This window comes from Marinobacter bohaiensis (assembly GCF_003258515.1).
Taxonomy (GTDB): domain Bacteria; phylum Pseudomonadota; class Gammaproteobacteria; order Pseudomonadales; family Oleiphilaceae; genus Marinobacter_A; species Marinobacter_A bohaiensis.
The window spans coordinates 55750-113420 of the sequence record NZ_QGEH01000003.1 but is presented as its reverse complement, the minus strand read 5'-3'; the positions used below and the strand labels follow the sequence as shown (position 1 = coordinate 113420).

The window sequence follows — 57671 nt, the reverse complement described above, 5'->3', positions numbered from 1 at the left end:
GTACGTCGGCCTGGCCGGGCCCACCAAGCTGCGCACGCTGATGGCCTACGCCGCCCAGTGCGGTGTCGGCGTGTCCGCGCGGGCGTTGCTGCGGCATCCGGAAACCGCCCGGCTGCTGCGCGCCTGGACACCCGACGGACTGGTCCATGCCCTGGCCCGCCACCAGGTGGAACAGCCCATGACACTGTTCCGGGGCATCCACATCTTCCCGTTTGGCGGCCTCAAGCGCGCTTCCGAGTGGCTGACCGGCCTGGAACAGGAAGCGTCACAGCGGCATCAGGCGGCGAACCGCAACAGTCTCTGAGGCGGTTTGCGCAACCGGACCCCTGAGTCCAGCTCAGGCCAGGAGGACACCACCGTGAGCCTTCAATACAACGAACAACCCAGCCTCGCGCCCCTGGCCCGGGAGCTGCCGCCGCCGGGTACACCGGACATAGAGATCGCCCGGGCGGTACAGCCCCAGTCGATCCTGCTGCTGGCCCAGCAGCGCTTTGGCCTGCCGGCGGACAGCCTGGTGCCGTTCGGCCACTACAAGGCCAAGATCAACATGAAGCACGTGGGTCTGCCGGACCCGGCCCACAACGGGAAGCTGGTACTGGTCACCGCCATGACGCCGACCCCGGCCGGCGAGGGCAAGACCACCACCAGCGTGGGTCTGAACGACGGCCTGAACCGCCTCGGCGCGCGCTCGTCGGTGTGTCTGCGTGAACCGTCGCTGGGCCCCTGTTTCGGTATGAAAGGCGGTGCCGCCGGCGGTGGCCGGGCGCAGGTGATCCCCATGGAGGACATCAACCTGCACTTCAACGGTGACTTCCACGCCATCACCGCCGCCCACAACCTGCTGGCCTCGCTGATCGACAACCACATCCACTGGGGGAACGAGGCGGACCTGGACATCCGCACCATCACCTGGCGCCGGGTCATGGACCTGAACGACCGCGCCCTGCGCAACCTGGTGGTGGGTCTGGGGGGCGGCGCGCACGGCGTACCCCGGGAAACCGGCTTCGATATCACGGTGGCCTCGGAGCTGATGGCCATCCTCTGCATGGCGGACAACACCGCCGACCTGCAGGCCCGGCTGGGGCGCATCATCGTCGGACGGCGCCGGGACCAGTCGCCGGTCACCGTGGCGCAACTGGGCGCCGACGGCGCCATGGCGATCCTGCTGCGCGACGCCCTGCAGCCCAACCTGGTGCAGAGCCTGGAGCACAATCCAGTGTTCATCCACGGCGGGCCGTTTGCCAACATCGCCCACGGCTGCAACTCAGTGATGGCCACCCGCTACGCCCTCAACCTGAACGACATCGTCGTGACCGAAGCGGGCTTCGGTGCCGATCTCGGGGCGGAGAAGTTCATCGACATCAAATGCCGCCAGAGCGGCCTGCGGCCGGACGCGGTGGTGCTGGTCTGCACCGTGCGCGCCCTGAAGATGCAGGGCGGCGTGGCCCGCAAACAGCTCGACACGCCGGATGTAGCGGCCGTGTACGCCGGCGGCGCCAACCTGACACGGCATATCCGCAACCTGCTGAGTTTCGGGCTGACACCAGTGGTGGCGATCAACCACTTCCCCGGTGACACCGAAGCGGAGGTGGAGGCGGTACGCGACCTGTGCCGCGACTGGCAGGTCCCGGCGGTGGTGGCCAGTCACTGGGCGGAAGGCGGCGACGGCGCCACCGAACTGGCCCAGGCGGTGCTCGACCAGTTGGCCCAGGGCTCACCCGACGTGCAGCTGCTGTACCCGGACTGCGCCTCCCTGCAAGACAAGATCGAAACCATCGCCACCCGGGTCTATGACGCAGCCGGGATCGACGTGTCCACGGCCGCGGCGCGGCAACTGGCGGATTTCGAACAGATGGGCTTCGGCCACCTGCCGGTGTGCATCGCCAAGACCCAGTACAGTTTCTCCGCCGATCCCAACCGGCGCGGCGCACCGACGGGCCACGTGCTGCCTGTGCGCGAGGCGCGGCTGTGCGCCGGTGCGGGTTTCGTGGTGGCCATCTGCGGCGACATCATGACCATGCCGGGGTTGCCCCGGCACCCGGCCGCACTGAACATGGGGCTCAATGCCGATGGCGATATCTACGGCCTGGTTTGATGCCAAGACGCGACTAGGCGGAATGGCCGCTGTTGTTACCGACGTCGTCGGAGCCCGGGATGTAGGTGAACACGCCGTAAGTGGGCTCCACCCGCGCCCGGTACAGGGACTCGGCGGCGGGCGAGCGCAGCTCGAAGCCATACAGGGGCGCGCTGCTGCCCGACTGCGGCAGCGGGCACAGGGTACCGCGCGCTGATTTGGGCGCCGTGCCCATATACTTGCGGTAACAGCGACTGAAGTGGGTGGCGGAGACGAAGCCGCACATGGAGGCGATCTCGACAATCGAGCAGGACGTCTGCTTGAGCAGGCGCCGCGCCCGGTCCAGCCGCAGCTTGAGATAGTATCGGGACGGCGTGCAGCCCAGGTGCTTGAGGAACAGCCGCTCCAGTTGGCGTCGCGAAATCCCCGCCAGCAGCGCCAGTTCCTGCAACTCGATGGGTTCCTCGATATTGGCCTCCATGAGCTGGGCCACTTCCGCCAGCTTGGGCTGGGCCACGGCAATCTGGTGGCGCAGGGGCAACGGCTGCTGTTCGCTGTCCTCCCGCACCCGATCGCAGATGAACATGTCGGACACCGCGTCGGCGAGGGCCTGGCCATGGCGCCGCGCCAGCATGCCCAGCATCATGTGCAGCGGCACCTCGCCGCCGGTGCAGGTCATGCGGTCGCGATCGAGGGTGTAGAGCCGGTTGTTGCAATGAACCCGCGGGAACCCCTCCTGCAGCGCCGCCAGGCACTCCCAGTGGGCGCTGCAGTGGTAGCCATCCAGCAATCCCGCGCTGGCCAGCACATAGGCGCCGGTACACAGGGCGCCCAGGGTGGTCTGGCGACGCGCCTGGCGCCGCAGCCAGGTCACCTCGCGGCTGGTAAAGCTGTTGGTGACGTCGATACCGGCGGTGACAATCACCAGGTCGAAAGGGCCTGCATCGGGCAGGGCCGCATCGGGCATGATGGTGATACCGTCGCTGGCGCGGGCGGGACGCCCGCCATCGGTGACCAGCTGCCAGCTGTAGAGCTCGGATCCGGCCAGCTGGTTGGCCATTCGCAGCGGTTCGATGGCGCTGGCCAGAGCCATTAGCGTGTAGTTGTCGATCAGCAGGAAGCCGACCCGGTAGGTGGCCGGCCCCGCCCCGGGTGTCGGATTGCGGTTGGGTTGGGTCACGCCATCACCCCCTCGGGACGCACCGGTCCCGGCTGGCTGCCCCGCCCTGCGGGACAGCGGTTCATTCCCTGACAATAATCCCCGACAACCCGGCTCGCAAGCCTTGCGGACAGACGCACGCAACAACGCACGAAGCCGGCGGTGTACCGGCTTCGTTGTCGCGCCCTTCAGGAACGCTGACGGGCGTTGTCCGGATCGTAGAGACCGCGATAGCCAACCGATTCGATGCGGATCGGATAGTGTTCACTGAAGTATTCCAGCAGCAGCTCCCGGCCCTCCTGGGCGTATTCGTGGGGGATGTAGCCCAGCAGGATGGTCTGCCCCACCGAGGGCCCGAAGGCGACACTGCTGTTGTACGATCGGCGCCCTTCGCTGTCCACCAGCACCTCACCGGAGTCGGGATCGAGAATCGGCCACTGCCCCACCGGGTAGCGCGCCACACCGTTGGCGTCCCGGTTCTCCAGCAGGGTCAGCGTGCACAGGTAGGCCGGCTGGTGGGCTCGCTCGCGCTGCTCCAGATACGCCGCCTTGCCGTGGAATTCCGCCTCTTTCACCTTGGGCCGGGCCAGATCCGCCTCGTACAGGTTGTAGTCGGTCTCCAGGTCGACATTCTGCAGGCGCAGACTGTTTTCCAGACGCCGGGTATTGGCGTAGGTCTCGATACCCACCGGCGTGACGCCAGCTTCGTAGAGCAGATCCCACAGGCGCAGGCCGTAGCTGAACGGCACGTACAGCTCCCAGCCCTGCTCGCCGACGTAGGAAATTCGAAACGCCCAGACCGGGATGCCCTGCACCCAGATGTTGCGGGCGGTGGCGAACGGGAAACGCTCATCGGACAGTTCGTCCGGATCGTCCATGAACGGTTCCAGGGTGGCCCGGGCGTTGGGCCCCCAGAGCCCCAGCGTGGCCAGCGCGTCGGTGCGGTCTTCCACGTCGTAATCGTTAAAGCCCTTCTCTGCGGCCCGGCGCTTGATCCAGACCAGGTCACGATGGCCAGTGTCGCCGCCGCAGATCACCCGGTAGCGATCGCTCTCCAGTCGCACGATGGTGAGATCGGAATGGATGCCGCCGACGCTGTCCAGAAAATGGGTGTAAACGCCCTTGCCCACCGGCGTGGTGCCGCCCACCTTGGCCACCGACAGGTATTCCAGCAGGGCCTCGGCGTCCGGGCCGGCGATGTCGTAGATGGCAAAGTGGGACAGGTTGATCATGCCCACGTTGTCGCTCATCTCCAGCTGCTCGGCGTTGGAAACCTCCCAGAAGTGGCGCGCATCCCACTCGTTTTCCCGCACCGGGATACGATCCCGGTACTTTGTTAACAGGGTGGCCTCGTTGGATTGGTAGCCATGAGCCCGCTCCCAGCCCGCCGCTTCCATGAAGTACCCGCCCAGTGCCACCTCGCGCAGGTAGAAGGGGCTGGTGCGCAGGCGACGGCCGCTCTCGTAGGGCTCGCGCGGATGCACCGCCGGGGTGTAGATCTTCTTGGCGGTCTCGTAACAGCGGTCATAGACGTAACCCGGTCGCTTCTGTACCGGGTAGAAGCGGGCGATGTCGACGCTGTGCGGGTCCATCGGCGCGCGGCCGGTGGTCATCCAGTCCGCCAGCACCTTGCCAGCGCCGGGGCCGTCTTTGACCCAGACCGCCTCGCAGAACCACAGATTCCGGACTTCCGGCGTCTCGCCGATCATGGAACCGCCATCGGGCGTGACCGACAGCAGACCGTTGAAGGAACGCTTCTCCTCCCAGCCCAACTCGCCCAGGATGGGGGTCATCTCGATGGCTTTTTCGTAGGCGGACATCACCTGCTCCAGACTGAGATCGCGCATCGATGGGGAGAGCCGCGCATCGCCCGGCTCGGCGATGTCCCAGGGGTTAACCAGGCGGGGATTGTCCGGCTCGTAATAGCCCCACTCCACGTGGCCGCCTTCGGTGGTGGACGGGTCGCCGGTGTCGCGCACGTAGGCGGAGTTGCCCTGATCGCGGAACAGCGGCCAGACCATCTCCTCGCCGGTGCCCTTGAGTGCGTCGTAGGGTCCGAAGAACAGCAGCGGATGTTCCACCGGCATCAACGGCAAGGGCGCAGCGGCGGTGTTCGCCATCAGCGGCCCCCAGATGCCGATGGTCAGCACCACGTAGTTGGCGCGGATGTAGCCGCGGTCGGTTTCCACGCCACACACCCGGCCGTCCTGCACGTCGATGCGCCGGGCCGGGGTGTTGGCAAACGCCTGCAGGTGGCCGCTGGCCACCGCCTCGTCCACCAGGTCGCCGGCCACCTTCTGGGAGCGCGGCACCACCAGGCCCGCGTCCGGGTCCCACAGGGCGCCCTGGATTTTCGTCTCGTCCACCAGCGGGAACAGTTCCTTGGCCTGGGACGGCGTGATCAGGCTGACGTTGCTGCCGAACGCCTTGCCGGAGGCCACCTTGCGGCGCAGCTCGTCCATGCGTTCCGGGTCGTCCACGTGAGCCACTTCCATACCGCCCTTCTGCAGATAGTTGCCGCGCTTGGCGTAGAACGCCTGGCTGTACCGGGTGGTGTAGATGTTGAGCTTGTCGTGGGAGGTGGTGAAACAGAAATCCGAAGCGTGGGATGTGGAGCCGATGTCGGTGGGAATGGCGGATTTCTCCAGGCCCACGATGTTGGTCCAGCCCTGCCCGATCAGGTGGTGGGCCACGGAGGCCCCGACAATGCCGCCCTGACCGATGATGACGACGTCTGCACTTTCCGGAAGCTGAGCCATAGGATCACCTGCGACTGGGGCCACCCGCGGCGGCCGCTGATAACAACCGGTGTGACCGCATCCGGCCCACCTGCCTGTTCTCAATCTGAAAGCCTTTGGCCACCGCTGGCTGAACGAATGCGACACACAATCAACCAAAAACGGCATGGCGGTTTTCGGGAACGGGAACCTGATGTCTGCAACTTTCCGCAGAACCCGCGGTCACTCCCGGAAACGGAGGCGGAACCAATGGTCTGAAAGGAACCGGCATCGATTTCCGCTATGCTTGATAAAAACCGATAACACACTGATGGGAGGGAGAAACATGTCGATCAGGGACAACGCCGAGCGTTACGGGCAAGTCAGCCGCTGGCTGCACTGGGGGATGGCCCTGCTGATTCTCTGGCAGTTCCTCAGCGCCACCGCCCATGCACTGCTCAGCGACACGCCGGTCGAGGAATTCCTGTGGGCCACCCACAAGCCGCTCGGCTTCCTGCTGCTGATTCTCGTGGTCATCCGCGCGCTCTGGGCGCTGTCGAACCTGTCCAGCCGACCGGCGTCGATCAACGCCCTGGCCAAACTGGGCCACGTCGGGCTCTATGGCCTGTTATTCGTGGTGCCGGCGCTGGCCCTGCTGCGCCAATACGGCTCGGGACGCGCGTTCGATCCCTTCGGGATACCCCTGTTCGCAGGCTTTGAAGGCGACGAGATCGCCTGGATGGTCGAGCCGGGCAACTGGCTGCACAGCTGGCTGGGCTGGTTGATGCTGGTGACCATCGTTGGCCACATTGCCATGGTGATGCACCACCGGCGCCGGCCGGACCAGATCGATGTCTTGCCACGCATGGTGCGCTGAGCGGGATTTGGTGCGATAAGCGAAAAGAAGAGGCGGGAAGGTTGGAGTGCTCACCGTGGTTCGCGCTCCCTGCGAACCTCGACGATGGCACGAAAGGCAGGTGGCGTTATCCGCCGCCTGTCGCCGGGCGCCTCAGTGGCGGCGGCTACGTCCGTTCTTCAGACGCGAGTAGGTTGCGGTAGCCACGCCCAGCCAGGCTGCCAGTTGATAGTCGGGCACACGCTCGACCAGTTCGGGGTAGTCGCGCACCATGATCTGGTAGCGCTCCTCGGCGCTCAGGGTCTGGCGTTCGAACTCGCGCATGGTGGCGCGTTCAGCCAGTTCTTCCATCAGGGCCAGGGCGAAGTGGTCCCAGGTCCCTTCGCCTTCCTGCTTGATGCAGTCACGGAATGGCAGGAAGTCGGCCTCCCAGACCGTGCAGGGTGTGACGGTGGTCAGGCACAGGGTGTTTCGTTCGGAGCGGGTCCGGGCGAACACCGGCCAGATGGCACTGCCTTCTTCAAAGAAATGATGGATGCTGACGCGGCCTTCGTCGTTCTTGCGATACAGACGGGCAATGCCGTATTCCACCAGATAGATTTTCTTCCAGGTACTGCCGCGATTCTCCAGGTTAACCTCGGCCCCGTAGGTACGGTGCTCGAACAGGGCCGCCATTTCATCCAGCGACTGGCGACGCTGGCGCGACAGCCGGTCCGGCATGCCCCAGCCCAGGACGCGGGCAAGACTGTTGCGCAGGGCGCGGGCCCGACCTTCGCCGGGATCCTTGGTGGACCAGCCGTAGGGTTCGGGAATTTCGTTGGAGAGGACGCTTGATGATGAAGAGGAAGGTTGGTTCAGAATCTGCGAGGCAGATGAAACGAGTACATCATTATGTTTTCCCATTACATAACTCCACCTGACTGACGTGCGAAATCGTTAGCGCGCTATTATTACACTTGCTTTCACTCATAAAAACTGATTTATATTGATCTTATCTAGCAACATTTTTGATTGAACTTTCGGATTCAATTATGGATACAGAACTGGCCCGTACGTTTTTGGTCGTCGCGGAGACCGGAAGTTTCATTAAAGCCGCCGATCGGCTGAGTATTTCCCAGACCACAGTGACCGCCCGCATCCGCTCGCTGGAAAGCCAGCTGGGCCAGTCGCTGTTCGTGCGGGGCCGCCACGGCGCCAGCCTGACGCCCCAGGGAGACCGCTTCATGCCCTCGGCCATGTCGATCCTGCAGGTGTGGGAGCGAGCCCGGCATGACGTCAATGTGTCTACCGAGCACGAGCACGTGCTGTCGGTCGGCGGTGAGCTGAGCCTGTGGAATCCCCTGTTACTGAACTGGCTGGTGTGGATGCGCAAGAACTGCCCGGAGGTGGCCGTGCGCACCGAGGTGGGGGATTCCGCCAGCCTGATCGGCAAGGTGGAACGGGGCATCCTCGATATCGCCGTGGTCTATTCGCCGCTGTACCACCCCGGACTGGTGGTGGAGATGCTGGAGGAAGAACGGCTGATCATGGTGACCACCGACCCCTCCGGCTTCACCGCCGAGAACGAACACTATGTCTACGTCGACTGGGGGCCGGAGTTCTCGGCCCATCACGACCAGGCCTTCCCCAACCTCAAGCGTTCGGGGATCTTCGTCGGCGTGGGACCGCTGGGCCTGAGTTACATCCTGTCCGCGGGCGGCGCCGGCTACTTCCGCGAGCGTGCCATCCGCGGCCTGCTGGACGAGGGGCGGCTGTTCCGGGTGCCCAACGCGCCGGCCTTCCCCTACCCGTCCTACATGGTGACCACGGAAAGCGAACCGGCGGATGCCATTGGCCGCGGCATGGTGGGCCTGCGCCGGGTGATTCGCGACGGCATGTCGCCCTGGGTGATGCCGGTATAGGCCGGCTCCGCTGGCCGCCTTGACCGAGGCGGCTCATACCGGTGTTCTATATGGGACATAGGGCTTATACTGCTTGTATGCCTGTAGTGCATTCTTTAGCATTTACCCTGATCTTTTCTCCCCCATTTCCTGTAGTGAGCAGCATTTTTCATGACTGATGGCGCCAGCAACCGCATTTCCAGTGGTTCCAAGTACCGCAGCGAACAGGGATTCTCGGCCATCAAGGACGGCATCAAACGCTCTTCCAACGCCGAGACTCCGGTCTCGCGCAAGCCCAGCTGGTTACGGGCGCGAATGCCCGGCGGCGAGCGTTTCGATGCGGTGCAGCGCAACGTCAAGGAACACCGGCTGAGTACGGTGTGCCAGGAATCCCACTGCCCCAACATCGGGGAATGCTGGAACAACGGCACCGCCACCATCATGGTGATGGGCTCGGTCTGTACCCGCGCCTGCAAGTTCTGCGCGGTGGACACGGGTAACCCCAAAGGCTGGCTGGACCAGGACGAACCGGAAAACACCGCCAAGTCCGTGGAGCTGATGGGCCTGCGCTACATCGTGCTGACATCGGTCGACCGGGACGACCTGGAAGACGGCGGCGCCGCTCACTACGCTGCCTGTGTCAGCGCCATCAAGGCGCGCACACCGCAGGTGGCGGTGGAAGCGCTGACGCCGGATTTCGATGCCGTCGACGCCTATGTGGAGAAAGTGGTGGACTCCGGCCTGGACGTGTTCGCCCAGAACGTGGAAACCGTCGAGCGCCTGACCCACTACGTGCGCGATCCGCGCGCCGGCTACCAGAAAACCCTGAAGGTGCTGGAGCACGCCAAGAAACACCGCCCGGACGTGCTCACCAAAACCAGCATCATGGTCGGCCTGGGAGAAACCGAAGAGGAAATCCTGCAAACCATGGACGACCTGCGCGCCGTGGGTGTGGATATCCTGACCATCGGCCAGTACCTGCGCCCCACCCCGAACCATCTGCCGGTGGAGCGCTACGTCACGCCGGAGGAGTTCAACCGCTATCGGGAGATCGGCCTGGAGAAAGGCTTCATGGAAGTGCCGTCCGGCCCCATGGTCCGCTCCAGCTACCGCGCCGACCGGGTGTTCGAGCAGAACAACCTGGGCCTGGCCATGCCCGCAGTACCGGAAACCCGTGAGCCGAAAGACGACAACCTGATTCCGCTCAAGGCCGTTGAATAGGCAACGCCGTCAGCCCCGTCCCGGTACAGGAAAGCCAGCGCTCATGCGCTGGCTTTCTGCGTTTTAAGTCGGAGACGTCGCTCGGCTAGCTGCCAAACCGCCTCAGGACAGCACGGACCGATCCCGCGTAGCCACCACCGAACAGATTGAGGTGGTTAAGCAGGTGATAGAGGTTGTACAGGGGAATCCGCTCTTCCCAGTCCGGCGCCAGTTCCGAGTGCGCCGCGTAGGCTTCGTAAAACGCTGTTGGCTGACGGCCGAACAGCGTGGTCATGGCCAGGTCGGCTTCCGCCCAGCCGTAATGCGCCGCCGGATCGATCAGCACCGGTTCGCCATCGGGTCCGGCGTGGACGTTACCGCCCCAGAGGTCGCCGTGGATCAGGCTGGCCGGTTGCACCGGGATCCACTCCGGCAGGCGCGCGGCGATCCGTTCCAGCGACGTCATATCAGCGCTCCCGAGCAGCCCCTGATCCCGCGCCAGACGGCCCTGGTGCAGCAGGCGCGCCTCGCCGAAGAAGGCATGACCGTCGTCCATCCGGGGGTTGGGCTGGGGCGTCAGTCCGCAGAAGTTATCGCAGGAAAAGCCAAAAGCCGTGTCGGTCGTCCGGTGCATACCAGCCAGTTGCGCCCCCAGTTCCTCAGCAAAGCCGGGGCCCGGTGAGCCGGACAGCCACTCCAGCAGCAGCCCTTCCTCGGCGACCGCCAGCACCCGGGGCACTCGCACCGAATCGCTGGCCAGCATGGCCGCCAGACCGGCCGCTTCGGCCTCGAAAAAGCCGGTCGGCGGCGAACGGTGCCGTTTGAGGAACACCGTGGTGTCGTCCACCAGGGCGACGCGAAAGGCATCGTTGATACAGCCCCCACCGAGTCCCTGCAGATCGGCCGCCTCGGGCAGGCCGGCCTGTTGCAGCAAGGTATCGAGAATCGGGTCAGTCGACATCGTGTACGCCTCGTTCACTTCGGGTTGGGCGCGGGAGCGCCTGCGCAGCCGGGCGGTATGCCCGGCATTGATTGCGCCCCGCACGCTTGGCCTGGTAGAGCGCCTGGTCCGCCTGCTGCAACGCCTGCTTCAGCGACAGCTGGCCGTTGGCGGAAAACACCGGTGACAGCCCCGCCGTCAGGGTATGCTGGATCGTGCAGCCGCCGTGTCCGGTGGGTTGCCCGGCGAAGTCCTGCCGCATGCGCTCGGCGATGTCCAACGCCACGTCTTCTGACGGCGCCTGCAGCAGGATGACGAACTCCTCCCCGCCATAACGGATGCACACGTCCGCCGGCCGGCTCACCCGGGACATCAAACTCGCCAGCGCCACCAGCACTCGATCCCCGGCCTCATGGCCGTAGGTGTCGTTCACGTTCTTGAAGTAGTCCAGGTCGATCAGGATCAGGTACACCGGAACCTGCGTCTGCGCGTAGCGTTCCCGGAACGCCTCGTAGGCCGGCACCAGACCGCGCCGATTGGTCAGCCCGGTCAGCGGGTCCTGTTGCGCCAGGCGCAGGGCCAGCCGGCGGTCCCGATCCCAGCCGCTGAGCCGCTCGCCCAGCGCCACCAGCAGCAACAGTGCCTCAAGCACCCCCGCCGCCTGGGCGAAAGCCAGGGACTCCATGCCCCAGGGCAGCCAGCGGGTGGACGCACTGATCACGCTGAGCGTCAGCCCCACCCCGTAAATCACCCAGGCCAGGGCGTACCATCGGGCATAAACCTGCCCCCGACGATAAGCCATGAAACCCAGCGGCGCCAACAGCACCAACGACACAAGGGAGACATAGGACAACACCAGAACCGGCAGGTAGACACCGGCAAAGCGCAGGACCACGCCCGCCAGCATAACGGCCTGTCCGACGCGAATGAGGCGGTCGATCCATGGGAAGCCCTGGCGGGTAAACAGGAAGCTACGGGAAAACTGGAACGCAGCCGCCGCCATAAGCAGGTAGAGGATGTGAAACCCCTCGTTGTGCCAGAACACCGCCTGCGGCCACAGGTACTGGTAGGCCAGCCCATTCAGCAGCGCCCACATCAGGCCGCTGGCCACCAGGAACAACGCGTAGTGGAAATAGACCCACTGGCGCAGCATCCAGGCCGCCGCCAGCGAGACGAAGACCAACACCAGCAGGGCGCCGTAGTAGAGACCGTAGACGGCATAGGTCTGACGGGACTGGGCGGCGAAAACCGAGGCTTCGGCCAGGTGCAGGTTGAGGCTGACGCTGTCGGGCTTGTCGTTGCTCAGGCGCAGGATCAGATCGGTGTATCCGGTGGCGGGCGTGGCGTGTGCGAAGGCCAGCGTACGGTAGGCTTCACTCCGGTTGGCAAAAACCGCGCGGTCGGTCAGCGCCCGCACCTGGCGGGGCCCGCCGTTGTCCGACCAGTGAACCGTCAACCGGTCCAGATAGGTGGTTTCATGGCTGAGCACCCAGCGCACCGGTCGATCGCTGCTGTTGCGCAGTCGCAGGCGGATCCAGAAGGCCTGGTCGCTGATGCCCTGGTTAACGTCGTCGTCCGTCAGTGGTTGGTACGCATCGGGGGAAAGCTGCGCGAGGGTCCGGTCCGTCGGCGCTCGCTGAAACATCGCGGGGGCACGGACCAGTTGGTCATGGAGCGAACCGATTTCTATCGCCACCTCGTTCGCCGGCGCCGCCACAGTCGGAGCCAGCAGGCCCAACACGCACCACACGATCCAGGCGCATTTGCCGGACCACAACCTGACGACATACAACATGCTGGGGCGAAACACCTCGCGCTCAATCATCCGGTGTGCGCCACACAGTGTGAAATCTCACGGGGGGTGAAATGTCACGGGTGGACGGTCCCGGGCTCATACCTTCCCGGCTACAGACAGGATATGGCCGGGATATTGCCAGAAAGTCTAGCCAAACCGGGCGACACTGCCAGCCCGCCGGCACCATGCGCTCGACCAAGGTCACATTCCGTCGGGACCGGCATAGGGCCTAGAATGGTCGATATCCCCTATTACATGCCACGTCAGGATGGAGACTGCAATGAGACGTGTTGTGATCACCGGTATGGGCATCGTGTCCTGCCTGGGCAACAGCATTGAAGACGTGAACGCCAGCCTGAAGTCGGGCCGTTCCGGTATTCGCTTCAACGAAACCTATCGGGACCAGGGCTTCCGTAGCCAGGTTTCCGGATCGGTCGACGTCGATACGTCGGTGATCGATCGCAAAGTCCGCCGCTTCATGGGCCAGTCGGCCATGTACAGCTACCTGGCCATGCAGGAGGCGATTGCATCCGCCCAGCTCGACGAGAGCCTGATTTCCAGCGACCGCACCGGCCTGATCGCCGGTTCCGGCGGGGCCTCCTGCTCCAGCCAGGTGGAAGCGGTGGACATCATGCGCGAGCGCGGCGTCAAGCGCATCGGACCGTACATGGTCCCGCGCATCATGACCAGCACCGTGTCCGCGTGCCTGGCCACCGCCTACAAGATCCGTGGTGTGAACTACTCCATGTCCTCCGCCTGCGCCACCAGCGCCCACTGCATCGGACACGCCATGGAACAGATCCAGGCGGGCAAGCAGGACATCGTCTTCGCCGGCGGCGGCGAGGAAGAGGACTGGACCCTGACCATGCTGTTCGACGCCATGGGCGCCCTGTCCACCAAGTACAACGACGCTCCGGAAACCGCCTCGCGGCCGTTCGACAGCGGTCGTGACGGCTTCATCATCGCCGGCGGCGGCGGCATGCTGGTGGTCGAGGAGCTGGAGCACGCCAAAAAGCGTGGCGCCAACATCATTGCCGAACTGGTCGGCTACGGCGCCACCAGCGACGGCTACGACATGGTCGCGCCCTCCGGCGAAGGCGCCCAGCGCTGCATGAACCAGGCGATGGCCACCGTCGACGGCAAGATCGATTACATCAACGCCCACGGCACCAGCACCCCGGTCGGCGATGTGGCGGAAATGAAGGCGGTGCGCAACACCTTCGGTGAGCACATCCCGGCCATCTCCTCCACCAAGTCCCTGTCCGGCCACTCCCTGGGCGCAGCCGGCGTGCATGAGGCGATCTACTCGCTGCTGATGCTGCAGAACGGCTACATCGCCGGCACCGCCAACTACCACTCACCGGATGCGGAAATTGCTCATATGCCGATTGTCGGCCCTGATGCAAAGTCGGCGCATCTGGATCGGGTCATGTCCAACAGCTTTGGATTCGGCGGCACCAACGCCTCGCTGGTTTTCCAGCGCTTCCAGGACTGAACCGGGCAACACGGGGCGGGAGCCACTCCCGCCCTGCCCCCTTGTCCAGGCGCATCCGTAAGGTTGGCAAAGGCTCCCGTCGCGATTAAGGTGGGAACGGTGACAAGGAATCAGGGTAAGGTTATCCATATGGGCGAACGCATCTCCACACTGCGCGCCTCGGCACTCAAATCCGGCTGCCAGCACTGCAGCCTCAGCAACCTTTGCCTCCCGCTGGCGGTGAGCGATACGGAAATCGAACGCCTGGAGGACATCGTCCAGCAAGGCCGCGCCATCGACCGGGGCAAGCATGTGTTCCGCCAGCGCGATCCCTTTCGCTCCTGCTTTGCGGTGCGCAGCGGGGCCGTAAAGACCTACATCATCTCGGGCTCCGGCGAAGAGCAGATCACCGGCTTCTACCTGCCGGGTGAGCTCATCGGTCTGGACAGCATGACTGAGGACGGTTATTCCTGCTCGGCCAAGGCGCTGGAACGCAGCAGCCTGTGCGAGATTCCCTTCGATAAGATGGAGGAGCTGGCCGCCCGCATTCCATCGTTGCAGCATCACTTCTTCCAGTTGATGAGTCGGGAGATCAAGAACAGCCAGAACCTGTCGCTGTTGCTGAGCAAGAATTCCGCCGAGGAGCGAATCGCATCGCTGCTGCTGTCGCTGTCTTCGCGCTTCAGCCGGCGCCGGCTGTCCGCCACACAGCTCTCGCTGCCGATGCCGCGGCACGATATCGCCAATTATCTGGGACTGGCCGTGGAAACGGTGAGCCGGGTGATGACGCGCTTTCACCGCCAGGGGCTGATCGAATCCCACGGCCGGGAAGTCAGCCTGCTCGATATTGCAGGCATACAGGCCATTGCCCACGGCGGCGCTCAGTAAGCCGCCGCGCCGCTCGCTCCTGCCTCGAATCGCTTACGGCAGCGCCGCTTCGGTGCTTCCGGCCAGCAGCGATGCCTCCTCTTTCAGGCGCGTGCGCCAGGGCTGCTGCTTAATGCCAAAGGTATTGCGGATCTTGATGCAACCCAGAGTGGTGTTCTGCGGCTCCAGTCGCGCCCAGTCGGGAATCTTGTCCACCACGTGCACGGACTCCAGCTCCGGCAACGCGTTGACAATCTCCAGCCCCAACTCGTACTGACTGATTTCCTCGGCGCCGGCGTACTGGTACGTGCCCCAGACCTCGGCCCCGCAGTCGATCTGCAGCACCAACGCGCGAATCACGCGTGCCAGGTCCTTGAGCGCGACCGGCTGGCCTCTGTGGCGGCTGGACAGCTCCAGTTGCGTGGCCCCTTCGGCGGAGGCGGTAATCTTGCGGATAAAGCGCTCCAGGCTCCAGCCAGTGCGCAGGATCAGATGATGCGGCAGCAGCGTACGCAACCCCTGCTCACATTCCCACTGCCAGTTGCCCAGCTGGCTGAACGGCTGGCCCGGATTGGAGGTGATGTAGGCGCTTTGCTTGCGGCCGTCGAAGACGTAGCAGGTGGTGAGCTGCAGCAGGGCCATCCTGTGGGCGCGAGCGTGTTCCGCAAGGGCCATGGGGATGGAAAAGGTCCACTGGCGGATGGTTTCCGGGTCCGATTCGGCGGCTTCCGGATCGTTATGCCAGAGGGTGTTGACGATCAGGTCGGTTTCCGCGGGAATCCAGTCATCCAGTGCCGCGGCATCCACGTCGTCCGGACTGTTGATCAGTAGCGGGCGTATGGACAGATGCGTGCCCCTGAGGGCTTCGAGCACCAGTCGGCCAAGCGGGCCGTAATCGTGTACAACCAGAACATTCACGCGGGTCTGAACTCTCCGTGCAATTCATCAATTCGGGGCGACTGACCAGAGCATGCCACCAACGGGGTCGCGGACTCAATGACCCGATGGCATGAGTGACAGACGACCGCCGGGCTGCAGCCAATGGCGCGTCGCCGGGTCCCGATAGAATAAGCCATCAGCCGCCGTTGCGCATCACCCGTCAGCCGGGATAGCTGCACCTGCGGCATCAAACACGATTGTAAGGAAGCCGCGTCATAATCACCGCGCCGGATCCCTCTCAACCACAGGAACGCCCATGCTCAAACAGCAAAGTCACATCGTCGCGCCCATTCCCGATGCCCTGCGTAACAAGGCCCTGCTCACCGTCGAGGAGCTGCGAGCCCGGGGCAAGGCGGACAAGGCCGCTATCGACGAACTCTACAATCTGATTGTCGAGCTGACCGAGGAAGGCCTGGATTTTTTTTTCCTGGAGCCGCTGCGCCGCCTGCGTGCCAGCAGCATGCTGATGGGCATGGCGAAGATGGGCATCGGCAGCATGCTCAAGGGCAGCAAGATGGTGATCCACAAGGTCCTGAAGAAGCTGGACGATCGCAGCCTGACCTCAATCCTCGACTTCATCGAGGAAATCATCTGCGAGCCGGAAGAGACCGCCTGACGCCCCCAGGGAGCCCTGATCGCGCCTGAACCGTCCTTGCGCGCTCCGGAAGCCCGAGGTGACTCGGGCGTTAATCAGAGGCGTTAACCAGAGACCACCGGGTCCTCGTAGACCCGCGGCACCCGGGCGGTAACGCCGGTCAGCAGCTCGTAGCCGATGGTACCGGCCCGCTGCGCCACCTCGTCTACAGACACCTGCGCGCCCCACAACTCCACCCGGTCGCCCGGCCGCGCCTGGGGCGCTCCGGACAGGTCCACCGCCAGCATGTCCATGGAAACCCGGCCCAGCGTGCAAACCCGGGCACCCGCCACCCATACCGGCGTTCCGGTAGGCGCATGACGCGGGTAGCCGTCGCCGTAACCAATGGCCACGATGCCCATGGGCGTGGGCCGCTCGGCGCGCCAGCTTGCGCCATAGCCCACCGCCTCGCCCGGCGCCAGGGTGCGCACGGCGGTGAGCCGCGATTCCAGCGTCATCACCGCGCGCAGGCCCAGTTCGGCCGCGCTTTCCTCGATCATCGGTGTGGCGCCATAAAGCATGATACCGGGACGGGTCCAGTGGAAACGTGGGGCTTCCGGCCGGAAATGACCGGCGGAGTTCGCGGCACTGAACGCCAGCTCGGGATAGCGCGCTGCCAGGTCCGTGAAGAGCGCGTTCTGGTGTGCCGTCATCCCGTCGTTGCGGTCATCGGCGCAGGCATAGTGGGTAACCATGCCCCTGAGAGTAACGCCATCCAACCCGCGCAGGCGGCGGACCCGGTCGTCCACGTCGCCCGGCGCGAATCCCAACCGGTTCATGCCGGTGTTGACCTTGAGCCAGACGGTGACGGTCGATCCGCTGTCCGCCAGGGCGTCGATCTGGTGATCGCTGTGAATCACCGGCTCCAGCCCGAGGGCGTGGCATGTAGCCACATCGGCGTCGTCGTGGAAACCCTGCAGCAGCACCACCGGTTGCTGGATGCCGGCCTCACGCAGCCGCTCCGCCTCCTCCAGCGTTGCCACCGCGTAGCGCTTCGCCATGCCCTCAAGGGCTGAGGCGACCCGCTCCAGTCCGTGACCATAGCCATCGGCCTTGACCACCGCCATGGCCTGGGCATCGCCGGCCAAACGACCGGCCAGCGCGTAGTTGTGGCGCAGGGCCGCCAGATCGATACGTGCGCGGGTGTGCCGTCCCATCCAGCCGTCTCCTAGTAATCGCCGCCGTAATCGCCGTGGGCGAGATCTTCGAACTTGGTGTACTTGCCCAGGAACGCCAGCCGCACGGTGCCGATGGGACCGTTCCGCTGCTTACCGATGATGATCTCGGCGATACCCTTGTCCGGGGTGTCCTCGTTGTAGACCTCGTCCCGGTAGATGAACATGATGACGTCGGCGTCCTGCTCGATCGCACCGGATTCCCGCAGGTCCGAGTTGACCGGTCGCTTGTTGGGGCGCTGCTCCAGGCTTCGGTTGAGCTGGGACAACGCCACCACCGGACACTGCAGTTCCTTGGCCAGCGCCTTCAGGGAACGCGAGATCTCGGAGATCTCCGCCGTCCGGCCTTCGGTGTTACCCGGCACCCGCATCAACTGGAGGTAGTCGACCATGATCAGACCGATTTCGCCGTTGTTCTCCCGTGCTACCCGACGCGCCCGCGAGCGCATTTCCGTGGGACTCAGGCCCGGCGTGTCGTCGATATAGAGCGGCTTGTCCTTGAGCAGGCTGACCGCCGAGGTCAGCCGGGGCCAGTCGTCTTCCTCCAGCCGGCCACTCCGCATGCGGGTCTGGTCGATGCGGCCCAGGGAGGACAGCATCCGCATCACGATGGCGTCGGCGGGCATCTCCATACTGAATACCAGGGCCGGCTTCTCGCTGCCCAGCAACGCGTTCTCCACCACGTTCATGGAAAACGTGGTCTTACCCATGGACGGCCGGCCGGCGATGATGATCAGGTCGGACGGCTGCATCCCCGAGGTCCATTCGTCCAGATCGGAGAAGCCCGTGGTGATACCGGTGATCGCGTCACCGGACTCGAACAGCTCCTCGATCCGGCCCAGCGCCTTGGTCAGGATGGGGTTGATCGACTGGGGGCCGCTGCCCTCTTTCGAGCGTGACTCGGCGATCTGGAAAACGTTGCGTTCAGCTTCGTCCAGCAGTTCGTCACTGGTGCGGCCCAGGGGGTTGAAAGCAGAATCGGCGATCTCGCCCGACACTTCGATCAGGCGGCGCAGCACCGCCCGCTCGCGCACGATGTTGGCGTACGCCTTGATGTTGGAGGCGCCGGGCGTCTTCTCCGCCAGCTCGGCCAGATAGGTCAGGCCACCGGCGTCCTCAATGTCGCCGGCACGCTCCAGGAATTCGCTGAGAGTGACCACGTCGAGGGGTTCGCCCTCGCCGGCCAGCCGTTCGATGGCGCCGAAAATCAGCCGGTGATCCTGACGATAGAAGTCGGCAGCGGCGATCACTTCGGAAACGGCGTCCCACTTGCTGTTGTCCAGCATGAGACCGCCAAGCACCGCCTGCTCGGCTTCCAGGGAATGGGGAGGCACCTTGATACGGGAGGTATCGGCGTCCTGGACAGTCGCTTTTTCGATGGGATTGGCCATGCTTACCGCGTATTGAAAGACAGGATCCAAAATGGGGTCGTGCCGCCGGAACGTCCTAAGATAACCGGGCACCGGTACCTTCACAAGCCACACGAACCAACAAAAAAGGCCCGGCAGACAGGGATGTCCGCCGGGCCCTTGGCACGGCCGTTATTCAGCCATGCAGGCCGCCACCAGGCCCAGAGGACCCGTTGGCTGCCCCGATCACTCAGCTACAACAGCAACCTTCACTTCAACAGTGACGTCGGTGTGCAGCTGCAGTTCGATGTCGAATTCGCCGATCGCACGGATCGGGCCTTCCGGCATACGAACTTCGCTCTTCTCGACTTCGGTACCGCCAGTGCTGACTGCATCGGCGATATCGCGAACACCGATGGAGCCGAACAGCTTGCCTTCGTCACCCGCCTTGGAGGCGATGGTGAAGGACTGGCCTTCCAGCTTCTCGGCGCGAGCCTGGGCAGCTGCCAGACGCTCGTTGGCGGCTTTTTCCAGCTCGGCGCGACGCGCTTCAAATTCCTTGATATTGGTTTCGGTCGCGGGAACTGCCTTGCCGAACGGCAGCAGGAAGTTACGACCGTAACCCGCTTTAACTTTTACCTTGTCTCCCAGGGAGCCCAGGTTTGCGACTTTCTCGAGCAGAATAACTTCCATCTCGTTAACCTCTTCATGCTTTATTCTGCCGGCCCAGAGGGATTGAAGCGCCCCCTGAAATCCAGCCAGCTATCCACAAACGCCAAAATCAGCAACAGTAACATCAGACTCGGGCTCAGCAGCACCAGGGCAATGTAGAACAACACCAGCCACTGGATGCTCATGTTCCGGGCGCCAATCATGCCGTGAATCAGGGCCAGGCCCGCAATCATCAGCGGTACCGCGGCGGCCCAGCCCACCAGGACCGAATTCAGCCCCAGCAGCGGTGCGCCGAACATGACCGCTACGCACAACACGGCAACCGGACGGCTCAGACGCAGTCCGTGGAACTCCGCCCGGAAACCGCCCGGGTTGTAGAGTCCCGACTGCCAGCTTCGCGCCAACAGAGTCACAGCGACGGCAATCAGCAGGTAAGTGCCTGCCATGCTGGCGCTCATGACCTGGGCGACGACGCTTTCGAGCCGTCCACCCAATTCGCCGGCGACCTCCGGGTTGTATTGCTGGTAAAACGCAACACCCGTGGCCACCAGGTCATTGAGCAGCTGCGGAAACAGGGCCGGCAGCAACACACCGGTTGCCAGTGCCAGACCGCTTCCGGTCAGCAGCGTCTTTTCCCAGGAGACGCTGAGGCGCAATACAGACACCATCAGCACCACCTGGATCAAGACGAACAGAGCGGTCGGGTCATTGCCCAACCAGCTCCAGCCCAGAGCCGGCAGCAGCGCCCAGAGCCCGATATTGAGTCCCTGGGAAATGCCCAGTCGGAGAATGACCAGGCCAACAACGGCCGCTCCAATCCAGAAAAGAAGGGGAACCGCGGTGGTAACCGCCGCAACCCCACTCGCCTGCAGGGGACCGCGCATCGCAAACTGTGCCAATGCACGCATGGTCCCGAGTCCTGTTACCGCTTATTTGTCGTGGCTATCGGAATACGGCAGCAGGGCCAGGTAGCGCGCACGTTTGATCGCGGTAGCCAGCTGACGCTGATAGCGTGCCTTGGTGCCGGTGATACGGCTGGGCACGATCTTGCCAGTTTCAGTGATGTAGCTTTTCAGGGTGTCCAGATCCTTGTAATCGATCTCCTTGACACCTTCTGCCGTGAAGCGGCAGAACTTACGACGTCTGAAAAAACGAGCCATGATTTAACTCCTCAACAACCGGTGATGGATTAAGCTTCTTCGCTCTTGGCTTCAGTAGCCGGGCGGCGCTCGCCGGATTCGGAACGACGCGGACGGTCGTCGCCACCGGAACGGCGCTCTTCGCGATTTTCGGAGGCCTTCATCGGCGACGGATCGGTATCGGCGTCGTCACGACGGATAACCAGATCGCGGATGATCGCATCGTTGAAACGGAAGTTGTGAGTCAGCTCGTCGAGCACGTCCTGTGAACATTCAACGTTGAACAGAACGTAGTGAGCCTTGTGGATCTTGTTGATCGGGTAAGCCAGGTGACGGCGGCCCCAGTCTTCAAGACGGTGCACAGCACCACCGGCTTCGGTGATGGTGTTGGTATAACGCTCGATCATCGCGGGCACCTGCTCGCTCTGATCCGGGTGTACCATGATGACGATTTCGTAGTGACGCATGAGTTCTCCCTACGGTTTATACAGCCTCTCCCAGGTCAACCTGAAAGAAGCAAGGAGCTGGTATCGAGTACCAATTTTGATTCCGGTATCGGCTTTGTCGGGCTGACGCCAGACAAAAGGACACCGCCCCCAGTTTAGGGGGTGGCGTATTCTAGGCAAGCGCTGGTTATATTGCAAGCAGTTACGCCAGCCGCTGGCGCACCGCTTCGTACAGGCAGACGCCCGTGGCGACGGACACGTTGAGGCTGTCCACCTGGCCGTGCATGGGGATGTGGATCAGGCTGTCGCAGTGTTCACGGGTCAGCCGGCGCATGCCCTTGCCCTCGGCGCCCATCACCAGCGCCACCGGACCGCGGAAATCCGCCTGGTAGACCGTCGCCCGCGCTTCTCCGGCGGTGCCGATCAGCCACACGCCCGCATCCTGCAGGGAACGCATGAAGCGCGCCAGGTTGGTGACCCGCACCAGCGGCACGGATTCGGCGGCACCACAGGCCACCTTGCGCACGGTGGGGTTGAGGGACGCCGACTTGTCCTTGGGCACCACCACCGCCTGGACGCCGGCCGCATCGGCGCTGCGCAGGCAGGCCCCCAGATTGTGTGGGTCGGTGACGCCATCGAGGATCAGCAGGAACGGCGCGTCCCAGCCGGACAGCGCTGCCAGTAGATCGTCTTCCTGCCACTCCTTCGATGCCGCCACCTGGGCGACGATACCCTGGTGCACACCGTCCACCCGACTGTCCAGCTCGCGGCGATGCACTTCCTGCCAGCGCACGCCCAGCTCATCCAACGCCTGGACAATGCCCTGGGCCCGCTTGTCCTGCCGGCCGGTCTGGATCCAGACCTGCTGCAACCTTGCCGGCTCACGCTTGAGCACGGCATCCACGGCGTGCCAACCAAATACGAATTCCTGCGCCACTGATCAAACCCTTTCTGCTGACAACCTGCTTTCAACCGCCGACCGGCAACGGGCTGCCCGCCATGGACGGCGGCGAGCCCGTCATGTCATTCCAGGCGTTACTGACCGCCGGATTTCTTCTTGCCTCGCGCTTTGGCGGGCTTTTTGGCGGACGGAGATTTCCGGCCACCGGGCTTGGAGGACGTCTTCTCCGCCTCCCGGGCCGCTTCCTGAGCCAGCATATCCTTGGCGCTCATCGGCTTGCCGGAACCGGACTTCGGCGATTTGCCGCGACGCGTGGATTTACGCCCGCCATCGCGCTTGCCTTTGCCCTTGTCGCGCCCCTTGCCGGCATCGCCGCCCTTATCCTGGCGACTGCCCCGCTCGGGCAGCGCATCCCGATCCGCCTTGCGGCGTTGCGGTTTGCTCATCAACTCCAGGTCGATCTTGCGATCTTCCAGGCCGACACGCACGACCTGGACCCGCACGGCATCCCCCAGCCGGAAACTGATGGCGGTACGCTCCCCCACCAGCCGGTGTTTGGCGGCATCGTGATGGAAGTAATCGCCACTAAGGGTGGAGACATGCACCAGCCCCTCGATAAAGATGCCTTCCAGCTCCACAAAAAAGCCGAACGGCACAACCGAGGCGATCACGCCGTCGAACTCTTCGCCCACGTGCTCCTTGAGGTATTCGCACTTGAGCCATGCCATCACGTCGCGGGTGGCATCGTCGGCACGGCGCTCGGTCATGGAGCAATGCTCACCGAGCTGGACCATGCGCGCGTGGTCGTAGGGATACACCGCCAGCTCCTGGTCCCGCTCATCCGGCTGCACCACGGTGCCGGTGTCGGCCTGGCCGTGGATGATCGACTTGATGGCCCGGTGCACGATCAAATCCGGGTAGCGCCGGATGGGCGAGGTGAAGTGAGCGTAGCTGGCAAAACCCAGGCCGAAGTGACCGCTCTCATCCGGACTGTAGACCGCCTGACTCAGGCTGCGCAGCATGACCATCTGGATCACGCTGGCATCGGGCCGCTCCCGGACCTGCTCCAACAGCGCCTGGAAATCGGCCGAGGTCGGCTTCTCGCCGCCGCCCAGTTGCAGCCCCAGCTCCGCCAGGAAAAGCCGCAGTGCCGACAGGCGCTCCTCCGCCGGGCCGTCGTGCACCCGGTACAGCGCCGGCACCTTGTGGCGCTTGAGGAAGCGCGCGGTGGCGACGTTGGCGCACAGCATGCACTCCTCGACGATCTTGTGGGCGTCGTTGCGCGTGACCGGCACGATCTCTTCGATCTTGCGGGACGCGTCGAAGATGATGCGGGTCTCGGTGGTCTCGAAATCGATGGCGCCGCGCTCGGTCCGCGCCGCGCGCAGCACCTTGTAGAGGGCGTACAGATCATCCAGGTTCGGCGCCACGTGCGCGTACTTGGAGCGCAGCTTGCGACCGATGCCTGACTCCGGACGCTCCAGCATGTCGCTGACCGAGGTGTAGGTCAGCCGCGCCTTGGAGTGCATGACGGCCTGGTAGAAGGTGTAGCCGCCGATGCGCCCGTTGGCGCTGATGGTCATATCCGCCACCAGGCACAACCGGTCGACTTCCGGATTCAGCGAACACAGGCCGTTGGAGAGCTTCTCCGGCAGCATCGGCACCACATGATCCGGGAAGTACACCGAGTTCCCGCGGGACAGGGCTTCCTCGTCCAGCGGCGTGCCGGGCCGCACGTAATGGGATACGTCGGCAATCGCCACCAGCAACCGGAACCCGCCGCGCGGACGACGCTCGCAGAAGATGGCGTCGTCGAAGTCGCGGGCGTCCTCGCCGTCGATGGTGACCAGCGGCAGGTCGCGCAGGTCGACCCGGTTCTGCTTGTCCGGCTCGGTAACCACTTCGGGAATCGCCGCCGCCTGCTTGCCCACGTCGGACGGCCAGGCGTGCGGAATATCGTGGGATCGGATCGCCACCGCGATCTCCATGCCCGGCGCCATGTGATCCCCCAGCACCTCGACGACGCGACCGGTCGCCTTGGTGCGCAAGGTCGGCTGTCGCACCACGTCTACCACCACGTACTGGCCGTGGCGGGCACTGCCGCAATCCTCTTCGGCCACCAGCACATCGTGGCTGACCCGCGGATTCTCCGGCACCACAAACGCAATGCCGCTTTCACGGAACAGGCGACCGACAATCTGCTCGGTGCCGTGCTCCAGCACCTCGACCACCCGACCTTCGCGACGGCCACGCTCATCGACGTGGTCGACCCGCGCGGCGACCCGGTCACCGTGGAACACCTGGCGCATCTGCCGGGCACTGAGGAACAGATCGCTGCTGCCGTCGTCGGGCACCAGGAAACCGAAACCGTCACGATGCCCCTGCACCCGGCCGGAAATCAGGTCCGCTTCTTCAAGCGGCAGGTAGGCGTTGCGCCGGTTGCAGATCAACTGACCGTCGCGGCACATGGCGATCAGCCGGCGGCGGATGGCTTCGATGCCTTCCTCGCTGGTCTGGCCCAGTTCTTCGCACAGGGTGGGATGAGTGGCGGGAGCGCCGCGCTGACGCAGATGTTCGAGGATGTATTCGCGGCTCTGCACCGGGTTATCGTACTTTTGTGCCTCACGTTCGGCGTGAGGATCGTTCTTCGTTCTTTTCTTTGAAACCATTAAATGAATGCCTTAATGCCGGCAGCCAGAAAAATCAGAAATTAAAGGGACTGACTGCGGATTGGATGTGGCCGAAGTATAACCCGCGCCAACGGAGAAACCTAAAAAACGGGAGTTAACAGACTTAAACAATGACGGGGAATATTCGATGCCACTTCCTGGGGAAAGAAGTGGTGCCGAGGAGAGGACTTGAACCTCCACGGGGTTGCCCCCACTAGCACCTGAAGCTAGCGCGTCTACCAATTTCGCCACCTCGGCAGATGACTTGCATTCCGCTTTTCAATCCTAGTCTTGCAGACTCATGATTTACTTGGCTTTCTGCTGTCGGTGTGGGATGTCCCTCACCAGTGGCGCGTACTTTAATAACTCCCCTTTGCGCTGTCAAACCTTTTTTCCAAAAAAATCGAAAATTTCTTCCTGGCGGCCCATGCGCCCGGCCGGAGAGCTTACCCCCGGGCCGAGCACGACACCGCCAGACGAAACGCCGCTACTAACCACGGCTAACTTCTCACAATGAGAACTAGAAGGTACGCCCCACGATTTCCTTCATGATCTCGTTGGTACCGGCGTAGATGCGCTGCACGCGGGAATCGGCCCAGGCCCGGGCGATCGGGTATTCCCACATATAGCCGTAGCCGCCGTGCAACTGGACGCATTCGTCCATCACGCGGCACTGCAGGTCCGTGGTCCACTGCTTGAGCATCGCGGCGGTGGGCACATCAAGCTTCTTCTCCAGGTGCAGCTCCAGGCAGCGGTCCACGAACACCCGGGCCGCGGTGATGTCCGCCTTCATTTCCGCCAGTTTGAAGCGGGTGTTCTGGAAGCCGATCACCGGTTTGCCGAAGGCCTTGCGCTCTTTGACGTAGTCGCGGGTCCAGTCCCAGGCGGCTTCGGCGGCGGCCACCGCGGTCAGAGCCACCTGCAGGCGCTCGGCGGGCAGCTCCTGCATCAGTTGCATGAACCCCTGCCCTTCGCCGCTGCCCAGCAGATTGCCGACCGGCACCTTGACGTCCTGGAAGAACAGCTCCGAGGTGTCCTGGGCCTTGAGCCCGACCTTCTCCAGGTTCTGGCCACGCTCGAAGCCCTCCCAGGCGGTTTCCACGAGCAACAGACTGGTGCCCTTGGCGCCTTCCTTCGGATCGGTCTTGGCCACCACGATCACCAGGTCCGCCATCTGGCCATTGGTTATGAAGGTCTTGGAGCCGTTCAGGACGTAGTGGTCGCCGTCACGGATGGCGCTGGTCTTGACGCCCTGCAGGTCGGAGCCGGCGCCGGGTTCGGTCATGGCGATGGCGCCGATCATCTCGCCGCTGGCCAGTTTGGGCAGGTAAGTCCGCTTCTGCTCATCGGTGCCGTAATGCAGGATGTAGGGCGCGACGATGTCCGAATGCAGCGCCCAGCCCAGGCCCGATGTGGTGGCCCGCACGATCTCCTCCATGATCACCGCGCTGTAGCGGAAATCGGCGCCGACACCGCCGTACTCTTCCGGCAGGCAGGGACACAGGAAGCCCAGCTCGCCGGCCTTGCGCCAGATCTCACGGCTGACCTGGCCATCTTTCTCCCATTGCGCGTGATGCGGCACCGCCTCCTGCTGCAGGAATTTGCGGACCGAGTCCCGGAAGCCCTCCAGATCGGAGTCGAATAACGTGCGTGGAATCATGCTTATCCCCTGTGCTGTCTCGTTGTGGTGTCTTGTTGTTGTGACCCTTGCGGATCAGTCTCCGTCGCGCCGGGGCAGCGCTCAATGATGAAAAGCATCATTCCGGATGGCGAAAACAACCGCGGCGCCAGGAAGGCGCCGCGAGGGGAGCAGGATGCCGGGGCCGCCGTTGCGCGGCCACGCCGGAACCCCGTTAACCGAAATAGTCGGAATAGGTGTTGTAGAAGTGCCGGGCCGCCCGCCCGCTGCGACCGCCCTTGCCCAGGGCGAAGCGGATCGCCAGCCGGTGCAGCTCCTCGCGGTCTTCCACGTGCGGGAACAGCGCGTCCACCAGATGCAGGTACTCGTCCTGGTTGAACGGGTAAAAGGACAGCCACAGACCAAAGCGATCCGACAGGGAAACCTGCTCCTCGATCGCCTCGCCGGGATGCAGCTCACCGTCGACCACTTCCGCCTGCTGGTTGTCCTTCATGTATTCCGGCATCAGGTGGCGGCGGTTGGAGGTGGCGTAGACCTTGATGTTGTCCGGCGGGCTCTCGATGGAACCCTCCATCACGCTCTTCAACGCCTTGTAGGTGCCCTCGCCCCGCTCGAACGACAGGTCGTCGGAGAAGATAATGAAGCGGTAGTCCAGGTCGCGCAGGTCGTCGACGATTTCCGGGAGGTACAGCAGGTCGTCGCGATCGACTTCCACAATGCGCAGGCCGCGCTCGAAATAGGTGTTGAGAATCGCCTTGATCAGCGACGACTTGCCCGTACCCCGGGCACCCCACAGCAGCGCGTTGTTGGCCGGCAGGCCATCGAGGAAGCGCTCGGTATTGGTGACCAGCGACTGCTTCTGGCGGTCGACTTCCAGCAGTTCGTCCAGCCGCACCGGGTCAATCGCCCGAACGGCACGCAAAGCCTGACGGTGGCGGCGCCAGATGGCCGCCGGCGTGGTTTGCCAATCGATACTCATGATGCTTTCGATTCCTGCGTCGACGCCGGTTAAGGGCGTCCGTTGTCCGTTTTACCCGCCAGCTTCCGGGTCACCCGATCCTCGCCCCAGCGGGGCATCAGGTCCTGCGGCAGCCCCAGGTGGTCGAGCAGTCGCGCCACGATGAAGTCCACCAGGTCGGCCACCGATTGCGGGCGGTGGTAGAAACCGGGGCTGGCGGGCATGATCACCGCGCCCATGCGGGTCAGCCGCAGCATGTTCTCCAGATGCACTTCCGAGAACGGCGCCTCGCGCGGCACCAGGATCAGCGGACGGCGCTCCTTCAGGGCTACGTCGCCGGCCCGCTCGATCAGGTTGTTGCTGGCACCGGTGGCCAGCGCCGACAGGGTGCCGGTGCTGCAGGGGCAGATCACCAGCGGGTCGCGGCTGCCCGAGCCCGACGCCGGCGGCGCGAACCAGTCTTCACGCCCGAACACCAGCAACTGATCCGGCTCGGCATCGAACGTCCCGGCCAGATACGCCTGCATCGCGTCCGGCGAGCCGGGCAGGCTCAGCTCGGTTTCGGTGGCGATGACCACCTGGGCCGCCTTGCTGATCATCACATGCACCCGGCAGCCGGCGGCCAGCAGACACTGCAGGAGACGCAGCCCGTACTGGGCACCGGAAGCCCCGGTAAACGCCAGGTTAACAGTGGGCCGGGAGGGTGGAGAATCCGCTGTCTTGCCTTCAGTCAAAATGCCGCTCCAGTCTGTCGATCAGTCGGCCATGGATGCCGCCAAATCCGCCGTTGCTCATCACCACCACGTGAGCGGGCGCCGGCAGGTTATCAAGCACCGCGTCAATCAGGCCGTCCAGGGTGGTGTCGGTTACGTGCCGGGCGTCGTCCGCCGGCACCAACTCGCGCAGCCAGTCCATGTCACTGAGGTTAGCCCAGATTACCCGGTCCGCCTGCTCCGCGCTGGGCAGCAGCGTGTCCCGGTGCACGCCCTGCTGCATGGTGTTCGAGCGGGGCTCGATCAGGGCCACGATGGGCTCGTCGCCGACCTTGTTGCGCAGGCCATCCAGGGTGCTGGCGATGGCCGTCGGGTGGTGGGCGAAATCGTCGTAGACGCGCACACCGTGCACGTCCGCCAGCAGCTCCATCCGACGCTTGACGCCGGAGAAGCGGTTCAGCGCGGCAATGGCATGATCCGGGGTGACGCCCACGTGGCGGGCAGCGGCAATGGCGGCCAGGGCGTTGCGTACGTTGTGCAGACCGGTCTGGGCCCACTTCACGGTCCCCACGGGCTGCTCGTGGTGCACCACCACGAATTCGCTGCCGTCGTCCGACAGCAGCTCGGCGCGCCAGTTGGCCTGATCCGCCTCGCCGTCGATGGACGTGGTCTGCAACGGACTCCAGCACCCCATGGCCAGGGCCGCATCGAGGTGGGTATCGCGCGCCGGCCGGATGATCTGGCCGTTGGACGGCACGGTGCGTACCAGGTGATGAAACTGGCGCTCGATCGCCTCGACGCTGTCGAAGATGTCGGCGTGGTCAAACTCCAGGTTATTGAGGATCAGGGTGTTGGGCCGGTAGTGGACGAACTTGGAGCGCTTGTCGAAAAAGGCGCTGTCGTACTCGTCGGCCTCGATCACGAAGAAATCACTGCTGCCCAGTCGGGCGGAGACGGAAAAATCCTGCGGCACGCCACCCACCAGGTACCCCGGATCGAAACCGGCCTGATCGAGGACGTACAGCAGCATCGACGTGGTGGTGGTCTTGCCGTGGGTGCCGGCCACCGCCAGCACCCAGCGCTTGCGCAGCACCTCGCGGGTCAGCCACTCAGGGCCGGACATGTAGTCGATGCCCCGGTTGAGCACCGCTTCCACCTCCGGATTGCCGCGCGACATGGCGTTGCCGATCAGCACCAGGTCCGGGGCCGGTTTGAGGTTGTCCGGCGAGTAGCCTTCCATCAACTGGATGCCCTGGGCCTCCAACTGAGTGCTCATGGGCGGATAGACGCCCTGGTCGGAACCGGTAACCGTGTGGCCGGCTTCCCGGGCGAGGACCGCGAGGCTGCCCATAAAGGTGCCGCAGATACCGAGGATATGAATGTGCATAGGTTTCCTGAAGCTGGTCCGGGGCGTTGCCGTCAGTCCGCTACACTGAGTAGTCAGAGCATCCGTCGGCCGGGCATTCATGGCCCGAACGTCGATGATCAACAACCTGCGTGCGCGTCTGCCGGCACCCAATCAAAGGTTGAAGCGTCCAGCATCCACCCGCCGCCGTCAAGCCATCCCGTCGGCAGGACGCCCGGGCACGTGGCATGGCCGCCAAACAGGCGGGAAACTCCCTACGAGACCGTCATGAAAACACCCCGGGTTTCACGTATCATTCGCGCGGAGTGAGCAATCCGCCCCAAATGACCCAATCTGCAGGAGGCGCCAGGAACCATGGCCATCAAGAATGCGTTTTACGCCCAGTCTGGCGGTGTCACCGCCGTGATCAACGCCAGTGCCTGTGGTGTGATCCAGACCGCCCGCAAGCACCCGGAAGCGATCGGTACGGTTTACGCCGGACGCAACGGCATCATCGGGGCTCTCAGGGAAGAGCTGATTGACACCAACGAGGAAAGCGACGAATCCATCGCCGCCCTCATGCACACCCCGGGCGGTGCTTTCGGTTCCTGCCGCTACAAGCTGAAGAATTTCAGCGAGAACAAGCGCGAGTACGAGCGCCTGATCGAGGTGTTCCAGGCTCACAACATCGGCTATTTCTTCTACAACGGCGGTGGCGATTCCCAGGATACCGCGTTCAAGGTATCCCAGCTGGCCGAACGCATGGGTTATCCGATTACCTGCATCGGCGTTCCCAAGACCGTCGATAACGACCTGCCGTTCACCGACTGCTGCCCGGGCTTTGGCTCGGTGGCCAAATACATCGCCACCTCCACCCTGGAAGCGAGCCTGGACATCAAGTCCATGTGCGAATCCTCCACCAAGGTGTTCATCCTGGAAGTCATGGGCCGCCACGCCGGCTGGATCGCGGCGGCCGGTGGCCTGGCGGGCCAAAAAGAAGGGGACGCGCCGCACATCATCCTGTTCCCGGAAGTACCGTTCGACCGTGACGCCTTCCTCAAGCGCGTCGAACACTGCGTGGAGAACTACGGCTACTGCGTGGTGGTCGCCTCCGAGGGGGCCCAATATGAAGACGGCCGATTCCTGGCCGACGCCGGCAGCAAGGATGCCTTCGGCCACACCCAGTTGGGCGGCGTGGCGCCGGCACTTGCCAACATGACCAAGCAGGCCCTGGGCTACAAGTACCACTGGGCGGTGGCGGACTACCTGCAGCGCGCCGCGCGTCACATTGCCTCCGCGACCGACGTGGAGCAGGCCTACGCCGTGGGCAAGGCCGCGGTGGAGATGGCGGTCGCCGGCAAGCAGGCGGTGATGCCAACCATCGTGCGGGAGCAATCATCCCCGTATCGCTGGCACATCGGCGAGGCGCCGCTGAGCGAAGTGGCCAACCAGGAAAAGAAAATGCCGATCCACTTCATCACCGACGACGGCTTCGGCATCACCCAGGACTGCCGCGAATACCTGCAACCGCTGATTCACGGCGAGAGCTTCCCGCCGTTCGACGACGGCCTGCCCCGCGTCGCTCATATCCAGGGCGTGCTGGCGGAGAAAAAACTGCGCACCGAGTTCGACATCTGATCGATACGGCAGAAACACGAAAGCCGCTCCACGGAGCGGCTTTTTTGTGCGCAGACGGTTTGTTTTCGCGCAGAGCGTCGCGCGCGGACGACCGACCCGAAAACAGGATCAGGTCAGGGACGCCGCCTCACGCTCATGCACGTAAGTGGCAAATTCGGTGTAACCGCCGACGTGGGTCTCGCCGATAAAAATCTGCGGAACGGTCTGGACGGGTTTGCCAATCGTCTGCTCGATATCGGCCTTGCTGACCCCTTCTTCGATCATGTTGACGAATTTGAAATCGAAGCCTTTGACCTCACAGAGCTGCTTGGCACGAACGCAGAACCCACAGCTGGGGCGGCCGAATATGGTGATACGATCCATGGACGGACCTCCTGAAAATGAAGCGCCTTGCAAACCGGCGTGACCAAAAAACAGGCAAAGATTGCCAGACGGCCGCGCATTTTCCCATTTGGTGCTGTGAATCACCATCATAGGAATCGCGTATGCGCGGCCTTGCTTACGGTCAGGTATGCAGGCGATTGAGCTGATCTTCCAGAGACACGACCTGGTCACCCAGACTTTCGCCGCTGCCACGCACGCGTTCGGCCAGATCGCGCAGGTCACTGGCGGCATCGCCGATGTTGGTCAGGTTGCGGTTAATTTCCTCGCTGACAGAGCTCTGCTCTTCCGCTGCCGTGGCCACCTGGGTCACGTGCTCCACAATCGTGGCGATGCGGCGCACCACTTCCGCCAGGGATTCGTCCGCCTCGCGGGTCCGCCCCACGGCCGAGGTGGCCCGATCGACACCGCCGCGAATCACGGTCACGGTCTGCTGCACCTCGTTCTGCAGCCCTTCGATCATCTCGCTGATCTCATCGGTGGATTCCCGGGTCTTGGACGCCAGGGTGCGAACCTCATCGGCCACCACCGCAAAACCGCGGCCCTGCTCGCCGGCCCGCGCCGCTTCAATGGCGGCGTTCAGCGCCAGCAGGTTGGTCTGCTCGGCAATGCCCCGGATCACTTCGAGAATGCGGTTGATGTCGTCGCTGCGGCTGGCCACCTGGCCGATGGCACCGCTGGCCTCTTCCATATCCGCCGCCAGTTCCTGCACGCCGTTGACGGCGGTGGTCAGGGTCGACTGGGTGCTCTCCACGCCCTCACTGGCCTCCCGCGCATTGCCGGCAGCGTCGCTGGCAAACGTCGCCACTTCACTGGCGGCGGCGGACATTTCGTTCATCGCCGTCACCACGCTGTCGATCTCGCCGTTCTGACGCGAGGTGTTCTGCTCGGTTTCCACGGCGATCCGGCGTACGTCACTGGCCTGCTCACTGACCGTGCCGTTAATCCGCTTGAGGTCGTTGATCATATCGCGCAGCTTGGCCAGGAACGCATTGAAGCCGTCCGCCAGGCCAATCAGCTCGGCGTGGGTATCGATTTCCAGTTCCTGGGTCAGGTCCCCCTCGGCGGAAGCCAGATTGCTCATGCGGTCACGGATCTGGTCCAGCGGACGGGTTACCGAGCGCACCAGGAGCACCAGCAGCCCCAGCGCCACAACCAGCACGATGATGCCGGCGGTCAGCTGGCGCGCGGCGGTGCCGTCCACCTCATCCGCCAGCAGGTCGGACACGGTCTTGAGATCCGCCAGCGCCACACTGCGGGGCAGCTCGATGATCATCGACCAGCGGGTGTTGGAGGCATCGATATCGATCGGGAACGCCACGGCGATGTCCTCGCCATTGTCGAACACCGGGGTATCCTGCCTGACCAGGTTGCGATAGGTGTCGGCACGCTCGGGCAAAGCTTCCGCCAGCGGGCGCCCCAGCTCGTCGGTATAGGCGCTGGTGCCGGCGATGAGCCCCTTCTCACTGACCAGCGTGACGCGCGCGGCGCCGTCATAGAGCTTCTGGCTGACCTGGTTCAGGGTTTCCTGGATGGAAGACAGATTGATATCCACACCCACGACACCGCCGAAGTCGCCGTCGCTGAAGATCGGCATGGTCAGGCTGGTCATCATCTCCGAGTAGCCGTCGCTGATCTCGTAACTGTAGGGCTCCATGGTGCACGGTTTGAGGGTTTCCATGGCGCACAGGTACCACTCGGCTTCACGGATGCCAAACTCGTCCTGCTGGTCCAGGTATTTGACGGAAGGATCCTCTTCCCGGCTGAACACAACCTTGCCTTCCTGGTCGCGGTAGTAGTAGATCTCCAGGGTGCCTTCGTCGCTGCTGTGCTGTTCCACGCCGCCGGTGAAGTAACGATCCTGGCCGTCGTAGGCGTCCGGCTCGAAGTTGGCATAGATGGCGCTGAGTTCCGGCTGACCTTCCAGAATCGCACCGGTGGTCTCCGTCAGGTCGCGACGACTCATGCGGGCGGAGTCGGAACCTTCCACGTTACGGTGGATCACCTCACGGAAGGTTTCCGGAATCTTGTACGCCTGGTTGAAGATCGCAGCCACCTGTTCGCCATACTGACCGGCGGTGGCGCGCAGCCGCTCGACGACGATATTCTGGACCAGTTCGCTGGCATCGTCGTTGATGCGGGACTCCATGTTGGACAGTGAGACTTGGGCCGTAATGATCATGCTCAGCCCCATCAGGAGCATCAGGACGATCACCAGGGCATAGAGTTTCAGTTTCAGAGACAGCTTTTTCATGGATATCCCGAATCGATGGCAGTGAAAGCAACCTCCGCTGCGGGAGGCGTTCTATCGGTTCCGGCGGCGCACAGGCTCGCCCGGTTCAGCGTCGCAAGACCGGAGGCAGCGTATCCAGGCTGGCCGGGGGACAAACGTTCCGTGTTTGACTCGGGAAGGGCACCAACGCACCCTGACGTTCCCGTTTTCGGACACTGATGGTTATAACTATCGGCACGGCTATCGTTTTCTTGACCATGCGCGGCTAAGGAGTTGATTAGAGGCTCCCTAACTTAGTGGCGTACGAGCCGCCGAACCACTACGGTGTGTAATCGCACCCGACGCATGCTGCCGCGCCGGCCGCCGTCAAACATGCCCGCTTCATTGCAACGGAGTCGACTTGGCCTACCTCTACCTGTTCCTCACCGCCTTCGCGGCGGCCACGCTCCTGCCGGCTTATTCGGAAGTCATGCTGGGCGGGATGGCGACACAGGGCTACTCACTGCTGGGACTGTGGCTGTTCGCCACGGCGGGCAATACGCTGGGATCGGTGGTCAATGGCTGGATCGGGCGGCAGGTGGAGCACTTCCGCCACAAGCGCTGGTTTCCGGTGAGCGAGAAACAGCTGACGCGGGCCCAGGATCGCTTCAACCGCTGGGGGCAATGGTCGCTGCTGATGGCGTGGTTACCGATCGGCGGCGACGCGCTGACGGTGATCGGCGGCATCATGAAAGTGCCCTGGCTCAACTTCATCGTACTGGTGGCCATCGGCAAGGGCGCGCGCTATGCCATGGTGCTTTGGGCGGTAATCGAGGCTACCTGACCGCGCGTTCCGGCGCGGCCAGGCCGGCTAGTCCGCCAGGCTCCTGGCGTCGTCGCTATCGTCGCGATAGAGGTAGTCACGCAGCAGTTCCTCGCCGTTGAACTCCGAGCGCAGCACGGCGATGAAGGTGTAGACACCGATCAGTTTGCGGTTGAGGAAGACAAATTCCTTGGGCGGAATCCGGAAGTAGCGGCTGATAGCAGACCGGGCCGCCTGCCGCGCCACACGTGACGGCAGGTCGCTCTGCTTCCAGCGATACTGGCCCCGCTCATTGACCGCGTGCTCCGGCCATTCGCTATTGGCCGGCGCCAGGGGCTCGAGCACCGACATGCAGACTTCGCCGAAGCGCTGCAGTACGTCTTCCGGCCAGTCCTCGCTCATGAAATGCAGCTGAATACCCCCCTCGATGACCCGTTCCAGGTCCTGCTCGTAGGACGCCTGGATCATCTCCTGCACCGGTTCCAGGAAGTCATCGGGGTAGGATTGCACGGCCCCAAAATCCAGCAGCACGATCTGGTCGGCGCCGGCACCGGAGTCCTCCGCCAGGCGGATGCGGTAGTTGCCGAAGTTGGGGTCGGTCTGCATTTCGCCCCAATCGAACAGTTCCCGGAAGAACAGCTCCAGAGCCGCGCGCCCCAGCTCGCTGCGTCGCTCCAGCGGCAACTGGGCCACCGTCTCCGAACTCACCGGCCAGCCGGACTCGAAGGTCGCGGCCATCACCCGGGCGGTGGAAAATTCCGGCAGGATGCGTGGCACCACAAATCGGTTGTCGTCCGCCAGCATCTTGCGGAAGTGTTCCGTCGTGCGGGCCTCGAGCGCGTAATCCACCTCCCGGTGCATCATGGCGCGCACTTCCTCAAGCCATTCGTTGAATTCCGGCCCCATGGACACGAAACGCCCGACTTTCAGGATCTGTGCCACGGCGTTAAGGTCACTGTCCACCGCCTCGGCCACGCCGGGGTACTGGATCTTCAAGACGATCTCCAGGCCGTCGCTACGGCGCACCGCGCGGTGCACCTGCCCCAGGGACGCGGCGCCGATGGGCTCGGGATCCACTTCCAACTGGGCCAGGCGATCCGCTCCCAGCTCACTGGCCAGGACTTTTTCCACCGACGGCCAGGCCAGCGAGGTGGTCTGATCCTCCAGCGTGTGCAGCGCTTCGGTGACCTCCGCCGGCAGGAAGTGCTCGCCATAAAGGGCCATGACCTGGCCGATCTTGACCACACTGCCCTTGAGCTTGCCCAGCTCATCCACGAGGAAGCGCGCCTGGCTGGACAACATCTGGCGATGTCGCTCCTCGCGCTTGTCCCGACTGCTGAACAGGTTGGTCGCCATGTGGGTCGCCATTCGGGTGCCGGCAAACAGTCCGGCCCGGGTCAGGCTCAGCCGGCGCTCGAAACTGCCGGTCTTGATACGGGAAACGGAAGAGCGCGATTTCCTGGATGTCATCAGGGGGCCCAAAAGCTGTTGAATGGCGCACTCGGGTGCGACGGTACGTCCGGCCGATGTCCGCGCGTCCGGAACCGGCCCTGACTGATTATACGTGACTGACCGCCCTCACCGGTCACCGACGTGCCACCGCAACGCCGTTGCCGAAGCCAATGGATTCCCGGTGGCTTTGCCGTCTAGTGTCCTATCAGGTTGATTCACTGACCCGCCAAAAGCGACATCAGCACGATAAGACGCCGCTGGCGTCATGTTTACGTTTTAAAACAGAGCGGATCAGGGATTAGCGCTATGCTCGGGTCAGACCAACAATAAATACAACGCTAGCAATGATGCCCCAACCATCCAAGTCTGAGCCACTCCAAACCCGGCCTACAGGGCACCATGGGCCCAATGGTCCCGGACGCCGACGCATCGAAGGGGAGATCCCGGTCCCCCGTCTGATCAACTGGCTCAGCATCGGCGCACTGCCGGTGCTCGCGTTCTTTGCCTACCGGGCGGCCGATCGCGGTGACACGCTGGTGACGGGCAGTCTGGTCACCGCCGCCAGCCTGCTGCTGCTCAATGCGCTGGTCTATCTTGTTCTGCGGCGACCCACAATGCACCGCCGGACATTTATCGTGCTGATCGCCCTGCTCTTCGTCTACGTCGCCACGGCGGCGCTGGAGGATGGCTCGGCGATCATCTGGTTGTTTGCCTATCCGCCGATCATTTTCTACATCAGCACGCCGCGTATCGGCATCCTCAGCTGTGCCCTGGGTCTGACGGCGCTGGCCGCCCTGTTCTCGCCCCTGGGCGACACCCTGTTCAATACCCCCTACAGCGACAGCTTCCGCCTGATGATGATCAACGTGCTGGCTTTCGAGATGGTCTCCTGCTACCTGCTCGACCTGAGCCGCCGGCGCAGCAAGGCCAGCCTGCTGACTCTGGCGGCGGAGCATGAATACGCGGCCAAACACGATGTGATGACCGGCCTGACCAACCGCCGCGAGGGCCTGGTCCGGCTGGAGGGAGAGTATCAGCGCTACCTGCGCAACCGGCAGGCGTTTTCGGTCATCCTGATGGACATCGATCTGTTCAAGGGCATCAACGACACGTTCGGCCATCACGCGGGGGATGCGTTGATCGTGATGGTGGCCGACAAACTCAGGGAGGGCTGCCGCCGCATCGATATTGTCTCACGCTGGGGCGGCGAAGAATTCCTGGCGATCCTGCCGGAAACCCGGGTCGACGAGGCGGCACATCTGGCTGAACGTATTCGTGCGGCGGTGGCGTCGTCATCCATTGAGCTCGATGGTACGCCGGTTGCCGCCTCGATCAGCGCCGGCGTGGCCAGCATCCACGGCGCCGAATCCACCAGTCGGCTGTTGCAGCGGGCGGACGAAGCGCTCTATACGGCCAAGGCCACCGGGCGTAATCAGGTGTGCAGCGGGAACGTTCCGTCTCAGAACAGCGCGTAAAGCGGGTCAGGATGCCGCATGGAAACGGGGCAGGCCCGTTTCCTGCCGCACGTTGCCCAATTCCAGGCGCCGCACCAGGCTGGCGACCAGGGCCTCGGACACCGACGCCACGGAACTGGCCGGCGCAAAGTCCACTACCTGGGACATGGCCATCCCGGCCAGGCCGCAGGGGTTAATGCGGCGGAAGGGTTCCAGGTCCATGTCGACGTTCAGGGCCAGGCCGTGGAAGGAGCAGCCGCGACGGATACGCAGACCCAGGGACGCGATCTTGGTTCCGCCGGTATACACACCCGGGGCGTCCGGTCGGGCCGCCGCGTCAATCCCCAGATCGCCGAGCACCTCGACGATGCTGTCCTCGATGGCGGACACCAGGTGGCGTACGCCAAAGTGGGCGCGGTGCAGGTCGATCATCAGGTAGATCACCAACTGGCCGGGGCCGTGATAGGTCACCTGGCCGCCCCGGTCCACCTGGACCACCGGGATATCCCCCGGCGCCAGCACGTGCTCCGCCTTGCCGGCCTGGCCCTGGGTGTAGACCCGGGGATGTTCCAGGCACCAGAGCTCGTCCGGCGTCTGCGGGCCGCGCTGGGCGGTGAAGGTTTTCATCGCCTCCCAGGTGTCCAGGTAGGGCTGACTCCCCAACTGGCGAACGATCACGTCGGGCATGGTGGTCACAGGCGTTCTCCGCTTACAGCACCATGTGGACGCGGCCGCTCGCCTTCAGCTCCTCGAACAGGGCCTTGAGCTGGGGCTCCCCAGTGGCAAAGATCTTGATCCGCACCGAGGTGAAACGTCCTTCGCGACTGTCGTTGATGGTGATATCGGTCTCATCGAGGCCCGGCGCGTGCTTTTCCACCACTTCCACGACGAAGTCGCGGAAGTCCGGAGCGGCGTTACCGATCACCTTGATCACGTAATCGCAGGGAAATTCAATTTTCGGGGGTTGCTGTTCGCTCATGACTGACTCCGCTCGTACCTCTCTTTTCGCTTTGCCCGGCTAACCCGTTACCCGGTTCATCCGCATTTCAGTTAAAGAGCTGTACGAAAAACAACTTGATGGCGTCCCAGATGCGCTTGAAGAAACCGCCCTCAGGTACAGCCTCCAGCGCCACGACGGGCCGCTTCATGATTTCCTGTCCATTGAGGGTCACGCGCACCTGGCCCAGCTCCTGGCCGGCTTCGATGGGCGCCTTGATGACCGAATCGATGTCCATCACCGATTCCAGCGAATCCTTGCTGCCACGGGGAATGGTCACAACCGCGTCGTCGGCCACACCCAGTTTCACGCTGTCCTTCTCGCCACCCCAAACGCGGGTATCGCTCAGCGATTGCCCGGCCGTAAACAGGGACTGGGTCTCGAAATAGCGGAAGCCATAGTTGAGCAGCTTCTGCACTTCTTGGGCCCGGGCATTCTCGCTGGACGTGCCCATCACCGTGGCAATCAGTCGCATGTCATTGCGCTTGGCCGAGGCCACCAGACAGAAACCCGCCTCTTCGGTGTGACCGGTCTTCAGACCATCCACCGAGGGATCGCGCCACAGCAGACTGTTGCGATTGGGCTGACGGATGTCGTTGTAGGTGTAGTACTTCTGAGAGTAGATCTCGTAGTTCTCGGGGTAGTCCTGAATGATCGCCCGGGCCAGCAACGCCAGGTCGTGTGCCGAGGAGTAGTGTTCCTCGTGGGGCAGCCCGGTAGCGTTCATGAAGTGGGAGTTCTTCATGCCCAGGATCTGCGCCTGCTGGTTCATGATGTCAGCGAAGGCGCCTTCGCTGCCGGCAACAAACTCCGCCAGCGCCACACTGGCGTCGTTACCGGACTGAATGATCACACCGTGGATCAGCTTCTCCACCGGCACCTGTGAACCTTCCTTGACGAACATCCGCGAGCCGCCGGTCTTCCAGGCGTGCACACTGATGGGCACCTGGTCGGCCATGGAGATGCGCCCCTCATCCAGCTCACGCTCGACGATGTAAGCGGTCATCATCTTGGTCAGACTGGCCGGCGGCAAGCGCTCGTCACTGTTCCCCTGAACGATGATGTGGCCACTGTCCGCATCCATCAGCACGTAGGAGCTGGCCGCAATCTGCGGCGGTGACGGAATCAATGCCGGCTGTGATTGGGCGGCGGCCGCCGATACCCAGGCAAATACCAGGGTCAGCGCGCAAAAAAGTGTCTTGAAAACCGTATTCTTAGCCATGGATCCATTCAGTCAGTACATCAATTGACGACACCCATCCGGGCATCTCCTGGTTCGGCAGCTCGCCCCGGACCTGCAAATCGCCACCCCCGACTCGTCGGGTACTGCTGGCATCAGGCGGTCTCGGCTGCCGGGCCCGCAAGCCCTGTCTCAAAGCGGATCGGTCACCACGATGGGGCGACCCAGTCCGTCCTGCTCAATCAGTTTACTGGTCTCTTCGGCCAGTGACCGCTGCTCAAACGGGCCAACCTGCACCCGGTGGTACTGGCCGGCGGCGTATATCCGCACCGGCGTGTCGGTCAACGCCCGCAGTTGCTCGGACAGGCGGCGCGCCGAATCCGCCTGGGTGAACGACGCCACCTGAACGAAAAGGCCCTCTCCAGCGCTGGAGGTGGCGGGAGCCGATTCCTTTGCCGGCGCAGTCCCGGCGACCGACATACTACCATCCGGCGACACCGTAATCGCGGCCACCTCCACGTGCGCCGTACCCTGCTTCTGGTAACCCAGTTTTTTGGCGGCCGCGTACGACAGGTCGATGATGCGGCTGCTGTGGAACGGCCCCCGATCGTTGACCCGCACAATCGTACTGCGCCCGTTGTCCAGGTTGGTGACCCGCGCGTAGCTGGGCAGCGGCAGACTGCGGTGCGCCGCCGTCATCTCGTACATGTCGAACACTTCGCCGTTGGACGTCTTGTGCCCATGGAATTTTTCGCCGTACCAGCTCGCAGTGCCCCGTTCAATGTAGTCGCTGCCGTCCGCCAGTACCGTATACTGCTTGCCCCAGACCGTGTAGGGCGACTTGTTGCCATAGGAGCTGGGCTTCTCGTAACGCGGCACCGCGTCTTCCAGCCCACTGGCATCGAAATCCCCCGACGGCGCCCGATCCTGGCTGATACTGTAGCGCGAGGACGATTGCCCACCGCTGCTGCTCTCCGGTGACGACGCACACCCCGCCAGAAGCAGGGGCAGGACCATACCCAACGTCCAGTATCCAACGGACCGGCTCATGCGTCACCTCCCGTCCCGGCTTGATCGACAACCGATCCGTCGTCGGCCGCCAGGGCCCGGGAAAGTTCCAGTACCGCCATGGCGTAAAGATGACTGTGATTGTAGCGGGTGATGACGTAAAAGTTGGGGTACGTCAGCCAGTCCTGTTGACCTGCCTCAGCTTCGACCCGCAACAACCGCGCGCGGGTGGCCGCGGCCAGCTCCGCCTGGGGCTCTATCCCGGCGGCCCGGTAGTCCGCTATCGTCAGCCGCGGCTTGAGACCGTCCGTGTAGAGCCGGGGGGCGTAATCCGCCGTTGTCACCTGCTCGGCGACCGCCTCCGCGTCGCGCCAGCCGTGACGCGCAAAATAATTGGCAACGCTGCCGATGGCGTCAACCGGGTTCTGGATGATATCGGCCTGGCCGTCGCCGTCGAAATCGATGGCGTAGTGCCGGTAACTGCTGGGAATGAACTGGCCATACCCCATAGCCCCGGCGTACGAGCCCTTTATGACGGCCGGATCCAGTGCCTGTTCCCGAGCCATCAAAAAAAATTCCCCGAGCTGGCCGCGGAAGAACGACGAACGCGGCGGATAATCGAACGCCAGTGTGGCCAGGGCATCCACCACCCGGTAGCGGCCGGCATACTCGCCGTACTGGGTTTCAACACCGATAATCGCCGCCACCACGTAGCGGGACACGCCCAGCTCGCGCTCGGCACGGGCAAAGATATCAGCGTACTGGTCGAGAAACGCCCGCCCCTTTTCGATGCGCGACGGTTTGATAAAGATGCGTCGGTACTCAGCCCAGGTCAGCGTCCGTTCAGCGGGGCGGCTGATGGCGTCGAGGATGGCAGGCTGTTGCTGCGCCAGCCCCAGCCAGCGTTCGAGGGTGGAACGATCAAAGGCATAGCGCTGCACCATGTCATCGACGAAGGCGCGACCCTCGGGCGTCTCCACATAACTGGCGGCAGCCGGCATCGCCAATCCCAGCGCCGCTGCAGCCCCGAGATACCGCAGCTTTCGCCCCCAACGGCTTTGTCCCACACTCATCGCAATATCCTGACACATCTTGTTTTTTGACGGCCTGTTCACAACCGTCCTGAAGCCGCGAAAGAGTACCACGGCCCCCGAAAAACCGGCCACTGACGGCCGGTCTTATGAACAAAAGGTAACGCCGGGACCCCGCCCTAGGCCGTGATCATGCGCCGGTGTGTGTGAATCGACATCATGACCCCGAACGCCGCCATCAGCGTGACGATGGAAGTCCCCCCGTAACTGACCATCGGCAGGGGTACACCGACGATGGGCAGGATACCGCTAACCATACCGATATTGACGAAGACATAGATGAAAAAGGTCATGGTCAGGGCGCCGGCCACGAGGCGACCGAAGGAGTCCTGAGCGTTGACGGCGATGTAGAGGCAGCGGGCGATGATCAGGAAGTACAGGGTCATCAGCGCCACCACCCCGATAAAGCCGAACTCTTCGGCCAGCACCGCCACAATAAAGTCGGTGTGGCTTTCGGGCAGAAAATCCAGGTGCGACTGGGTGCCCTGCAGCCAGCCCTTGCCCATGAGCCCGCCCGAACCGATCGCGGTCTTCGACTGGATGATGTTCCAGCCCGCGCCCAGTGGATCGCTTTCCGGGTCCAGCAGGGTCAGGACACGCTGTTTCTGGTATTCGCGCATGACGAAGAACCACATCACCGGCGCCGCCACCCCGGCCATGCCGAAGAAGGCGCCCAGCAGTTTCCAGCTCAGGCCGGCGAAAAACACCACGAACAGGCCCGCAAGGCCCACCAGCAGCGCCGTCCCCAGGTCCGGCTGTTCAACGATGAGAATCATCGGCAGGAAAACGATGGCCAGCGCCACCGCCACCCTTGAGAAACGCGGCGGCAGGTAGTGGCGGGACAGATACCAGGCGGCCATGATCGGCACCGCCAGCTTCATGAACTCGGATGGCTGAAAACGCGGCAGGCCGGGCAGCGCCAGCCAGCGCTGCGCGCCCTTGGCCCCCACCCCGACCAGCAGCACCGCCGCCAGGGCAATCAGGCCCAGCGCGTACAACCAGGGCGCCCAGCGCCGGTAGACCGACGGATCCAGCTGCGCGAACACGAACATGACCACCAGAGCCACACCGATCCGCGCCACCTGGGACTCGACGATGGCCATGCTGCTGTCACCGCCGCTGTACAGCACGAACAGGCCGCCGCCGAGCAGGAGCAGCAACAGCACCAGCAGTATCGGATCCAGGTGGATGCGGTTGAGCAGACCGCGCGGGTTATGCAGGCTCGGCCCCTGCATGTGCCTGACAAAATCACGCTCAGCCATCGCTGCGGGACTCCTCTTCCGACTGACCGGCCACGATTGGCTTGTCTGTATCCGCCGGCTCTTCCCCGGCGTTCATATCCAGCAGCCAGGCATCCATCATCTTGCGGGCCAGCGGCGCGGCGGTGCTGCTGCCGCCACCGCCGTTCTCGACGATCACCGCCACCGCGATCTTGGGATCGTCGGCCGGTGCAAAGGCCACGAACAGGGCGTGGTCGCGCAGGCGCTCCTTGATTTCGTCGGCATCGTATTCCTCGCCCTCGGCCAGACTGAACACCTGGGCGGTGCCGGACTTACCGGCAATGCGGTAGGCCGCATCCGCGCCCGCTTTTCGGCCGGTGCCGTGGGGACCGTGCATGACCGCCTCCATGGACTCCACCACGTGATCCCAGTCCTGTTCGCGCTTGAGGTTCAGGTCCTGGTGCGTCTCCTTGGGCATGACCTCATCCGTGGACTCGGCACCGATGGCGTCCTTGAGCATACGCGGCTGGGCCCACGTGCCGTGATTGGCCACGACCGCGGTGGCCGTAGCCAGTTGCAGTGGCGTGGCCAGCATGAAGCCCTGGCCGATACTCATGTTGACCGAATCCCCCGGGTACCAGGGCGCGTTGCGTACCGCACGCTTCCACTGAGACGACGGCAGCAGGCCCGCCTGGGCGCCACTGATGTCGAGGGAGGTGTCCTTGCCAAAACCGAACTGGTCCAGGTACTCGTGCATGACATCGATGCCCATGCGCTCGCCCAGGTCGTAGAAGTAAGTGTCGCACGACTCGGCAATCGCGCTTTTCAGGTCGACCCAGCCGTGACCGCCCCACTTCCAGTCACGATAGCGGCGACCCTTGCCGTCAATCTGGTAATAGCCCGGATCCCAGATGGTCCGCTCCCAGGTGGTGTGATCGCTGTCCAGTCCGGCCACCGCCATCATCGGCTTGATGGTAGAGCCGGGTGGGTACTGACCGCGCAGGGCCCGGTTAAACAGGGGTTTGTCGGGGGACTCGCTCAGCGCCCGGTACTGCTCCACGCCGATCCCGGTCACGAACAGGTTGGCGTCGAAGCCAGGCACGCTCGCCAGCGCCAGCACGCCGCCGGTCTTGGGTTCAATGGCGACGATGGCGCCACGGCGCCCCTCCAGCAAGTGGAAAGCTTCGCGCTGCAGACGAATGTCCATATGCAGCCGCAGGTCGTCGCCAGGCACGGGGTTTTGCTGCTCCAGCACACGCAGGGTCCGGCCCCGGGCATTGGTTTCCACGTGCTGGTAACCCACCTGGCCGTGCAGAGCATCTTCATAAAAGCGCTCGACCCCGGACTTGCCCACGTAGTTGGTGCCAGCGTAGTCGGTGGGATCGAGCTTGCGTAGCTCATCGCGGTTGATGCGGCCGACATAGCCCAGAGCATGGGAAGTCAGCTCAGCGTATGGGTAGTAGCGCACCAGCTCCGCTTCCACCTCGACACCGGGCAACTCGTAACGGTGGACCGCCATGCGTGCAATGGCGGCTTCATCCAGGTCGTAGCTCAGGGGGACAGCCGAGAACGGCCGACGGTATTCGTCCAGGCGCCGGTTGAAGCGTTCGATGTCCTCGTCGGAGATGTCGAGGATCCGCTGGAGCTGGTCCAGGGTCGCATCCATGTCGGGCACCCGCTCGGGTACGACGGTCACGCTGAACACGGGGCGATTCTCCGCCAGCAGCACATCGTTGCGGTCGTAGATGAGCCCACGCGGCGGCGCCATGGGCTGCACTTGCACCCGGTTTTTTTCCGACAGAGTGGTGAAGTTGTCGTGATTGAGGATCTGTAGGTAATACAGGCGCGTGACCAGGATACCCAGCATCGCAAGCATGACCACGAGTGCCACCAGCACGCGCCGCTGGAACAGGCGACGCTCGGCAGCGGTGTCCTTGAATTCCCCCCAGGGCATGCGTGAATCCTATGCGCGGTGGTATGGATGGTTGCGGGTAATCGACCAGGCGCGATAAAGCTGCTCGGCCAAAAGGATGCGCACCAGCGGATGCGGCAGGGTCAACGGCGACAGCGACCAGAGCTGGTCGGCCCGCGCCCGGCAGCTGGGTGCAAGACCGTCGGGACCGCCCACGAGAAAGGCCACGTCACGACCGTCCATCTGCCAGGTCTCCAGCTGGTCCGCCAGTTTTTCGGTCGACCAGGCCCGACCGCCGACTTCCAGGGCTATCACCCGGTCGCTGCGCCCCAGCGCCGCCAACTGGGCGTCGCCTTCCTTTTGCATCAGTCGGGGGATATCGGGATTCTTGCCCCGCTGGGCCAGCGGGGTCTCCACCAGCTCCAGCGGCAGGTCGGGCGGGAAACGGCGGGCGTATTCCTGATAACCATCGTTCACCCAGCCCGGCATCTTCTGGCCGACGCAGACCAGCTTCAAACGCATGATTACTCGCTACCGGCCGCACCCAGACCCGGCGCATCACGCCAGAGCCGTTCCAGATCGTAGAATTCGCGGGTGGCGGGCATCATCACATGCAGGACCACATCGCCGAGGTCCACCAGCAGCCAGTCGCTGTTCTCTCCACCTTCGACATTGGCGTTGCGTACGCCCTTGGATTTCACCTCGTTCATGACGGACTCCGCCAGGGAGCGGACGTGCCGATTGGACGTGCCCGATGCGATCACCATGTAGTCGGTGACGCTGGTTCTGTCCCGGACATCCATCACACTGATGTCCTGCGCCTTCACTTCCTCCAATGCGTTAACGACCGTATCTCTCAGTTGCTCAGCCTGCATAAGTACCCTGTTTGACGGTGTTTCCACCTGACGTGCCGGTCCCGGCGGAAGCCGGCGATGAATGCCCTGCCCATGGCAGCGGCGACGAATCGGGCATTGTACCATCAAAATTCTCGGACAGGTCACGTTTCGACCAGTTCCGGATGGCCGGGCTCAGTCCCGGTACAGCCCCTCTTCGCGGATCAACCGCCAGACCGGGTCCGGCAGCAGAAAACGCGGCGAACGCCCCTCGCGGATGGCCGCACGCACGGACGTCGCGGAGATGTCCAGCAGCGGCAGGTTCACGGCCCAGACGCGCCCAGCCGGGCAGGCCCGCAGGCTGTCGGCGTCAGTGCCGCGGTTGGCCGCCAGCAACTCGCCCGCCACCGAATCCTCCGGCACGTCGTAGCCCGGGCGCTGGACGACGATGATGTGGGCCAGCTCAAGCAGCTCGCGCCAACGGTCCCAGCGGTCGATGGCGGCGAAACTGTCGGTGCCCACCACCATCGCCAGCGGCTCGCCGGGGCCCACCTCGTCTCTCAGCTCTGCCAGCGTATCGACCGTGTAGGACGGCGCGTCGCGCTTCAGCTCGCGGGCGTCCAGGACCAGTCCGGGCTCACCCGCGACCGCCGCCTCGAGCATCCGCAGACGCTGCTCCGACGTGGCACCCGGCTCGTCCCGGTGCGGTGGCAGGTGACACGGCACCAGCCGCACTTCCGCCACCTGCAAACGTTCCCGCAGCTCCACCGCGGTGCGCAGATGGGCGTGGTGAACGGGATCGAACGTCCCGCCATACATCACCTTCATAGCGCCCTCAGGTCCGGATATGGCCGTCGCCGAACACCACGTATTTCTGCGAGGTGAGGCCCTCCAGCCCCACGGGACCGCGAGCGTGGATCTTGTCGGTGGAGATGCCGATCTCGGCCCCCAGGCCATATTCGAAACCGTCGGCGAAGCGGGTCGAGGCGTTGACCATGACCGAGCTGGAATCCACTTCGGTCAGGAAGCGGCGGGCCCGGGTCACGTTCTCGGTGACGATAGCGTCGGTGTGCTGGGAGCTGTAACGGTTGATGTGGGCAATCGCGTCGTCGAGTCCGTCCACCACACGCACCGCCAGAATCGGCGCCAGGTACTCGGTGGACCAGTCCTCCTCGCTGGCCGCCGCCACATCCGGCAGGATGTCCCGGGTGCGCTCGCAACCACGCAGCTCAACGCCCTTCCCGGCGTAGTCGCGGGCCAGCAGGGGCAGCATATCCGCCGCCACTTCCGCGTCCACCAACAGGGTTTCCATGGTGTTGCAGGTACCGTAGCGCTGGGTTTTGGCGTTCACCGCCACCGCCAGCGCCTTTTCCGGATCGGCATGGCTGTCGATGTAGACGTGGCAGATACCGTCCAGGTGCTTGATGACAGGTACGCGGGCTTCGCGGCTGATGCGCTCGATCAGGCCCTTGCCACCGCGCGGCACGATCACGTCAACGTACTCGGGCATGGTGATCAATTTGCCCACGGCGTCGCGGTCACGGGTCTTGATCACCTGTACCGCCTCCTCCGGCAACCCGGCCTCGCTCAGTCCGCGCGCAATGCAGGCGGCGATGGCCTGGTTCGACTCGAGAGACTCGGAGCCGCCACGCAGGATGGTGGCGTTACCGGATTTCAGGCACAGACTGGCCGCCTCGACGGTGACGTTGGGGCGAGACTCGTAGATAATCCCCACCACGCCGAGCGGCACGCGCATCTTGCCCACCTGGATGCCCGACGGGCGATAACTCAGGCCGGTGATCTCTCCGATGGGATCCGGCAGGGTGGCCACCTGGCGCAAACCCTCGATCATGGTATCGATGCGCGCCGGAGTAAGCTCCAGGCGATCGAGCATCGCCGGCTCCAGGCCAGTGGCACGGCCGGCTTCGAGATCCTTGCGGTTGGCCTCAGCCAGCGCCTCGCGGGAGGCGTCGAGCGCCTCGGCCATGGCCAGCAGGGCCGCATTGCGGTCAGCGGTGCTGGAACGGGCGATGGCGGTCGCGGCGGCGCGCGCCTGTTGACCAACGTCTGCCATGTAAGCCGAAATATCCATCAAGAGGTCCTATCATCTGCTGTTTTGCTTTTGCTAATTTAAGCGTATCGGTCGATATTCCCGGAAAACAGGGCGCCAGGGGGCCGTCTGGTAACGTCGCGGGCGCAGCCGTTTTCACATGGTCTCGTCCCGGTGCTTTCTCCGGATGCCAGTATACGTTGTTGCCGCTATTATACGCGGGCGGCCGATCCGGTTTAAGGAGCCTCTGGAAAACTCCTGCGAAAAACTCTCGGAGCAACAGGGCAAAAGTCAGCGCCGGTAACGCCCGGATGGCTTACCCTTCAAGTAAGGAACACCCAAACATTTCCCCCGCCTGCCGCCGATCCGTCGCCAAGCAAGCCCCGCGGGAAATGTCGTCATGGAGAGCGTGATGCCGAATGTGGCGGAAACATTCCTGTTCAGCCGCTTTGCCCGGTTCGCCGCCACCGCGCTGGTGCTGCTGGCAGCCTTCAGCCTGTGGCAGGCGGCTTTTGCCGCCGCGATCGCCAGCGCCCTGTGCGCCGGAATCGTATGGAGCCGTTACCGGGCGGAAGTCGGCCGCCACCGACACGCCCTGCTGATCACCGCGCGCGTTCTGCACCTGCTGTTCCTGGCGGCGCTGGCGCCGGCGATACTCACCAACGCACCCGGCCTGTCCCAGTGGAGCTACGTGTATCCGCTGGCCACCTTCGGCCTGTGGCCGCTGCGCTGGGCCGCCCTGCTGATGGTGCCTTACCTCGCCCTGGTAGTGGCCGCCGGCCTGGACAGCGACCTGGGGCCGGACCGCCACCAGTTCGTCGCCTGCGGGCTGCTGGCCGTTCTGCTCTCCACCCTGTTCGTATTCCTGCGCGAATACAAGAGCCGGCAGCTCGCTCCCCTACGGCGCACGGATGAGCTGACCCAGGCCGCCAGCCGCGACTACCTGTCCGCCGACCTGCACAAGGAAATCCAGCGCAGCGAACGGGAAGGCATCGAGATGGCGGTGATCCTGATCGGCTTGGACATCCATCGCAGCGGCGCGCTTCCGGAGGCGGACATCCGCGCCATACTGCCCCGCATCGGACGCTACCTGAATTCCCAGTTGCGCGACTTCGACAGCTACTACCGGGTGGCCGACCTGCAGTTCCTGGCGGTACTGCCCGGGGTCAACACGGCAACGGCCACCTCCCGCGCCGAAGTGATCCGCCGCGGCCTGCGTACGCTGCTGGAATCCCACGACCTCGACCTGACGGTCAGCGCCGGGGTGGCCGGCCTGAATATCGGTGACGACGCCGAAACCCTGCAACAGGGTGCCGCGCGGGCCCTGCAGCGGGCCCAGCAGCAGGGCGGCAACCGCACCCAGTCGTTCAGCGCCTGGTCGGGCGCCGGAGAGCCGGACACCGGCCAGGAGGCGCCCAGCGATGACTGAGACGCGCCTGCGAACCCTGACCCACAGCCTGGGCTACAGCCTCACAGCCCTGTTTATGGCGGGCCTGGCGGTACAGAACCTGCGCTACGGGTTCTACGACCTGTTCTACCTGGCGCTGGCACTGGCGGTGGCTTCGGTGACCGGCACCGCTTACACGTTGCTGATGCGCCGGCGCCAACTGTTCGCCCCCGGCCACATCCTGGTACTGGGCGCCATGAACCTGCTGGCCGTGGCCGCCGTGTTCTCCAGCCCTCACCCCGACGTGTCCCACTGGACGCTCGCGCTGATCCTGCTGAACCTGCTGATCCTGCCGCTGCGGACGGCCCTCACCATCACCCTGTCGCTGGTGGGCTGCGTCGGCTTCTGGCTGTTCCTGGCCACCACGCCGGCCCAGGCGGTGATCACCCTGGGCGGTATTGTCATGCTGACCGGCGCGGCCGGATTCTACAGCTGGCGCTACCGGCACATGGCGCAGTCGGCGGAAGACCTGTCGATCACTGATCATCAGACCGGCGCCCACAACGCGCGTTTCCTCGACGAAACCCTGCAAAAGGAGATTTCCCGCGCCCAGGCCACCGGCAACACCCTGTCGGTCATCCAGGTCCACCTGGATTATCTGGACGAAGCGGTGGAACTGCATGGCCGCGACCCAGTCGCCAAACTGATGCGGGAAATCACCGAAACCCTGTTCGGCGTCATCCGCGCCGGGGACACGCTCTACTCGCTGAACAACCGGGACTTTTTCCTGGTCTTGCCGTTTACGCCCGAAGAGGGCGTCCGGGTCATTGCCGAACGGGTCCGCCGTACCCTGGGCGAGACCGAATGGCCCATCGTGGGACGCCTGACGGCGACGCTTGGCTGTACCGCCTGGCATGCCTCGGACGCCACCAGCCACCACCTGCGTGACCGGGCCGAAGCCGCCATGCGGGAAGCCCAGCGTCGCGGTTCGGACCGGGCCTGGTTTATTGCAGGAAGCTCCAACGCAGCATGATGGACTGGTTACAACAGGCACTGGAATGGCTGGGACACAACCCGGCCTGGCTCGCCGCGGCGCTGTTCGGCATTTCGTTCGTGGAATCCCTGGCCATCGCCGGCGTCCTGGTCCCCGGGATCGCCATTCTGCTGGCTGCCTCGACGCTGGCGGGCCAGATCAACATGCCCTTGCTGGAAGCCCTGGGCTGGGCCGCCGCCGGGGCGGTTGCCGGCGACGGTGTCAGCTTCTGGCTGGGGCGCCAGTTCCAGGGCCGCCTGCACACCCTCTGGCCATTCAGCCGCTACCCGCGCATGCTTGATCGCGGCAGCCGCTTCTTCGAGCAGCACGGCGGCAAGAGCGTGGTGATTGGCCGTTTCGTCGGCCCGCTGCGGCCGGTGGTGCCGCTCATCGCCGGCGCGTTCCAGATGCCGGCACGGCGTTTCCTGGCTTTTAACCTGATCTCGGCCCTGGGCTGGGCGCCCATGTTCGTGTTGCCGGGCTACCTGGTGGGCAGCGCCATGGCACTGGACCTGACGCTGCCTCCCCACTTCTACCCGATCATGGCGGCCAGTCTGGGCGTGCTGACGGGCCTCTACCTGGTGTTCTTCCGGCTGCAACTGGGGCTGGGCCACGACGGCGTCCTCTATCGCCGCGTGCAGGTCATGATGCAGCGCCACCCGGTGGCAAACCAGGTCTGGCAGGCCCTGTCCAGCGAGCGGCCGCAAGGCCCGGAATTTCCGCTGGCGTCGATCATGCTTACCCTGGGGAGTCTCGCGCTGTTCGTGCTCTGGTCGCTGCTGTGCCTGGAAACCCGGCTGCTGGAACCTCTGGACCACCAGGCGGCGGCGTTCTTCAGCGCCCTGCGCCACCCGCTGCTGGATCCGCTGGCCGTTACCCTGACACTGCTGGGTGATCCCATTCTGCTGACCCTGCTGAGCGGGATCGTTGTCGTCTTCTTTCTGACGCGCGGCATGCCCGCCGCGGCCCTGCACTGGGTCGGCGCCGGTCTGGCGGCCACACTGGTCACCACCGCCATGAAGAATGGCTTCGCGGTGCCGCGCCCGGAACTGGTCACGCTGCCGCCGGCGTCCTTCGCGTACCCCAGCGGCCACGCCAGCGGTATCACCACCCTGCTGGCCCTGGCGGCCAGCTTTGTCGCCCATGAGTGGCCTCGACAACGGCGCTGGATCGTCTACAGCGTCTTCAGCGCGCCGATCCTGATGATTGCCCTGAGCCGCCTCTACCTGGGCGTACACTGGTTTTCCGACGTGATTGGCGGGCTGCTGCTGGGCCTGAGCCTGTGCGGGCTGGCCCGGGTGAGCTACAGCCGCCATGATCGCCACCGCCTGCGCCAGACACCACTCGCCAACACAGCGCTGGCGGCGATGACGGTGACGGCGGCCCTGTACGTATGGATGGCGTTGCCGGCGGGACTGGCGCGATACGCCCTGGCGGGGTGAGCCCCCGGCTTACTCGAGCGCCTCAAGGATGTCGTGCAGATGGTCCAGGCGCTCCAGCGGATCCTGCAGTTCCATCAGGCGCTGTTTGTCCTGGCGTTCAAGCGGCAGCAGTTCCGTCAGGCGCCAGCCCACATCCCGGGCGTTGTCGAAATCAACGGCCATTTCCAGATCCTTGACCACCGGATGGCGCAGCAGCGCCTTGAGCACCACCGCCATTTCGGTCATCCGGTCCGGCAGGGGCAGGTCTTCCTCCATCTGCAGCCCTTCCACGTCGCCCATGTTGAGGCCGTCCGGCGCCTGCCAGCTCTTGAGCACGGCCACTTTGTAAGCGCCCTCCACGGTGATCCCCAACAGGCCGTTCTCCAACTGCTGGAAGTCGACGATGCGGACATAGGTGCCGATGTCGTAGAACGCCGCCAGGGTGTCGGTTTCCAGCCCCTCGCGCAGCAGCACGATGACGAAGCCGCGGTCGTCTTTCAGACAACGGGTCAGCATGTCGATATAGCGGGGCTCGAAAAGCTGAAGCGGAATGCGCCCTTTGGGCAGCACAATGGAGTTCAGCGGAAAAATCGGTACATGCATGACAGAATCGCTACCCTGTTGCCTGTCCAACGTTCGATCCGGTTAATGGACGGCGAAGTGTGTCAGTGGATGGAGAGAAGCCGCTGCACCTCGTCGACCCGTTCCTGCGCCCGGTTGAGAATCTGCAGGCTCCGTGACGCACTCAGCTCCAGTTCACCCAGACGGCTGTACGCGGGCACCGACTCGAAGCGCGGCAGCTGCCGGTTGTTGCGGTCCCGGATCAGCGCGTGCAGTTTGGCCAGGATCACCACATCCACCAGTTGGGGCTCCTCCTGCGACGGCTGATAGGACCAGTCCTGGGCGTGACGGGCGACCGTCACGAAACTCTCGGGAAATTCCCAGCGTTCCAGCAGGGCCGCACCGGTATCGGGCTTGAGTTCGTCGATCACCCGCTCCAGCAGGGTCTTGTCGGCGAACACATTGACGTGGTGCTCGGCCTGCACGATCACCGGCACGGCGCCGATGTCGTGCAGCAACCCCGCCAGCAGCGCCTCCTCGGGATCCAGGTTGGTAACCGCATCCGCCAGCACCCAGCTCAACGCCGCCACTTCCCGCGAGCGTACCCAGAGCAGCTCCATGGCCGTCTGCAGCTCCGGGCGCTGGGTCTTGAAGATTTCCCGCATGGAGAACACCGTCACCAGTTGGCGCGTGGTCTTGGTCCCCAGCCGCACCACGGCATCGCGCACGGTGCGCACGTCGTTGAAGCCGCGATAGAGCGGGCTGTTGCAGGCCCGGACCAGCTTGGCCGAGATCGACGGATCGACGGTGATCACGCGGGCAATGTCATCGGCGGTGGAGTCTTCCCGATCCGTGGCACGACGCACCTTCCAGGCCACGTCGGGCACACTGGGCAGCGCCAGCTTGTTGGAGCGCAGTTCGGCGTAGAACTCCATCAGCAGATCGTGGGCCTCATCACCGCCGTGGTCGGCGACTTCGGCAACGCCCTCTTCCGGCACCGGGGCCGCACGCAGCAACTGGTTCAGCACATCCTGCTCGATGATCAGGAATTCACAGGGCCGTGCCGCGATGACGCTATACATGCGCGGCTGCAAGCGGGCAATCGGCATCCGCGCCTTGTCACTGCCGGCAACGATGCTGTTGGTGCGGCCGTCCGCCGCTTCCAGCTCCACCTCACCGGCCAGCAGGAAATAGTCCAGACCGTCCTGGCCACCGCGCTCCGCCACCCGCTGCCCGGGCCCGTGACGGCGATGTTCACCGCGGGACGCGAGAAGGATCAGTTGGTCGTCGGTCAGTCGGTCGAGCGGCTGAAACTCTCGCAGCCGTCGGATGGACAGCAGTTCCTCTGCGGGCATCGGCAAAACTCCTGAACGAAAAGAACGCGGTTCCCCGGCATTGGCGGCGACCGTCGATTCTTTACATTGTGAACAAAGGTTACGGATTGGGCCAGCCAAGCCTACATCAACTGCGAACCCCGCTTGCCGAAGACTTCTGGTATTCTCTGCAATCCCCGAATTCACCTTGATGAGAGAAGACCATGCCCCAGTACCGCTCCAAGACCTCCACAGCGGGTCGCAATATGGCCGGTGCCCGTGCTCTCTGGCGCGCCACCGGGATGAAGAACGACGACTTCAACAAACCCATTATTGCGGTCGCCAACTCCTTCACCCAGTTTGTACCCGGCCACGTGCACCTGAAGGATCTTGGGCAACTGGTCTGCCGTGAAATCGAAGCAGCCGGCGGCGTGGCCAAGGAATTCAACACCATCGCCGTGGATGACGGCATCGCCATGGGCCACGACGGCATGCTCTACTCGCTGCCCTCCCGCGAAATCATCGCCGATTCCGTGGAATACATGGTCAACGCCCACTGCGCCGACGCACTGGTGTGTATCTCCAACTGCGACAAGATCACCCCGGGCATGCTGATGGCCGCGATGCGCCTGAACATCCCCACCATTTTTGTTTCCGGCGGCCCCATGGAAGCCGGGAAGACCAAGCTGTCCGAACACAAGCTGGACCTGGTGGACGCCATGGTGATCGCCGCCGATCCCAACGCCACCGACGAGGAAGTCGAGGAATACGAACGCAGCGCCTGCCCCACCTGCGGCTCCTGCTCGGGCATGTTCACCGCCAACTCCATGAACTGCCTGACCGAGGCCATCGGCCTGTCGCTGCCGGGCAACGGCTCCATGCTGGCCACCCACGCCGACCGCGAACAGCTGTTCCTCAAGGCCGGTCGCCAGATCGTCGAGAACGCCCGCCGCTACTATGAGCAGGACGACGCCAGCGTGCTGCCGCTGAGCATCGCTTCCATGGACGCGTTCTACAACGCCATGACCCTGGACATCGCCATGGGCGGCTCCACCAACACCATTCTGCACCTGCTGGCCGCTGCACAGGAGGGCCAGGTGCCGTTCACCCTGGCGGAAATCGACCAGCTCTCGCGCAAAGTGCCGCAGCTGTGCAAGGTGGCGCCCAACTCGCCCCAGTACCATATGGAAGACGTGCACCGCGCCGGCGGCATCATGGGCATCCTCGGTGAGCTGGACCGTGCCGGCCTGCTCAACACCGCCGTGCCGACCGTCCACAGCGCCACGCTGGCCGACGCCCTGGATGAATGGGACATCATGCGCCAGCCGTCCGAAGCGGTGGTTGAATTCTTCAAGGCCGGTCCGGCCGGTATCCCGACCCAGCAGGCGTTCAGCCAGAGCACGCGCTGGCCCACCCTGGACGGCGACCGCGCCAATGGCTGCATCCATTCTCTGGACAACGCCTTCTCGCTGGAAGGCGGTCTGGCAGTCCTTTACGGCAATATCGCCCAGGACGGCTGCGTGGTCAAAACCGCCGGTGTCGACGAGAGCATCTACGTATTCGAAGGCCGGGCCCGCGTCTTCGAGAGTCAGGACACCGCCGTAGCCGGCATCCTCAACGACGAAGTCCAGGCCGGTGACGTGGTGGTGATCCGCTACGAAGGCCCCAAAGGCGGCCCGGGCATGCAGGAAATGCTCTACCCGACCAGCTACCTGAAATCCAAGGGCCTGGGCAAGCAGTGCGCCCTGCTGACCGACGGACGCTTCTCCGGCGGCACCTCCGGTCTGTCGATCGGCCACGTGTCTCCGGAAGCCGGCGCCGGCGGTGCCATCGGCCTGATCGAGGACGGCGATACCATTCTCATCAATATCCCGGAGCGCAGCATCAACGTACTGGTCGATGACCAGGAGATGGACAAGCGTCGCGCCGCCCGCGACGAGCTGGGCTGGAAACCGGCTGCACCGCGTCCTCGCAAGGTCTCCGGGGCCCTCAAGGCCTATGCCCTGCTGGCCACCAGTGCCGACAAGGGCGGCGTCCGGGATCTGGAAAAACTGGACTGACAGATGGGTTGGCGGATGCCGCCGCTGGCGCTCACTCCACGGCGCGCAGACGGGCGTCCGCCGCCTCCAGTTCGTTCTGGTTGAACACCGCGATGCCGGCGGCTTCGAGCCGCGCGGCCGCGGTCCCCATGCCGGGCATCAACCGGCCGCTGAACGAACCGTCGTAAACTTCCCGATTACCGCAGCTTGGGCTGCGCGCCGCCAAAACCGCCAGCACACAGTGCTGCTGTTCAGCCGTGCGCAGGGCCAGACTGGCGCCTTCCACGAAGGCGTCGGTCACATCCTCACCGTCACGCGCGATAATCCGCGCGCGACCGGCGAGCACCTCACGACCGTCCCCACCGCGAGCCTCTGCCGGCGGGCGCGGCGTCGGCAGACCGCCGGCCACTTCCGGACACACCTGAACCACCCGCCCTTCCTCGAGCCAGCGGCGAATCACCGGATGCTCGGTCAGCAGGTTGCCGCCGTCGTAGCGCACGTTCTCCCCCAGCAGGCAGGCGCTGATCAGCACCCGCCGTTGCGGGGAGGTCCGGGCGGGATCAGAAGAACAGCCAATCGCCATCATCTTCCTCTTCCACCGCACCCTCTTCGGGCTCGCTGGCCGGCTCGGTCGCCACATCAGCCGGCGCGCTGGCTGCGGGCTCCGCAACGCTGGTCGCCGCTACCTGCACAGGCACCATGCCAAGGGCTTTCTTGGTGGGATCGTCGAGCTTGCCGGACACCTGCAGGTCCGGATGGTCTGCCTGGAAAGCTTTCAGCGCGGAAACGGTCGACGGCCCCATCCGGCCATCGGCCTGCTCGATATCATAGCCGGCGCCATAGAGCGCATTCTGCAAGGCCAGGACGTCCTGCGCAGCCCACGCCGGGGCTCCGGTCAGGGACATCGCCGCCACCAGGGCACCACTCGCCAGCCATTGTTTTCCCGGGATTATTTTATTCATCTTGTTCTCCTGAGGGTTCGAATCCGGGACCCGGCCCGGTGAACAGGCCGTCATCCCCGATTCATGCTAGCGCATTTGCCCCGGTCGGTCAGCCGTCGTCCGCCGTCTCCCCGGGGTGCCGACGCTGCTCGGCCGGATCGCTGAATTCGCGGATGAAGATCCCCCAGAAGGCCACGAACAGGGCGGCCACCAGCGGCCCCATGACGAAGCCGTTGATGCCGAACATGACGATACCGCCCAGGGTGGACAGCAGCACCATGTAGTCCGGCAGCTTGGTGTCACGCCCCACCAGGATCGGACGCAGCAGATTGTCCGCCAGCCCGATGACCAGCACGCCGAACGCGGTCAGGATGATCGCCGAGACATAGTCGCCGACCGCCGCCAGGTAGATGGCCGCCGGCGCCCACACCAGTGCCGCGCCGACCGCGGGGATCAGCGACGCAATGGCCATCACCACACCCCACAGCAGGGCCCCGTTGATGCCCAGGATCCAGAAGATCAGGCCACCGAGGGCCCCCTGCACCACCGCCACCAGCAGGTTGCCCTTGACCGTGGCCCGGGTTACCTCGGCGAACTTGGCAAACAGCAGGCGCTCGCGCTCGTCACCCAGCGGCAGCGCCCGGATCAACAGCTCCACCAGGCGCGAGCCGTCGCGCAGCAGGAAAAAGGCCAGGTAAGCCATCAACGAGAAGGACAGGAAAAACTGGAAGGTGTTCTGGCCAATACCCAGGGCCTGCTTCGCCAGCAGCTTGCTGCCACCAACAAAGGTGGACACGACGCCCTCCCGGAGCCGGTCCAGATCAATATCGAAACGGTCGAGAAACGCCTGGAACGCGGGAAAGGCCTGGTTGACCTGGTCGATGTACTGGCCGGGGTTCAACTCCCCGGACTGCACCCGCTGATACAGACCCACGCCTTCGGCGATCAGGGACGAGATCAACAGCAGCGACGGAATCACCACGATGAACAGACACAGCACCAGGGTCAGCAAGGCCACCGTATTGTGGCGGCCGGGCATCCGGAGATAGAGCCAGTTCTGGACCGGATTAAAGATCACGGCGATCGCCACCGCCCAGAAAATCGGCCCGGTGAACGGTTTGATCAGGAACAGGAAGGCCAGTGACACCACCAGCAACATGGCCAGGAACGACCGCCTTTCGAGA

Annotated in this window: 52 protein-coding genes and 1 tRNA gene (2 of these 53 only partly in view); 15 read left to right on the top strand and 38 right to left on the bottom strand. The window is 64.1% G+C overall.

Annotation, left to right across the window (positions count from 1 at the left end; genetic code table 11):
• A protein-coding gene (locus DKK67_RS15350; protein ID WP_111497386.1) for a methylenetetrahydrofolate reductase crosses the window boundary here: on the top strand, positions 1-304 show its final stretch. Its footprint begins 620 nt before the window's first position; only the last 304 of its 924 coding nucleotides appear in the window; its start codon lies beyond the left edge, outside the window; its stop codon occupies positions 302-304.
• A 54-nt stretch (positions 305-358) separates the two neighbouring features.
• Positions 359-2095: a formate--tetrahydrofolate ligase gene (locus tag DKK67_RS15345; RefSeq protein WP_111497385.1), complete on the top strand. Its 1737-nt coding sequence runs from the start codon at positions 359-361 to the stop codon at positions 2093-2095.
• A gap of 13 nt (positions 2096-2108) precedes the next feature.
• Here the strand turns inward: DKK67_RS15345 and gbdR are convergent, their stop codons facing one another.
• Complete coding sequence (gbdR, locus tag DKK67_RS15340; protein ID WP_228160671.1) at positions 2109-3254, bottom strand: choline metabolism transcriptional regulator GbdR; 1146 nt, start codon at positions 3252-3254, stop codon at positions 2109-2111.
• A 167-nt stretch (positions 3255-3421) separates the two neighbouring features.
• Positions 3422-5992, bottom strand: coding sequence for a GcvT family protein (locus tag DKK67_RS15335; RefSeq protein WP_111497384.1), 2571 nt, complete (start codon positions 5990-5992; stop codon positions 3422-3424).
• 304 nt (positions 5993-6296) lie between these two features.
• Between DKK67_RS15335 and DKK67_RS15330 the strand changes: the two genes are divergently transcribed.
• Positions 6297-6827, top strand: a complete 531-nt coding sequence (locus tag DKK67_RS15330) for a cytochrome b (protein WP_111497383.1) — start codon at positions 6297-6299, stop codon at positions 6825-6827.
• Between the two features lie 132 nt (positions 6828-6959).
• Here DKK67_RS15330 and DKK67_RS15325 read toward each other — a convergent pair whose 3' ends face one another.
• The gene (locus tag DKK67_RS15325) at positions 6960-7709 is read right to left on the bottom strand and encodes a Crp/Fnr family transcriptional regulator (RefSeq protein WP_111497382.1); all 750 of its coding nucleotides are present in this window, start codon (positions 7707-7709) and stop codon (positions 6960-6962) included.
• 128 nt (positions 7710-7837) lie between these two features.
• Between DKK67_RS15325 and DKK67_RS15320 the strand changes: the two genes are divergently transcribed.
• Positions 7838-8707 (top strand): LysR family transcriptional regulator, encoded by an 870-nt coding sequence (locus tag DKK67_RS15320; protein WP_111497381.1) that lies wholly within the window; start codon positions 7838-7840, stop codon positions 8705-8707.
• A 150-nt stretch (positions 8708-8857) separates the two neighbouring features.
• Complete coding sequence (lipA, locus tag DKK67_RS15315) at positions 8858-9907, top strand: lipoyl synthase (RefSeq protein WP_111497380.1); 1050 nt, start codon at positions 8858-8860, stop codon at positions 9905-9907.
• A gap of 85 nt (positions 9908-9992) precedes the next feature.
• Here lipA and DKK67_RS15310 read toward each other — a convergent pair whose 3' ends face one another.
• Both DKK67_RS15310 and DKK67_RS15305 read right to left on the bottom strand, forming a co-directional pair.
• Complete coding sequence (locus DKK67_RS15310) at positions 9993-10847, bottom strand: fructosamine kinase family protein (RefSeq protein ID WP_111497379.1); 855 nt, start codon at positions 10845-10847, stop codon at positions 9993-9995.
• Positions 10837-12621, bottom strand: a complete 1785-nt coding sequence (locus DKK67_RS15305) for a sensor domain-containing diguanylate cyclase (RefSeq protein WP_204355847.1) — start codon at positions 12619-12621, stop codon at positions 10837-10839. Before DKK67_RS15305 ends, DKK67_RS15310 begins: the two co-directional genes overlap by 11 nt.
• 280 nt (positions 12622-12901) lie before the next feature.
• Here DKK67_RS15305 and fabB point away from each other — a divergent pair, with 280 nt between their 5' ends.
• Positions 12902-14116: a beta-ketoacyl-ACP synthase I gene (gene fabB, locus DKK67_RS15300; RefSeq protein ID WP_111497378.1), complete on the top strand. Its 1215-nt coding sequence runs from the start codon at positions 12902-12904 to the stop codon at positions 14114-14116.
• A 129-nt stretch (positions 14117-14245) separates the two neighbouring features.
• On the top strand, positions 14246-14983 hold the full coding sequence (gene fnr, locus DKK67_RS15295) for a fumarate/nitrate reduction transcriptional regulator Fnr (protein WP_111497377.1): 738 nt from the start codon (positions 14246-14248) through the stop codon (positions 14981-14983).
• Between the two features lie 33 nt (positions 14984-15016).
• Here fnr and DKK67_RS15290 read toward each other — a convergent pair whose 3' ends face one another.
• Entirely contained in the window at positions 15017-15880 is an 864-nt protein-coding gene (locus DKK67_RS15290) for a sugar nucleotide-binding protein (RefSeq protein ID WP_111497376.1), read from the bottom strand.
• Positions 15881-16157: 277 nt separating this feature from the next.
• Between DKK67_RS15290 and DKK67_RS15285 the strand changes: the two genes are divergently transcribed.
• A complete protein-coding gene (locus tag DKK67_RS15285; protein ID WP_111497375.1) occupies positions 16158-16517 on the top strand; it encodes a hypothetical protein in 360 nt (119 codons plus the stop codon).
• Between the two features lie 83 nt (positions 16518-16600).
• Here DKK67_RS15285 and alr read toward each other — a convergent pair whose 3' ends face one another.
• From alr to mpl, 13 genes are all read right to left on the bottom strand, one after another.
• Entirely contained in the window at positions 16601-17692 is a 1092-nt protein-coding gene (gene alr, locus DKK67_RS15280; RefSeq protein ID WP_111497374.1) for an alanine racemase, read from the bottom strand.
• Between the two features lie 11 nt (positions 17693-17703).
• Positions 17704-19101, bottom strand: coding sequence for a replicative DNA helicase (gene dnaB / locus DKK67_RS15275; RefSeq protein ID WP_111497373.1), 1398 nt, complete (start codon positions 19099-19101; stop codon positions 17704-17706).
• A gap of 204 nt (positions 19102-19305) precedes the next feature.
• A complete protein-coding gene (rplI, locus tag DKK67_RS15270) occupies positions 19306-19752 on the bottom strand; it encodes a 50S ribosomal protein L9 (RefSeq protein WP_111497372.1) in 447 nt (148 codons plus the stop codon).
• Positions 19753-19772: 20 nt separating this feature from the next.
• Positions 19773-20639, bottom strand: coding sequence for a hypothetical protein (locus DKK67_RS15265; RefSeq protein WP_111497371.1), 867 nt, complete (start codon positions 20637-20639; stop codon positions 19773-19775).
• A gap of 21 nt (positions 20640-20660) precedes the next feature.
• Positions 20661-20891, bottom strand: a complete 231-nt coding sequence (rpsR, locus tag DKK67_RS15260; protein ID WP_111497370.1) for a 30S ribosomal protein S18 — start codon at positions 20889-20891, stop codon at positions 20661-20663.
• A 29-nt stretch (positions 20892-20920) separates the two neighbouring features.
• Entirely contained in the window at positions 20921-21337 is a 417-nt protein-coding gene (rpsF, locus tag DKK67_RS15255; protein ID WP_111497369.1) for a 30S ribosomal protein S6, read from the bottom strand.
• Positions 21338-21518: 181 nt separating this feature from the next.
• On the bottom strand, positions 21519-22253 hold the full coding sequence (gene rlmB, locus DKK67_RS15250) for a 23S rRNA (guanosine(2251)-2'-O)-methyltransferase RlmB (protein WP_111497368.1): 735 nt from the start codon (positions 22251-22253) through the stop codon (positions 21519-21521).
• Between the two features lie 98 nt (positions 22254-22351).
• Positions 22352-24886 carry a ribonuclease R gene (gene rnr, locus DKK67_RS15245; RefSeq protein ID WP_111497367.1) on the bottom strand — a complete coding sequence of 845 codons (2535 nt, stop codon included), beginning with the start codon at positions 24884-24886 and terminating at the stop codon, positions 22352-22354.
• 171 nt (positions 24887-25057) lie between these two features.
• Positions 25058-25144 (bottom strand) — tRNA-Leu (locus tag DKK67_RS15240).
• A 262-nt stretch (positions 25145-25406) separates the two neighbouring features.
• Entirely contained in the window at positions 25407-26546 is a 1140-nt protein-coding gene (locus DKK67_RS15235; RefSeq protein ID WP_111497366.1) for an acyl-CoA dehydrogenase family protein, read from the bottom strand.
• Positions 26547-26739: 193 nt separating this feature from the next.
• The gene (locus tag DKK67_RS15230) at positions 26740-27504 is read right to left on the bottom strand and encodes an ATP-binding protein (RefSeq protein ID WP_204355846.1); all 765 of its coding nucleotides are present in this window, start codon (positions 27502-27504) and stop codon (positions 26740-26742) included.
• Positions 27505-27533: 29 nt separating this feature from the next.
• Positions 27534-28217 (bottom strand): flavin prenyltransferase UbiX, encoded by a 684-nt coding sequence (locus tag DKK67_RS15225; RefSeq protein WP_204355845.1) that lies wholly within the window; start codon positions 28215-28217, stop codon positions 27534-27536.
• Entirely contained in the window at positions 28210-29583 is a 1374-nt protein-coding gene (gene mpl, locus DKK67_RS15220; RefSeq protein WP_111497363.1) for a UDP-N-acetylmuramate:L-alanyl-gamma-D-glutamyl-meso-diaminopimelate ligase, read from the bottom strand. Before mpl ends, DKK67_RS15225 begins: the two co-directional genes overlap by 8 nt.
• Before the next feature lie 333 nt (positions 29584-29916).
• Between mpl and DKK67_RS15215 the strand changes: the two genes are divergently transcribed.
• Positions 29917-31179, top strand: coding sequence for a 6-phosphofructokinase (locus DKK67_RS15215; protein ID WP_111497362.1), 1263 nt, complete (start codon positions 29917-29919; stop codon positions 31177-31179).
• Between the two features lie 108 nt (positions 31180-31287).
• Here DKK67_RS15215 and DKK67_RS15210 read toward each other — a convergent pair whose 3' ends face one another.
• Positions 31288-31542 carry a GrxA family glutaredoxin gene (locus DKK67_RS15210; protein WP_111497361.1) on the bottom strand — a complete coding sequence of 85 codons (255 nt, stop codon included), beginning with the start codon at positions 31540-31542 and terminating at the stop codon, positions 31288-31290.
• A gap of 142 nt (positions 31543-31684) precedes the next feature.
• The gene (locus DKK67_RS15205) at positions 31685-33814 is read right to left on the bottom strand and encodes a methyl-accepting chemotaxis protein (protein WP_111497360.1); all 2130 of its coding nucleotides are present in this window, start codon (positions 33812-33814) and stop codon (positions 31685-31687) included.
• A gap of 379 nt (positions 33815-34193) precedes the next feature.
• Between DKK67_RS15205 and DKK67_RS15200 the strand changes: the two genes are divergently transcribed.
• A complete protein-coding gene (locus DKK67_RS15200) occupies positions 34194-34616 on the top strand; it encodes a YqaA family protein (protein ID WP_111497359.1) in 423 nt (140 codons plus the stop codon).
• Positions 34617-34643: 27 nt separating this feature from the next.
• Here the strand turns inward: DKK67_RS15200 and DKK67_RS15195 are convergent, their stop codons facing one another.
• Positions 34644-36065, bottom strand: a complete 1422-nt coding sequence (locus DKK67_RS15195; protein ID WP_111497358.1) for an ABC1 kinase family protein — start codon at positions 36063-36065, stop codon at positions 34644-34646.
• 329 nt (positions 36066-36394) lie between these two features.
• Between DKK67_RS15195 and DKK67_RS15190 the strand changes: the two genes are divergently transcribed.
• Entirely contained in the window at positions 36395-37522 is a 1128-nt protein-coding gene (locus DKK67_RS15190; RefSeq protein ID WP_111497357.1) for a GGDEF domain-containing protein, read from the top strand.
• Between the two features lie 6 nt (positions 37523-37528).
• Here the strand turns inward: DKK67_RS15190 and lipB are convergent, their stop codons facing one another.
• From lipB to DKK67_RS15135, 11 genes are all read right to left on the bottom strand, one after another.
• Positions 37529-38188: a lipoyl(octanoyl) transferase LipB gene (gene lipB / locus DKK67_RS15185; RefSeq protein ID WP_111497625.1), complete on the bottom strand. Its 660-nt coding sequence runs from the start codon at positions 38186-38188 to the stop codon at positions 37529-37531.
• Positions 38189-38210: 22 nt separating this feature from the next.
• A complete protein-coding gene (locus DKK67_RS15180; RefSeq protein WP_111497356.1) occupies positions 38211-38480 on the bottom strand; it encodes an HP0495 family protein in 270 nt (89 codons plus the stop codon).
• Between the two features lie 67 nt (positions 38481-38547).
• Entirely contained in the window at positions 38548-39720 is a 1173-nt protein-coding gene (locus DKK67_RS15175; RefSeq protein WP_111497355.1) for a D-alanyl-D-alanine carboxypeptidase family protein, read from the bottom strand.
• Positions 39721-39870: 150 nt separating this feature from the next.
• Positions 39871-40728, bottom strand: coding sequence for a septal ring lytic transglycosylase RlpA family protein (locus DKK67_RS15170; protein WP_111497354.1), 858 nt, complete (start codon positions 40726-40728; stop codon positions 39871-39873).
• Positions 40725-41759, bottom strand: a complete 1035-nt coding sequence (gene mltB / locus DKK67_RS15165) for a lytic murein transglycosylase B (protein ID WP_111497353.1) — start codon at positions 41757-41759, stop codon at positions 40725-40727. The genes DKK67_RS15170 and mltB overlap by 4 nt, the downstream gene beginning before the upstream one ends.
• 137 nt (positions 41760-41896) lie before the next feature.
• Entirely contained in the window at positions 41897-43039 is a 1143-nt protein-coding gene (gene rodA / locus DKK67_RS15160; protein WP_111497352.1) for a rod shape-determining protein RodA, read from the bottom strand.
• Positions 43032-44951 (bottom strand): penicillin-binding protein 2, encoded by a 1920-nt coding sequence (gene mrdA / locus DKK67_RS15155; RefSeq protein WP_111497351.1) that lies wholly within the window; start codon positions 44949-44951, stop codon positions 43032-43034. The genes rodA and mrdA overlap by 8 nt, the downstream gene beginning before the upstream one ends.
• 9 nt (positions 44952-44960) lie before the next feature.
• Entirely contained in the window at positions 44961-45431 is a 471-nt protein-coding gene (rlmH, locus tag DKK67_RS15150) for a 23S rRNA (pseudouridine(1915)-N(3))-methyltransferase RlmH (protein WP_111497350.1), read from the bottom strand.
• Between the two features lie 2 nt (positions 45432-45433).
• Positions 45434-45784, bottom strand: a complete 351-nt coding sequence (rsfS, locus tag DKK67_RS15145) for a ribosome silencing factor (RefSeq protein WP_111497349.1) — start codon at positions 45782-45784, stop codon at positions 45434-45436.
• 153 nt (positions 45785-45937) lie between these two features.
• Positions 45938-46570, bottom strand: coding sequence for a nicotinate-nucleotide adenylyltransferase (nadD, locus tag DKK67_RS15140; protein ID WP_111497348.1), 633 nt, complete (start codon positions 46568-46570; stop codon positions 45938-45940).
• A gap of 7 nt (positions 46571-46577) precedes the next feature.
• Positions 46578-47834 carry a glutamate-5-semialdehyde dehydrogenase gene (locus DKK67_RS15135; protein ID WP_111497347.1) on the bottom strand — a complete coding sequence of 419 codons (1257 nt, stop codon included), beginning with the start codon at positions 47832-47834 and terminating at the stop codon, positions 46578-46580.
• Positions 47835-48192: 358 nt separating this feature from the next.
• On the opposite strand from DKK67_RS15135, the gene DKK67_RS15130 reads away from it, so the two are divergent.
• Genes DKK67_RS15130 through DKK67_RS15120 form a run of 3 tightly spaced genes read left to right on the top strand, consistent with a single transcriptional unit; the run spans position 48193 to position 51654 of the window.
• Entirely contained in the window at positions 48193-49221 is a 1029-nt protein-coding gene (locus DKK67_RS15130) for a GGDEF domain-containing protein (protein ID WP_228160670.1), read from the top strand.
• Complete coding sequence (locus DKK67_RS15125) at positions 49214-50212, top strand: GGDEF domain-containing protein (RefSeq protein ID WP_111497346.1); 999 nt, start codon at positions 49214-49216, stop codon at positions 50210-50212. Before DKK67_RS15130 ends, DKK67_RS15125 begins: the two co-directional genes overlap by 8 nt.
• The gene (locus DKK67_RS15120) at positions 50209-51654 is read left to right on the top strand and encodes a bifunctional DedA family/phosphatase PAP2 family protein (RefSeq protein WP_111497345.1); all 1446 of its coding nucleotides are present in this window, start codon (positions 50209-50211) and stop codon (positions 51652-51654) included. Before DKK67_RS15125 ends, DKK67_RS15120 begins: the two co-directional genes overlap by 4 nt.
• Positions 51655-51663: 9 nt before the next feature.
• Here DKK67_RS15120 and DKK67_RS15115 read toward each other — a convergent pair whose 3' ends face one another.
• Together DKK67_RS15115 and DKK67_RS15110 are read right to left on the bottom strand one after the other, a co-directional pair.
• Positions 51664-52236: an LON peptidase substrate-binding domain-containing protein gene (locus DKK67_RS15115; RefSeq protein ID WP_111497344.1), complete on the bottom strand. Its 573-nt coding sequence runs from the start codon at positions 52234-52236 to the stop codon at positions 51664-51666.
• A 62-nt stretch (positions 52237-52298) separates the two neighbouring features.
• A complete protein-coding gene (locus DKK67_RS15110; RefSeq protein WP_111497343.1) occupies positions 52299-53549 on the bottom strand; it encodes an HDOD domain-containing protein in 1251 nt (416 codons plus the stop codon).
• A 182-nt stretch (positions 53550-53731) separates the two neighbouring features.
• Here DKK67_RS15110 and ilvD point away from each other — a divergent pair, with 182 nt between their 5' ends.
• Positions 53732-55567, top strand: coding sequence for a dihydroxy-acid dehydratase (gene ilvD / locus DKK67_RS15105; protein ID WP_111497342.1), 1836 nt, complete (start codon positions 53732-53734; stop codon positions 55565-55567).
• Positions 55568-55598: 31 nt separating this feature from the next.
• On the opposite strand, the gene DKK67_RS15100 is transcribed toward ilvD, so the two are convergent.
• The 3 genes from DKK67_RS15100 to DKK67_RS15090 all read right to left on the bottom strand — a co-directional run.
• Positions 55599-56132 carry a DUF523 domain-containing protein gene (locus tag DKK67_RS15100; RefSeq protein WP_322873915.1) on the bottom strand — a complete coding sequence of 178 codons (534 nt, stop codon included), beginning with the start codon at positions 56130-56132 and terminating at the stop codon, positions 55599-55601.
• Complete coding sequence (locus tag DKK67_RS15095) at positions 56107-56508, bottom strand: peptidoglycan-binding domain-containing protein (protein ID WP_111497340.1); 402 nt, start codon at positions 56506-56508, stop codon at positions 56107-56109. The genes DKK67_RS15100 and DKK67_RS15095 overlap by 26 nt, the downstream gene beginning before the upstream one ends.
• An 88-nt stretch (positions 56509-56596) precedes the next feature.
• Positions 56597-57671, bottom strand: partial view of an AI-2E family transporter gene (locus DKK67_RS15090; RefSeq protein ID WP_111497339.1) — the 3' portion only. It continues 11 nt past the right edge of the window; 1075 of the gene's 1086 nt are visible here — the last part of the coding sequence; its start codon lies beyond the right edge, outside the window; its stop codon occupies positions 56597-56599.

Bases quoted from the DNA above. Each gene is read 5' to 3' on its own strand.
- DKK67_RS15175 (WP_111497355.1), bottom strand. From the start codon at position 39,720: ATGGCTAAGAATACGGTTTTCAAGACACTTTTTTGCGCGCTGACCCTG.
- DKK67_RS15115 (WP_111497344.1), bottom strand. From the start codon at position 52,236: ATGCATGTACCGATTTTTCCGCTGAACTCCATTGTGCTGCCCAAAGGG.
- DKK67_RS15265 (WP_111497371.1), bottom strand. From the start codon at position 20,639: ATGCGTGCATTGGCACAGTTTGCGATGCGCGGTCCCCTGCAGGCGAGT.
- DKK67_RS15230 (WP_204355846.1), bottom strand. From the start codon at position 27,504: ATGAGTATCGATTGGCAAACCACGCCGGCGGCCATCTGGCGCCGCCAC.
- DKK67_RS15195 (WP_111497358.1), bottom strand. From the start codon at position 36,065: ATGACATCCAGGAAATCGCGCTCTTCCGTTTCCCGTATCAAGACCGGC.
- DKK67_RS15190 (WP_111497357.1), top strand. From the start codon at position 36,395: ATGCCCCAACCATCCAAGTCTGAGCCACTCCAAACCCGGCCTACAGGG.
- lipB (WP_111497625.1), bottom strand. From the start codon at position 38,188: ATGCCCGACGTGATCGTTCGCCAGTTGGGGAGTCAGCCCTACCTGGAC.
- DKK67_RS15335 (WP_111497384.1), bottom strand. From the start codon at position 5,992: ATGGCTCAGCTTCCGGAAAGTGCAGACGTCGTCATCATCGGTCAGGGC.
- lipA (WP_111497380.1), top strand. From the start codon at position 8,858: ATGACTGATGGCGCCAGCAACCGCATTTCCAGTGGTTCCAAGTACCGC.
- DKK67_RS15130 (WP_228160670.1), top strand. From the start codon at position 48,193: ATGGAGAGCGTGATGCCGAATGTGGCGGAAACATTCCTGTTCAGCCGC.
- rsfS (WP_111497349.1), bottom strand. From the start codon at position 45,784: ATGCAGGCTGAGCAACTGAGAGATACGGTCGTTAACGCATTGGAGGAA.
- DKK67_RS15235 (WP_111497366.1), bottom strand. From the start codon at position 26,546: ATGATTCCACGCACGTTATTCGACTCCGATCTGGAGGGCTTCCGGGAC.
- DKK67_RS15285 (WP_111497375.1), top strand. From the start codon at position 16,158: ATGCTCAAACAGCAAAGTCACATCGTCGCGCCCATTCCCGATGCCCTG.
- DKK67_RS15320 (WP_111497381.1), top strand. From the start codon at position 7,838: ATGGATACAGAACTGGCCCGTACGTTTTTGGTCGTCGCGGAGACCGGA.
- fabB (WP_111497378.1), top strand. From the start codon at position 12,902: ATGAGACGTGTTGTGATCACCGGTATGGGCATCGTGTCCTGCCTGGGC.
- rodA (WP_111497352.1), bottom strand. From the start codon at position 43,039: ATGGCTGAGCGTGATTTTGTCAGGCACATGCAGGGGCCGAGCCTGCAT.
- DKK67_RS15110 (WP_111497343.1), bottom strand. From the start codon at position 53,549: ATGCCCGCAGAGGAACTGCTGTCCATCCGACGGCTGCGAGAGTTTCAG.
- DKK67_RS15120 (WP_111497345.1), top strand. From the start codon at position 50,209: ATGATGGACTGGTTACAACAGGCACTGGAATGGCTGGGACACAACCCG.
- DKK67_RS15205 (WP_111497360.1), bottom strand. From the start codon at position 33,814: ATGAAAAAGCTGTCTCTGAAACTGAAACTCTATGCCCTGGTGATCGTC.
- DKK67_RS15170 (WP_111497354.1), bottom strand. From the start codon at position 40,728: ATGAGCCGGTCCGTTGGATACTGGACGTTGGGTATGGTCCTGCCCCTG.
- mpl (WP_111497363.1), bottom strand. From the start codon at position 29,583: ATGCACATTCATATCCTCGGTATCTGCGGCACCTTTATGGGCAGCCTC.
- nadD (WP_111497348.1), bottom strand. From the start codon at position 46,570: ATGAAGGTGATGTATGGCGGGACGTTCGATCCCGTTCACCACGCCCAT.
- ilvD (WP_111497342.1), top strand. From the start codon at position 53,732: ATGCCCCAGTACCGCTCCAAGACCTCCACAGCGGGTCGCAATATGGCC.
- DKK67_RS15210 (WP_111497361.1), bottom strand. From the start codon at position 31,542: ATGGATCGTATCACCATATTCGGCCGCCCCAGCTGTGGGTTCTGCGTT.
- rlmH (WP_111497350.1), bottom strand. From the start codon at position 45,431: ATGCGTTTGAAGCTGGTCTGCGTCGGCCAGAAGATGCCGGGCTGGGTG.
- DKK67_RS15125 (WP_111497346.1), top strand. From the start codon at position 49,214: ATGACTGAGACGCGCCTGCGAACCCTGACCCACAGCCTGGGCTACAGC.
- DKK67_RS15330 (WP_111497383.1), top strand. From the start codon at position 6,297: ATGTCGATCAGGGACAACGCCGAGCGTTACGGGCAAGTCAGCCGCTGG.
- mltB (WP_111497353.1), bottom strand. From the start codon at position 41,759: ATGAGTGTGGGACAAAGCCGTTGGGGGCGAAAGCTGCGGTATCTCGGG.
- rpsR (WP_111497370.1), bottom strand. From the start codon at position 20,891: ATGGCTCGTTTTTTCAGACGTCGTAAGTTCTGCCGCTTCACGGCAGAA.
- fnr (WP_111497377.1), top strand. From the start codon at position 14,246: ATGGGCGAACGCATCTCCACACTGCGCGCCTCGGCACTCAAATCCGGC.
- DKK67_RS15310 (WP_111497379.1), bottom strand. From the start codon at position 10,847: ATGTCGACTGACCCGATTCTCGATACCTTGCTGCAACAGGCCGGCCTG.
- rplI (WP_111497372.1), bottom strand. From the start codon at position 19,752: ATGGAAGTTATTCTGCTCGAGAAAGTCGCAAACCTGGGCTCCCTGGGA.
- DKK67_RS15135 (WP_111497347.1), bottom strand. From the start codon at position 47,834: ATGGATATTTCGGCTTACATGGCAGACGTTGGTCAACAGGCGCGCGCC.
- mrdA (WP_111497351.1), bottom strand. From the start codon at position 44,951: ATGCCCTGGGGGGAATTCAAGGACACCGCTGCCGAGCGTCGCCTGTTC.
- DKK67_RS15215 (WP_111497362.1), top strand. From the start codon at position 29,917: ATGGCCATCAAGAATGCGTTTTACGCCCAGTCTGGCGGTGTCACCGCC.
- DKK67_RS15180 (WP_111497356.1), bottom strand. From the start codon at position 38,480: ATGAGCGAACAGCAACCCCCGAAAATTGAATTTCCCTGCGATTACGTG.
- rpsF (WP_111497369.1), bottom strand. From the start codon at position 21,337: ATGCGTCACTACGAAATCGTCATCATGGTACACCCGGATCAGAGCGAG.
- DKK67_RS15100 (WP_322873915.1), bottom strand. From the start codon at position 56,132: ATGATGGCGATTGGCTGTTCTTCTGATCCCGCCCGGACCTCCCCGCAA.
- alr (WP_111497374.1), bottom strand. From the start codon at position 17,692: ATGGGACGGCACACCCGCGCACGTATCGATCTGGCGGCCCTGCGCCAC.
- DKK67_RS15325 (WP_111497382.1), bottom strand. From the start codon at position 7,709: ATGGGAAAACATAATGATGTACTCGTTTCATCTGCCTCGCAGATTCTG.
- DKK67_RS15305 (WP_204355847.1), bottom strand. From the start codon at position 12,621: ATGTTGTATGTCGTCAGGTTGTGGTCCGGCAAATGCGCCTGGATCGTG.
- DKK67_RS15095 (WP_111497340.1), bottom strand. From the start codon at position 56,508: ATGAATAAAATAATCCCGGGAAAACAATGGCTGGCGAGTGGTGCCCTG.
- rnr (WP_111497367.1), bottom strand. From the start codon at position 24,886: ATGGTTTCAAAGAAAAGAACGAAGAACGATCCTCACGCCGAACGTGAG.
- dnaB (WP_111497373.1), bottom strand. From the start codon at position 19,101: ATGGCCAATCCCATCGAAAAAGCGACTGTCCAGGACGCCGATACCTCC.